The 54,815-nt window shown below is 45.8% G+C and carries 67 protein-coding genes and 1 pseudogene (2 of these 68 cut by a window edge); 27 read left to right on the top strand and 41 right to left on the bottom strand.

Translation table 11 applies throughout. The annotated features are described in order from the left end of the window. Positions 1 to 396 carry the start of an HAD-IIB family hydrolase gene (locus NLZ44_RS18075; RefSeq protein ID WP_493750672.1) on the bottom strand. 420 nt of this gene lie to the left of the window's left edge, so only the first 396 of its 816 coding nucleotides appear in the window; the start codon lies at positions 394 to 396; the stop codon falls past the left edge of the window. A gap of 79 nt (positions 397 to 475) precedes the next feature. On the opposite strand from NLZ44_RS18075, the gene rseP reads away from it, so the two are divergent. From rseP to rpsN, 3 genes are read left to right on the top strand one after another with little or no spacing between them, the layout of a single operon-like run. Further along, the gene (gene rseP / locus NLZ44_RS18070) at positions 476 to 1,576 is read left to right on the top strand and encodes an RIP metalloprotease RseP (protein WP_493750671.1); all 1,101 of its coding nucleotides are present in this window, start codon (positions 476 to 478) and stop codon (positions 1,574 to 1,576) included. Between the two features lie 13 nt (positions 1,577 to 1,589). Further along, positions 1,590 to 2,243, top strand: a complete 654-nt coding sequence (nth, locus tag NLZ44_RS18065; RefSeq protein WP_190593817.1) for an endonuclease III — start codon at positions 1,590 to 1,592, stop codon at positions 2,241 to 2,243. A 41-nt stretch (positions 2,244 to 2,284) separates the two neighbouring features. After that, positions 2,285 to 2,587, top strand: coding sequence for a 30S ribosomal protein S14 (gene rpsN / locus NLZ44_RS18060; RefSeq protein WP_315646702.1), 303 nt, complete (start codon positions 2,285 to 2,287; stop codon positions 2,585 to 2,587). 54 nt (positions 2,588 to 2,641) lie between these two features. Here the strand turns inward: rpsN and NLZ44_RS18055 are convergent, their stop codons facing one another. Both NLZ44_RS18055 and NLZ44_RS18050 read right to left on the bottom strand, forming a co-directional pair. Beyond that, positions 2,642 to 2,971: a DUF8822 family protein gene (locus NLZ44_RS18055; RefSeq protein WP_006617915.1), complete on the bottom strand. Its 330-nt coding sequence runs from the start codon at positions 2,969 to 2,971 to the stop codon at positions 2,642 to 2,644. Positions 2,972 to 3,002: 31 nt separating this feature from the next. After that, positions 3,003 to 3,482, bottom strand: coding sequence for a hypothetical protein (locus NLZ44_RS18050; protein ID WP_315646701.1), 480 nt, complete (start codon positions 3,480 to 3,482; stop codon positions 3,003 to 3,005). Between the two features lie 62 nt (positions 3,483 to 3,544). Between NLZ44_RS18050 and aat the strand changes: the two genes are divergently transcribed. Further along, the gene (aat, locus tag NLZ44_RS18045) at positions 3,545 to 4,156 is read left to right on the top strand and encodes a leucyl/phenylalanyl-tRNA--protein transferase (RefSeq protein WP_493750670.1); all 612 of its coding nucleotides are present in this window, start codon (positions 3,545 to 3,547) and stop codon (positions 4,154 to 4,156) included. A 105-nt stretch (positions 4,157 to 4,261) separates the two neighbouring features. On the opposite strand, the gene NLZ44_RS18040 is transcribed toward aat, so the two are convergent. From NLZ44_RS18040 to btpA, 4 genes are all read right to left on the bottom strand, one after another. Beyond that, positions 4,262 to 4,471 (bottom strand): hypothetical protein, encoded by a 210-nt coding sequence (locus NLZ44_RS18040; protein ID WP_493750669.1) that lies wholly within the window; start codon positions 4,469 to 4,471, stop codon positions 4,262 to 4,264. Positions 4,472 to 4,711: 240 nt separating this feature from the next. Next, complete coding sequence (locus NLZ44_RS18035; RefSeq protein ID WP_493750668.1) at positions 4,712 to 6,901, bottom strand: CHASE2 domain-containing protein; 2,190 nt, start codon at positions 6,899 to 6,901, stop codon at positions 4,712 to 4,714. A 104-nt stretch (positions 6,902 to 7,005) separates the two neighbouring features. Next, positions 7,006 to 7,926: a vitamin K epoxide reductase family protein gene (locus NLZ44_RS18030; protein ID WP_493750667.1), complete on the bottom strand. Its 921-nt coding sequence runs from the start codon at positions 7,924 to 7,926 to the stop codon at positions 7,006 to 7,008. A 22-nt stretch (positions 7,927 to 7,948) separates the two neighbouring features. Next, positions 7,949 to 8,815 (bottom strand): photosystem I biogenesis protein BtpA, encoded by an 867-nt coding sequence (gene btpA / locus NLZ44_RS18025; protein WP_008049654.1) that lies wholly within the window; start codon positions 8,813 to 8,815, stop codon positions 7,949 to 7,951. Positions 8,816 to 9,540: 725 nt separating this feature from the next. Between btpA and NLZ44_RS18020 the strand changes: the two genes are divergently transcribed. The 7 genes from NLZ44_RS18020 (at position 9,541) to NLZ44_RS17990 (ending at position 12,937) form a co-directional block, all read left to right on the top strand. Beyond that, positions 9,541 to 10,464 (top strand): SGNH/GDSL hydrolase family protein, encoded by a 924-nt coding sequence (locus NLZ44_RS18020; protein ID WP_493750666.1) that lies wholly within the window; start codon positions 9,541 to 9,543, stop codon positions 10,462 to 10,464. Between the two features lie 369 nt (positions 10,465 to 10,833). Further along, on the top strand, positions 10,834 to 11,331 hold the full coding sequence (locus NLZ44_RS18015) for a hypothetical protein (RefSeq protein WP_493750665.1): 498 nt from the start codon (positions 10,834 to 10,836) through the stop codon (positions 11,329 to 11,331). Positions 11,332 to 11,347: 16 nt separating this feature from the next. Beyond that, on the top strand, positions 11,348 to 11,872 hold the full coding sequence (locus tag NLZ44_RS18010) for a hypothetical protein (protein ID WP_493750664.1): 525 nt from the start codon (positions 11,348 to 11,350) through the stop codon (positions 11,870 to 11,872). A gap of 19 nt (positions 11,873 to 11,891) precedes the next feature. Continuing rightward, complete coding sequence (locus tag NLZ44_RS18005) at positions 11,892 to 12,176, top strand: hypothetical protein (protein ID WP_493750663.1); 285 nt, start codon at positions 11,892 to 11,894, stop codon at positions 12,174 to 12,176. 192 nt (positions 12,177 to 12,368) lie between these two features. After that, positions 12,369 to 12,563 (top strand): hypothetical protein, encoded by a 195-nt coding sequence (locus NLZ44_RS18000; protein WP_493750662.1) that lies wholly within the window; start codon positions 12,369 to 12,371, stop codon positions 12,561 to 12,563. Positions 12,564 to 12,620: 57 nt separating this feature from the next. Next, positions 12,621 to 12,824, top strand: a complete 204-nt coding sequence (locus tag NLZ44_RS17995) for a type II toxin-antitoxin system HicB family antitoxin (protein ID WP_493750661.1) — start codon at positions 12,621 to 12,623, stop codon at positions 12,822 to 12,824. Continuing rightward, positions 12,821 to 12,937 (top strand): type II toxin-antitoxin system HicA family toxin, encoded by a 117-nt coding sequence (locus tag NLZ44_RS17990; RefSeq protein WP_493750660.1) that lies wholly within the window; start codon positions 12,821 to 12,823, stop codon positions 12,935 to 12,937. Before NLZ44_RS17995 ends, NLZ44_RS17990 begins: the two co-directional genes overlap by 4 nt. 36 nt (positions 12,938 to 12,973) lie before the next feature. On the opposite strand, the gene NLZ44_RS17985 is transcribed toward NLZ44_RS17990, so the two are convergent. Further along, positions 12,974 to 13,186, bottom strand: a complete 213-nt coding sequence (locus NLZ44_RS17985) for a type II toxin-antitoxin system HicA family toxin (protein WP_493750659.1) — start codon at positions 13,184 to 13,186, stop codon at positions 12,974 to 12,976. Further along, positions 13,183 to 13,428, bottom strand: a complete 246-nt coding sequence (locus tag NLZ44_RS17980) for a type II toxin-antitoxin system HicB family antitoxin (RefSeq protein WP_493750658.1) — start codon at positions 13,426 to 13,428, stop codon at positions 13,183 to 13,185. The genes NLZ44_RS17985 and NLZ44_RS17980 overlap by 4 nt, the downstream gene beginning before the upstream one ends. Positions 13,429 to 13,680: 252 nt before the next feature. Between NLZ44_RS17980 and NLZ44_RS17975 the strand changes: the two genes are divergently transcribed. Next, positions 13,681 to 13,905: a hypothetical protein gene (locus tag NLZ44_RS17975; protein WP_493750657.1), complete on the top strand. Its 225-nt coding sequence runs from the start codon at positions 13,681 to 13,683 to the stop codon at positions 13,903 to 13,905. 30 nt (positions 13,906 to 13,935) lie between these two features. On the opposite strand, the pseudogene NLZ44_RS17970 reads toward NLZ44_RS17975, so the two are convergent. Next, a pseudogene (locus NLZ44_RS17970) lies at positions 13,936 to 15,086 on the bottom strand (IS630 family transposase). A gap of 277 nt (positions 15,087 to 15,363) precedes the next feature. Between NLZ44_RS17970 and NLZ44_RS17965 the strand changes: the two are divergent. Both NLZ44_RS17965 and NLZ44_RS17960 read left to right on the top strand, forming a co-directional pair. Further along, the gene (locus NLZ44_RS17965) at positions 15,364 to 15,612 is read left to right on the top strand and encodes a hypothetical protein (protein WP_493750656.1); all 249 of its coding nucleotides are present in this window, start codon (positions 15,364 to 15,366) and stop codon (positions 15,610 to 15,612) included. A 30-nt stretch (positions 15,613 to 15,642) separates the two neighbouring features. Next, a complete protein-coding gene (locus NLZ44_RS17960; RefSeq protein WP_493753077.1) occupies positions 15,643 to 15,783 on the top strand; it encodes a hypothetical protein in 141 nt (46 codons plus the stop codon). 590 nt (positions 15,784 to 16,373) lie between these two features. Here NLZ44_RS17960 and NLZ44_RS17955 read toward each other — a convergent pair. From NLZ44_RS17955 to NLZ44_RS17940, 4 genes are all read right to left on the bottom strand, one after another. Beyond that, positions 16,374 to 16,586, bottom strand: coding sequence for a 2-phospho-L-lactate guanylyltransferase (locus tag NLZ44_RS17955; protein ID WP_008051663.1), 213 nt, complete (start codon positions 16,584 to 16,586; stop codon positions 16,374 to 16,376). A gap of 228 nt (positions 16,587 to 16,814) precedes the next feature. Next, positions 16,815 to 17,315, bottom strand: coding sequence for a PIN domain-containing protein (locus NLZ44_RS17950; protein ID WP_008051661.1), 501 nt, complete (start codon positions 17,313 to 17,315; stop codon positions 16,815 to 16,817). After that, entirely contained in the window at positions 17,312 to 17,557 is a 246-nt protein-coding gene (locus NLZ44_RS17945; RefSeq protein ID WP_008051659.1) for a UPF0175 family protein, read from the bottom strand. Before NLZ44_RS17945 ends, NLZ44_RS17950 begins: the two co-directional genes overlap by 4 nt. Before the next feature lie 89 nt (positions 17,558 to 17,646). Then, positions 17,647 to 17,775 (bottom strand): hypothetical protein, encoded by a 129-nt coding sequence (locus NLZ44_RS17940; protein ID WP_321201126.1) that lies wholly within the window; start codon positions 17,773 to 17,775, stop codon positions 17,647 to 17,649. A 226-nt stretch (positions 17,776 to 18,001) separates the two neighbouring features. On the opposite strand from NLZ44_RS17940, the gene NLZ44_RS17935 reads away from it, so the two are divergent. After that, positions 18,002 to 18,280 (top strand): UPF0175 family protein, encoded by a 279-nt coding sequence (locus NLZ44_RS17935; protein WP_008051655.1) that lies wholly within the window; start codon positions 18,002 to 18,004, stop codon positions 18,278 to 18,280. Continuing rightward, a complete protein-coding gene (locus tag NLZ44_RS17930) occupies positions 18,277 to 18,393 on the top strand; it encodes a PIN domain-containing protein (protein ID WP_473113732.1) in 117 nt (38 codons plus the stop codon). The genes NLZ44_RS17935 and NLZ44_RS17930 overlap by 4 nt, the downstream gene beginning before the upstream one ends. Positions 18,394 to 18,396: 3 nt before the next feature. On the opposite strand, the gene NLZ44_RS17925 is transcribed toward NLZ44_RS17930, so the two are convergent. The 4 genes from NLZ44_RS17925 to NLZ44_RS17910 form a co-directional block, all read right to left on the bottom strand. Then, complete coding sequence (locus NLZ44_RS17925; protein WP_493750655.1) at positions 18,397 to 18,795, bottom strand: type II toxin-antitoxin system VapC family toxin; 399 nt, start codon at positions 18,793 to 18,795, stop codon at positions 18,397 to 18,399. Between the two features lie 3 nt (positions 18,796 to 18,798). Next, positions 18,799 to 19,074, bottom strand: coding sequence for a hypothetical protein (locus NLZ44_RS17920; protein WP_233497750.1), 276 nt, complete (start codon positions 19,072 to 19,074; stop codon positions 18,799 to 18,801). A gap of 599 nt (positions 19,075 to 19,673) precedes the next feature. After that, positions 19,674 to 20,075: a type II toxin-antitoxin system tRNA(fMet)-specific endonuclease VapC gene (vapC, locus tag NLZ44_RS17915; RefSeq protein ID WP_008051618.1), complete on the bottom strand. Its 402-nt coding sequence runs from the start codon at positions 20,073 to 20,075 to the stop codon at positions 19,674 to 19,676. A gap of 6 nt (positions 20,076 to 20,081) precedes the next feature. Next, positions 20,082 to 20,357: a hypothetical protein gene (locus tag NLZ44_RS17910; protein ID WP_111894457.1), complete on the bottom strand. Its 276-nt coding sequence runs from the start codon at positions 20,355 to 20,357 to the stop codon at positions 20,082 to 20,084. A gap of 120 nt (positions 20,358 to 20,477) precedes the next feature. On the opposite strand from NLZ44_RS17910, the gene NLZ44_RS17905 reads away from it, so the two are divergent. Continuing rightward, complete coding sequence (locus NLZ44_RS17905) at positions 20,478 to 20,612, top strand: hypothetical protein (protein ID WP_315646966.1); 135 nt, start codon at positions 20,478 to 20,480, stop codon at positions 20,610 to 20,612. Between the two features lie 46 nt (positions 20,613 to 20,658). Here the strand turns inward: NLZ44_RS17905 and NLZ44_RS17900 are convergent, their stop codons facing one another. From NLZ44_RS17900 to NLZ44_RS17890, 3 genes are all read right to left on the bottom strand, one after another. Continuing rightward, positions 20,659 to 20,820, bottom strand: coding sequence for a hypothetical protein (locus NLZ44_RS17900; RefSeq protein ID WP_493750654.1), 162 nt, complete (start codon positions 20,818 to 20,820; stop codon positions 20,659 to 20,661). Further along, positions 20,789 to 21,448 (bottom strand): hypothetical protein, encoded by a 660-nt coding sequence (locus tag NLZ44_RS17895; protein WP_493750653.1) that lies wholly within the window; start codon positions 21,446 to 21,448, stop codon positions 20,789 to 20,791. Before NLZ44_RS17895 ends, NLZ44_RS17900 begins: the two co-directional genes overlap by 32 nt. Positions 21,449 to 21,606: 158 nt before the next feature. Next, the gene (locus tag NLZ44_RS17890; RefSeq protein ID WP_493750652.1) at positions 21,607 to 22,245 is read right to left on the bottom strand and encodes a hypothetical protein; all 639 of its coding nucleotides are present in this window, start codon (positions 22,243 to 22,245) and stop codon (positions 21,607 to 21,609) included. Here NLZ44_RS17890 and NLZ44_RS17885 point away from each other — a divergent pair. The 3 genes from NLZ44_RS17885 (at position 22,244) to NLZ44_RS17875 (ending at position 23,761) form a co-directional block, all read left to right on the top strand. After that, entirely contained in the window at positions 22,244 to 22,651 is a 408-nt protein-coding gene (locus NLZ44_RS17885) for a hypothetical protein (RefSeq protein WP_493750651.1), read from the top strand. The genes NLZ44_RS17890 and NLZ44_RS17885 overlap by 2 nt on opposite strands. A 90-nt stretch (positions 22,652 to 22,741) precedes the next feature. Further along, on the top strand, positions 22,742 to 22,990 hold the full coding sequence (locus NLZ44_RS17880) for a hypothetical protein (protein WP_493750650.1): 249 nt from the start codon (positions 22,742 to 22,744) through the stop codon (positions 22,988 to 22,990). A 201-nt stretch (positions 22,991 to 23,191) separates the two neighbouring features. Next, positions 23,192 to 23,761, top strand: a complete 570-nt coding sequence (locus NLZ44_RS17875; RefSeq protein ID WP_187758547.1) for a Uma2 family endonuclease — start codon at positions 23,192 to 23,194, stop codon at positions 23,759 to 23,761. A gap of 222 nt (positions 23,762 to 23,983) precedes the next feature. Here the strand turns inward: NLZ44_RS17875 and NLZ44_RS17870 are convergent, their stop codons facing one another. The 12 genes from NLZ44_RS17870 to NLZ44_RS17815 form a co-directional block, all read right to left on the bottom strand. After that, positions 23,984 to 24,172, bottom strand: coding sequence for a hypothetical protein (locus tag NLZ44_RS17870; protein WP_493750649.1), 189 nt, complete (start codon positions 24,170 to 24,172; stop codon positions 23,984 to 23,986). Between the two features lie 61 nt (positions 24,173 to 24,233). Beyond that, positions 24,234 to 24,434, bottom strand: a complete 201-nt coding sequence (locus tag NLZ44_RS17865) for a hypothetical protein (RefSeq protein WP_493750648.1) — start codon at positions 24,432 to 24,434, stop codon at positions 24,234 to 24,236. Between the two features lie 15 nt (positions 24,435 to 24,449). Beyond that, positions 24,450 to 25,499 (bottom strand): pseudaminic acid synthase, encoded by a 1,050-nt coding sequence (gene pseI, locus NLZ44_RS17860; protein WP_046321588.1) that lies wholly within the window; start codon positions 25,497 to 25,499, stop codon positions 24,450 to 24,452. 11 nt (positions 25,500 to 25,510) lie between these two features. After that, the gene (locus tag NLZ44_RS17855) at positions 25,511 to 25,933 is read right to left on the bottom strand and encodes a GNAT family N-acetyltransferase (protein ID WP_493750647.1); all 423 of its coding nucleotides are present in this window, start codon (positions 25,931 to 25,933) and stop codon (positions 25,511 to 25,513) included. A 22-nt stretch (positions 25,934 to 25,955) separates the two neighbouring features. Continuing rightward, on the bottom strand, positions 25,956 to 28,133 hold the full coding sequence (gene pseG, locus NLZ44_RS17850; protein WP_493750646.1) for a UDP-2,4-diacetamido-2,4,6-trideoxy-beta-L-altropyranose hydrolase: 2,178 nt from the start codon (positions 28,131 to 28,133) through the stop codon (positions 25,956 to 25,958). A gap of 28 nt (positions 28,134 to 28,161) precedes the next feature. Then, positions 28,162 to 29,097 (bottom strand): methyltransferase domain-containing protein, encoded by a 936-nt coding sequence (locus NLZ44_RS17845; RefSeq protein WP_493750645.1) that lies wholly within the window; start codon positions 29,095 to 29,097, stop codon positions 28,162 to 28,164. Further along, positions 29,094 to 29,768, bottom strand: coding sequence for a PIG-L deacetylase family protein (locus tag NLZ44_RS17840; RefSeq protein WP_493750644.1), 675 nt, complete (start codon positions 29,766 to 29,768; stop codon positions 29,094 to 29,096). Before NLZ44_RS17840 ends, NLZ44_RS17845 begins: the two co-directional genes overlap by 4 nt. Next, on the bottom strand, positions 29,761 to 30,462 hold the full coding sequence (gene pseF / locus NLZ44_RS17835; RefSeq protein WP_493750643.1) for a pseudaminic acid cytidylyltransferase: 702 nt from the start codon (positions 30,460 to 30,462) through the stop codon (positions 29,761 to 29,763). Before pseF ends, NLZ44_RS17840 begins: the two co-directional genes overlap by 8 nt. Positions 30,463 to 30,469: 7 nt before the next feature. Next, complete coding sequence (locus tag NLZ44_RS17830) at positions 30,470 to 31,108, bottom strand: pseudaminic acid biosynthesis-associated methylase (protein WP_493750642.1); 639 nt, start codon at positions 31,106 to 31,108, stop codon at positions 30,470 to 30,472. A gap of 106 nt (positions 31,109 to 31,214) precedes the next feature. Then, complete coding sequence (gene pseC, locus NLZ44_RS17825) at positions 31,215 to 32,420, bottom strand: UDP-4-amino-4,6-dideoxy-N-acetyl-beta-L-altrosamine transaminase (protein WP_493750641.1); 1,206 nt, start codon at positions 32,418 to 32,420, stop codon at positions 31,215 to 31,217. After that, on the bottom strand, positions 32,378 to 33,367 hold the full coding sequence (gene pseB / locus NLZ44_RS17820; protein ID WP_493750640.1) for a UDP-N-acetylglucosamine 4,6-dehydratase (inverting): 990 nt from the start codon (positions 33,365 to 33,367) through the stop codon (positions 32,378 to 32,380). Before pseB ends, pseC begins: the two co-directional genes overlap by 43 nt. 118 nt (positions 33,368 to 33,485) lie before the next feature. Continuing rightward, positions 33,486 to 36,398 carry a tetratricopeptide repeat protein gene (locus NLZ44_RS17815; RefSeq protein WP_493750639.1) on the bottom strand — a complete coding sequence of 971 codons (2,913 nt, stop codon included), beginning with the start codon at positions 36,396 to 36,398 and terminating at the stop codon, positions 33,486 to 33,488. A gap of 155 nt (positions 36,399 to 36,553) precedes the next feature. Here NLZ44_RS17815 and NLZ44_RS17810 point away from each other — a divergent pair, with 155 nt between their 5' ends. After that, positions 36,554 to 38,119, top strand: coding sequence for a methyltransferase domain-containing protein (locus NLZ44_RS17810; protein ID WP_493750638.1), 1,566 nt, complete (start codon positions 36,554 to 36,556; stop codon positions 38,117 to 38,119). Positions 38,120 to 38,343: 224 nt separating this feature from the next. Here the strand turns inward: NLZ44_RS17810 and NLZ44_RS17805 are convergent, their stop codons facing one another. The 3 genes from NLZ44_RS17805 to NLZ44_RS17795 form a co-directional block, all read right to left on the bottom strand. Next, positions 38,344 to 39,585, bottom strand: coding sequence for a methyltransferase domain-containing protein (locus NLZ44_RS17805; RefSeq protein WP_493750637.1), 1,242 nt, complete (start codon positions 39,583 to 39,585; stop codon positions 38,344 to 38,346). Positions 39,586 to 39,768: 183 nt separating this feature from the next. Next, positions 39,769 to 40,611 carry a class I SAM-dependent methyltransferase gene (locus tag NLZ44_RS17800; protein ID WP_493750636.1) on the bottom strand — a complete coding sequence of 281 codons (843 nt, stop codon included), beginning with the start codon at positions 40,609 to 40,611 and terminating at the stop codon, positions 39,769 to 39,771. A gap of 70 nt (positions 40,612 to 40,681) precedes the next feature. Then, complete coding sequence (locus NLZ44_RS17795; protein ID WP_493750635.1) at positions 40,682 to 46,540, bottom strand: glycoside hydrolase family 99-like domain-containing protein; 5,859 nt, start codon at positions 46,538 to 46,540, stop codon at positions 40,682 to 40,684. A gap of 317 nt (positions 46,541 to 46,857) precedes the next feature. On the opposite strand from NLZ44_RS17795, the gene NLZ44_RS17790 reads away from it, so the two are divergent. From NLZ44_RS17790 to NLZ44_RS17775, 4 genes are all read left to right on the top strand, one after another. Beyond that, the gene (locus tag NLZ44_RS17790) at positions 46,858 to 47,115 is read left to right on the top strand and encodes a hypothetical protein (RefSeq protein WP_493750634.1); all 258 of its coding nucleotides are present in this window, start codon (positions 46,858 to 46,860) and stop codon (positions 47,113 to 47,115) included. 149 nt (positions 47,116 to 47,264) lie between these two features. After that, on the top strand, positions 47,265 to 47,492 hold the full coding sequence (locus NLZ44_RS17785; RefSeq protein WP_493750633.1) for a hypothetical protein: 228 nt from the start codon (positions 47,265 to 47,267) through the stop codon (positions 47,490 to 47,492). Positions 47,493 to 47,569: 77 nt separating this feature from the next. After that, the gene (locus tag NLZ44_RS17780; RefSeq protein WP_493750632.1) at positions 47,570 to 47,731 is read left to right on the top strand and encodes a hypothetical protein; all 162 of its coding nucleotides are present in this window, start codon (positions 47,570 to 47,572) and stop codon (positions 47,729 to 47,731) included. Next, the gene (locus tag NLZ44_RS17775; protein WP_493750631.1) at positions 47,677 to 47,880 is read left to right on the top strand and encodes a hypothetical protein; all 204 of its coding nucleotides are present in this window, start codon (positions 47,677 to 47,679) and stop codon (positions 47,878 to 47,880) included. The genes NLZ44_RS17780 and NLZ44_RS17775 overlap by 55 nt, the downstream gene beginning before the upstream one ends. A gap of 55 nt (positions 47,881 to 47,935) precedes the next feature. On the opposite strand, the gene NLZ44_RS17770 is transcribed toward NLZ44_RS17775, so the two are convergent. Continuing rightward, entirely contained in the window at positions 47,936 to 48,829 is an 894-nt protein-coding gene (locus tag NLZ44_RS17770) for a DUF2887 domain-containing protein (protein WP_493750630.1), read from the bottom strand. 31 nt (positions 48,830 to 48,860) lie between these two features. Here NLZ44_RS17770 and NLZ44_RS17765 point away from each other — a divergent pair, with 31 nt between their 5' ends. Then, complete coding sequence (locus tag NLZ44_RS17765) at positions 48,861 to 49,010, top strand: hypothetical protein (RefSeq protein WP_493750629.1); 150 nt, start codon at positions 48,861 to 48,863, stop codon at positions 49,008 to 49,010. Between the two features lie 154 nt (positions 49,011 to 49,164). Here the strand turns inward: NLZ44_RS17765 and NLZ44_RS17760 are convergent, their stop codons facing one another. The 3 genes from NLZ44_RS17760 to NLZ44_RS17750 all read right to left on the bottom strand — a co-directional run bounded on the left by NLZ44_RS17760 (position 49,165) and on the right by NLZ44_RS17750 (position 52,173). Next, the gene (locus NLZ44_RS17760; RefSeq protein ID WP_493753029.1) at positions 49,165 to 49,998 is read right to left on the bottom strand and encodes a DUF2887 domain-containing protein; all 834 of its coding nucleotides are present in this window, start codon (positions 49,996 to 49,998) and stop codon (positions 49,165 to 49,167) included. Positions 49,999 to 50,290: 292 nt separating this feature from the next. Next, entirely contained in the window at positions 50,291 to 51,172 is an 882-nt protein-coding gene (locus NLZ44_RS17755; protein ID WP_493753028.1) for a DUF2887 domain-containing protein, read from the bottom strand. A 131-nt stretch (positions 51,173 to 51,303) separates the two neighbouring features. Then, complete coding sequence (locus tag NLZ44_RS17750) at positions 51,304 to 52,173, bottom strand: DUF2887 domain-containing protein (protein ID WP_493750628.1); 870 nt, start codon at positions 52,171 to 52,173, stop codon at positions 51,304 to 51,306. 106 nt (positions 52,174 to 52,279) lie between these two features. Here NLZ44_RS17750 and NLZ44_RS17745 point away from each other — a divergent pair, with 106 nt between their 5' ends. After that, complete coding sequence (locus tag NLZ44_RS17745) at positions 52,280 to 54,133, top strand: putative capsular polysaccharide synthesis family protein (protein WP_493750627.1); 1,854 nt, start codon at positions 52,280 to 52,282, stop codon at positions 54,131 to 54,133. Here the strand turns inward: NLZ44_RS17745 and NLZ44_RS17740 are convergent. Further along, on the bottom strand, positions 54,121 to 54,815 hold the 3' portion of the coding sequence (locus NLZ44_RS17740) for a DUF268 domain-containing protein (protein WP_493750626.1). It continues 325 nt past the right edge of the window; 695 of the gene's 1,020 nt are visible here — the last part of the coding sequence; its start codon lies off the right edge, out of view; it ends in the stop codon at positions 54,121 to 54,123. The genes NLZ44_RS17745 and NLZ44_RS17740 overlap by 13 nt on opposite strands.

Raw genomic sequence — 54,815 nt, 5'->3', positions numbered from 1 at the left:
ACCAGTTAACTGCATAATATCGGCAATATTCAAATCACCGAACCCCGTCAAATCTTCACCAATCGCCGCGCTCAAATCTCGCAAACCGTCGCGCACTTGTGCATAAACACATCCCCGTTGCCTGAAATAGTATTTTCCGGCAATTTTCATCTCCTCAGAAAACAGATAATCTTGATGTGGGGGAATAAAAATAGCACTGCCGTTTTCCACAATAAACGAATCCGTCAACCCGATTTCTGTTGATAATACCTCCACCTCCGCGCGAGTTTTGCTGCTGACCGGGATAATCGGGATCTGTTGTTGTTGGAGGTCTGCGATCGCCCTTATAGCCCCATCGTAGCCATAATCATCAGAATTTAGTAGAGTACCGTCTAAATCAGTAAAAATTAGCAACATAGCACAAGCCCAACACAGCCAAAGCAGTGATATAATGACAAAATTATCACCCTAGTAGTTAGTATATTTGGAATTGTTCATGTCAGTTTTGGCTGCGATCGCGGTTCTTGGAATCTTAATCGTCGTTCATGAGCTTGGCCACTTCATGGCGGCGCGACTTCAACATATCCACGTTAATCGATTCTCCATAGGCTTCGGTCCCGTTTTGTGGAAATATCAAGGCCCAGAAACTGAGTATGCACTGCGAGGCTTTCCCTTGGGGGGTTTTGTCGGCTTTCCCGATGAAGATCCCGATAGTGAAATCCCCAAAGATGACCCAAACCTGTTGAGCAATCGACCAATTTTAGATAGGGCGATCGTAATCAGTGCGGGTGTAATTGCTAACTTGATTTTTGCCTACTTGTTATTAGTGGTTCAGGTAGGAATGATTGGCGTTCCCGACTTTGACTATCAACCGGGTGTCCGAGTCCCCTCTGTAGCCAGTGATGTTAGTTCAGCGGCGGCGAAAGCTGGGATTGAGGATAATGATCTAATCATATCCGTGAATGGAGAGGAACTAGGAGCGGAGTCTAAGTCCATTACCCGCTTGATTGAGGTAATTCAGTCTAACCCTAACCAACCTCTAAAAATGGAAGTTCAACGGGGCGATCGCATTATCCCCGTAGAAGTGACTCCAGAACCAGGCTCCGATGGTAAGGGTCGTATTGGAGTACAACTAAGCCCTAACGGTCAAATTGTCCGTTATCAGGCTGATGGGATAATTGATGCGTTTGTCAAAGGTGCTGAGGAATTTCAGCGGATTTTTAACTTGACTTTGGCGGGGTTTTCCCAACTGATTAATAATTTTCGGGAAACCGCTCCCCAACTTTCCGGTCCCGTCGCTATTGTGGCGATCGGTGCTAATATAGCCCGTTCCGATGCGAGTAATTTATTCCAATTTGCTGCCCTAATTAGCATCAACCTCGCTATAATTAACATCCTCCCTCTCCCGGCTCTTGATGGCGGTCAGTTGGCGTTTCTGCTGATTGAAGCCCTACGGGGTAAACCTTTACCCGAACGGGTACAAGAAAGCGTCATGCAAACCGGATTGATGTTGTTGTTGGGGTTGGGTATTTTCCTGATTATTCGGGATACTGCCAATTTAACCGATCTCAGCTGGGTGCGATCGCTACTCCAATAGGATTGAGCCCAAAATGAGCAGCCACGAACACCATAAACTCCGACATCGCGCCCTAGAAGTTCTTGTGCGTCTCAAGCGTTTATATCCTGATGCCGCTTGTACTCTCAACTATGAGACACCTTTACAGCTATTGGTAGCCACTATCCTCTCAGCACAATGTACTGATGAACGGGTTAATCAGGTGACACCAGCTTTATTTAAGCGCTTTCCTGATGCTTTCTCTTTGGCGACCGCGGATTTGCAAGAACTGGAAACTTTGGTGCGATCGACTGGATTTTATCGCAATAAGGCTCGCCATATCAAAGAATCAAGCCGGATGATTGCTGAGAAATTCGGCGGGGAAGTTCCTAAACGCATGGAACAATTGCTCGAATTACCCGGAGTAGCCCGTAAAACCGCTAATGTGGTCATGGCTAATGCTTACGGGATTAATATGGGCGTGACTGTTGATACCCATGTGCGTCGTCTCAGTCAACGGCTGGGATTGACTCAGCATAAAGACCCCGTTCGCATTGAGCGGGATTTGATGCAGGTTCTACCTCAGCCAGATTGGGAAAATTGGTCAATCCGATTGATTTATCATGGGCGTGGGATCTGTACAGCCCGCAATCCGGCGTGTTACAATTGCAAATTGTCAGATTTATGCCCGTCAGCACAGATCGGCTAGTAGGATTATCTAAACTTGATTAGGAGGCGTTAACTCTAAAAATGGCTAAAAAAAGCATGATCGAGCGTGATAAAAAGCGCAAAGAATTGGTTGATAAATATTCCGACAAGCGCCAAGAACTGAAACAACAGTTTGACAGTGCTACTTCTCAGGTGGAAAAAATGACTATTCACCGCCAGATCCAGCAACTACCCCGCAACAGTTCTCGCACCCGTCTGCGGAATCGATGCTGGGTAACAGGACGGCCTAGGGGATATTACCGCGATTTTGGCTTGTGCCGCAACCAACTGCGAGAAATGGCTCACAAGGGACTTTTACCCGGTGTGGTTAAGTCTAGCTGGTAGGATCGGTGTCGATGGGGAGTTGGGATAATTCCCCGATTCCCGATCAACACTTGACTACTGACCGCAGCAACGCTCGTACCCTAGACTCTGTAATAGTAAATCGCTGACGGCATTGGCGATCGCAAACTCACCAAAAAAGGTTTTGGAAAAGTCGAATGATTCCATCTCCGTCACAATGGCGATCACTAAGCAGCCTAGGTCGTTTTCCCCCTCTATGCGCTGGCGCACGAAAATCTGTGAGGCGCGTTCCGCTATCTCGGCGTTCACCGCTTCCGGTATAAATTCGCGATCGAGCCAGTCATGTAACGTCTTTTTCAGCCACTCCCCTTCCTGTAGGGGATTTTCAACAGGGGGTAGGGTAATCGGTTTGGGCGGTTCAGCCATAATCATATTATCTCTAGTGTGTTTGCTTCAGTTAGTTTTGAATGACAGTCACAACTGGTGACTCTAAGGTTTTTTCTGTCCCAGTGTGATCATCTCGGTCCAGTTGCTCTATTCTAGCTTGGATCAATGCTACTAGGTGAACTCTCACCATTTCCGCAAATATGCGGTTAATCGATGATTCTACCTGGTTAGCCTCGATTTTGCAGCAAACTTGATAGGTTTTATACTTCTTGACTTTATAGGTCTTCGTTTTGGGGTCTAAAACTTTATTGGTGGTGGTGCGACTCTGAATTGATACTGATGGCTTGGGGCGACGATACCAAAATAGACGATAGGACCGAGTATTTTCATTACTCTGAAACCGTAAAATTGTGTCCGTTGAACCCCACATTCTCACAGTGTAAGTATTATCAACTTTGTGGATCCGTAAATATCCCCAATCTTTTTCGGTTTGATTTAACAGTTGACTTAAAGTATTCTCCAGCATCGGATAAGAAAGATTGTTAACCATATTATTGAATCAATAAAAGCTGATTTTAGACTAACTTACCATTCTATCACATTTCGGCGAATATGCAATATGATATATCAGCAATTATTGAAGGATATGCTCAAGGCTATTTCTTAATGGCAAATGATGGGGAAGACTCCCTAGGATGGTACAGCAGCCACCAACGAGCCTTGATTCCCCTAGATGAACGTTTCCGCTATCCGCGATCGCTTCAACGATTCCTTAATCAAAATCGCTTTCAAGTCGCTATTAATCGCGATTTTGAAGCGGTGGTTCAAGGCTGCGCTGACCGCGAAAATACTTGGATTTCGGCGGAATTAAAGAGCATTTATCAAGTGTTAAATAGACAGGGATGGGCTCATAGTTTCGAGACCTGGGAAGGCGATCGCCTCGCTGGGGGGATTTTGGGAATTGCGATCGGCGGCGCTTTTATCGGCGAGTCTATGTTCTTTAATATTCCTAATGGCTCAAAAGTCGCAATGGTCAAGCTCGTTGAACACCTGCGACAACGGAATTTTCTCCTATTTGATGCTCAAATGAATAACCCCCATTTAGAACGTTTTGGGGCTTTTATTATCAGTAAAAATCAATATAATCAGTTATTGTCACAAGCCCTGAGAAGAAGGTGTTTTTTTTCCGAAAATTCACCCCGGACTTTTAATGACAGCCAGTAGCTTCAGAATCAGCAAATTAGGGATGATGACCGGAGCATTGAACTGATCCGCATCAATGGCTGAAAACCTCACAGATGGCTCAACCAGCCCTCATCCCATCAATTATTAATAAGCTCCCCCACCTCCTCCTGAATTAGGAGTATCATTAACAGGAGGATCTTGGGCTTGACAGGCGGAAGCATTAAAGGGATTATTGCAGGCTGCTACAACTCCGTCACTTATGGATGAGTCTCTCGCCTCAGCGACAGTGGTTATGCTGAACGTAGACCCGACGACTAAAACTAAGACAGTTGTAAATTTGAGTAAGCATCTCATAATGGAACATAACCTCTGTGAACTCAATCGCCTGATTCTCGGCTCATAGATTCCCTTTACTGTCTACTTTTTATTATATCAGTGATTTTACGGATGTATTTTTCTCGGAAGGGCTACTGAGCCAACACACAATCTCTAAAGTGGTATCCTGCCACGGATCTAGCTTTTGTAAAGAATTGTTAAGTTTTTAGATATAGACCCTCACCATTTAATATACAGCACTAAGTATTTTTAGACAAGTCACGCTTCTGTAATATTTGGAGGTACAGGGGGGGTCAACTCATAGGAGTTCTGATGTCGGCTTTTGGCGCGATACATAGCCGCATCAGCTTTTTGGATTAAAGTTTCATAATCTTTGCTGTCCAGGGGATAGAGGCTAATTCCGATACTGATACTGATGTCGATAATATGGCCATCGAGTTCTGACTCTTGAGTTACCTGGTCTAGTATTTTTTCCGCGACCCTGACCGCATCAGCATGGCTAGGAATTCCTGGTAGGATAACAGTAAATTCGTCACCCCCAAGGCGACTCACAGTGTCACTAGCGCGTAAACAGCCTCGCAAACGTTCGGCGACCAGTTTCAGCACTAAATCCCCCACATGGTGTCCGTATTGGTCGTTAATAGGTTTAAAATTGTTAAGGTCGAGGAAAAATAGCCCGACGAACTTTTGATTAGTATCAGCCCAGGTTAAGGCTTGGGTGAGGCGTTCTTCAAATAGTTGGCGGTTGGGTAAACCTGTGAGGGGGTCATGGTCAGCCCTTTGCTGAAGTTCAGCGTTATATTTTTCCAACTTTTCGGCTAGTTGTCGGAGGGTTTCTTCAGATTTTTTCCGTTCGGTAATATCGCGAATTATCCCAACTAAAAATAGATTACCTGCTGCGTCTTGATGAAGCGATCGCTTAGTCGCAATCCAGTGATTAACGCCACTAGCATCAGTTAATTTTTCCTCATTTTCCTGTTCCCAGTTAGTCTGAAAAGCCAGTTCATCCTGTTCATAAAAAATATCAGCTTCCCTCTTCGGGAATAAATCATGGTCACTTTTATTTAAAATAATCTCCACCGGGAATCCGACCAATCGCGAATAGGCTTGATTAACCACCATTTTTTTATGGTCTTTAGTTTTGACATAAATAGGGTCAGGAATAGTGTTAATAATGCTATTAAGGAAATCGGTTGAGCGTTTAAATTCTTCTTGAATATGTGCTAAGTAAGTGGTGACTACAATACCAGAAGCCCCCAGGGTAATTAAAGGTGGTACAACGGGAATCCAACAGCCCATTAAAAGCACTAGATAAGCGCCTGTAAAGATACCGCCGCCAAGGAAAATAATCATCAATGTGGAACGATAAGGCGATCGCAGTTTCCAGGACAAACTAGCACCGACCCAGGACCAGAAGATAATCCATAGGCATTCTACAGGTTCTGACCAACTAGAAATTAACGGACGTTCTTCTAGGATTGTAGTTAAAATCTGGCTAAGAAAATTAGCATGAAGTTCTACACCATAAATCCAACGAGGTTCTTCAAATAGACTGCTACTGTAGGGGGTTAAGTGAAAATCTTTGACACTAAAAGCCGTAGACCCAATCATGACAATGCGATTTTGAAATAGAGAGGGTGGGATATTTCCATTCAAGACATCTCTGAGGGAAACGGTTTTAAAACCTACGGCGGGATTGCGAAAATTAGCTAATACTTGATAACCAGCATTATCAGCGCGGACATAAGGCCCATCATTGGGTTGAAATCTCGGAAAAACCACCCCATTAAATTGCACTTCATAATTATCAGTTAAGGTAGAAAAAATGCCATGATATTCCAGTTCTATCAAAGCCAACTGAAGCGCAAAACTCCGTCGAGTCTGACCATCATCACTACCAGCATATAATAAATTGCGACGGATGCGACCATCGGAGTCAATGACAAAGTTATTAAATCCGATCATATTTCTTTCCGCCAAAGCCGGGGGAGGTGGAACGGCGGCGACTTTAAGAGTTTCCAGCAGTTCAATACCAATTAAATTGGGAATATTTGTTAAGGCTTGGTTTAACTCAGCGTGACCGGGTTCCATGGGTATACCCCGATATAAATCTAAACCGATCGCCCTAGGTTTTGCGTCATTAATAATGTCTAGTAAATCAGCTAAAATGGCATCAGAAACGGGGAACCCATACTCTCTTAAATCCTGTTCATCAATACCAATAATCACAATCCGGTCTTCTGGAGATTCCGGGAGACGAGCGCGGACTAACACATCAAAAACAGCTAATTCGGAGGTTTGTAGAAGTCCTAAAAACCTGACTATAAGCACAGCCGCCGCCACTCCAGAAGAGGTAATCCAGATGTGCTTACGTTCCAAAAACCATAATTTTAGGGAAGTTAAAGCCTGCTGAGGATACTGAGCAAATCCCTGTAAGATTCTGAACATCCGATCGCTTATCCCTACAAATGTGATGGAACTCAGACCCACCCTGATTATAGACAGTTAAAATTATGGTGAGAGCGATCGCTCAACCTCAGAACCTGTGAAAGTTAATCAAAGGAAGAATTAGCAAAATCCTGTCTGTCGTGATAATCAGACAACTCCGCCAGTTTTTGTAAAGATAACCGTCCCTGGTAGAATTTCTGGTTAATTTCCCAAGTCGGATAAGCATTAATTCCAGCTTGTTGACACAGTTGTGGTCGCGCGTTAGGACCTTGTGGATCGCACTCTACATAATCCAGTATAGCAAAAGCCTGACGGCCAAAAAGCTGCTTTTGTTCGTAGCAATGGGGACACCAATAAGCACCAAAAGTTTTAGCGCCAATCTGTTTAAGATGGGTAGCGAGGGATATTTCGGCTGCGCCTGAATTAGTAGTAATCTGACGGCTGACGAGGGTAGGTGGCTGAGTGGCTGAGGTAGGTTGTCCACCATAAACCCCCAGGACAGTGACCAAAGCCACCATAGTCACAGCCACCCCAACTAAAAGCTGTTGTCCAAAATCATCCCAAAATCGCCCCACCATAGTCAGGAGAAAGAGACTAATGGAGAAAATGGCGGAAGCCACACAGTAGGGACAAAAGGCTTGCAGTTCAAAGGCCAGCAGATACATCAAAAAGCCACTGATAACGGCCATAGCGGTAGCCAAACTAAACATAATCCACCAGGTAGCGGATTCTAATTTAGTCCGTAGTTTTTTTTGAGTGGAGGGATTGACCAGCCAGGGGGTAGCGGCTAGACTTGCCATAGTGAAATAGGCTAAAAACCCAAATAGGCTAATGGGTATCCCCGCCACGGTGGCTAATGGACTATCGAGAACTTCATGACATCCTTGGGTAGGACAGACAGCCACTCCCCCCAAGAGTTTAACCGCAGTTAAATAGGCAGTTTCGATCGCCCCACAAATAGCGATGGTGAGAATAATTAGACGAGAGTGGCGATAAATCCAGGGAGTAGAAGGACTGCTAACCATAGGAAATGTTTTCAGTTTCTGATTAGGGTTTCAGTTTACTAGGTAGTTCCGACTGTGGTTTAAGTGTCCAGGGGTCTGTTGTTCCTGGTTGTAAACCACGTTGCATAGCCTCGACAAACTGACTAACGCGACTGGGATCAATAGGTTGACTAATGCGGCCATGTCGTTTAAGGGAACTGGCAACAATCACGCCATCAGCAGCTTTAATGAGGGTAGAAATATTTTCATAATCAGCCCCACTGCCGATAAATACGGGAGTATCACCCGCTGCAGTCCGCGCTAGTTCCAGGTCTTCCAGACTAGGGGGACTACCAGTAGACCAGCCTGATAGAATAATTCCATCAGCTAAGGCTCGTTCTGTGGTTTCCTTAACTGCTGTTGTCAGATTAGGAGAACCCAGAGGTCGGCCATGTTTGACTAGGACATCTGCCAAGATTTTAACATCGCTTCCTAATTCTCGACGATAGCGCAGGAGTCGGTGAGCATTGCCTTCAATTATTCCCTGGTCGGTAGCCATCACGCCGTTTAAGACGTTTACACGAATGAATTGGGCTCCTACACAGGATGCGATCGCCAAAGCGCTTTCACCGTCATTTCGCAAGACATTGACTCCCACGGGGACTGTAACTAGATTCATCAGCCGTTGGATAATCATGGTCATGGCGCTGACCACCGCTGGATCTACCTTATCTTTAGCAAAGGGAGAATCAAAAAAGTTCTCGACAATTATACCATGTACACCCCCGGAGGCGAGGGCAGTTGCTTCTTGTTCAGCGCGATCGATTACTGCTTTGATATCCCCACCCCATCGAGGGGAGGTGGGAAGCGGCAGCAGATGCACTACTCCAATGATGGGATTTTCAGTGTTAAAAATTTGATTTAAGTCCACAGATTTACCTTAAACCGCCAAAATGTGATCAGCCCCTTACCGGCTGAAACTTTTAGCATACAACTGCTACGGTGTTTTTGACACTCCCGCCGTTCAATCAAAGATGATAAGCGGGGATTCTTGCTTATTTCAGATTGCCTGTTAACTAGATTACAATAATTCTCTGGCCATACCCCTTAGACCGACTCCACAAGCATTTTCAACTGGGTTTCTTCTCCCAGCTACTTTCTGCCCCAACCCTAGTATCTAGGCGGTACTTTTTCCTCAAAAGACTGCTGCGGTGCGTCAGCAATATCGGAGTCATGGTGGCATTACCTAAGCTATTCGGTCGCGTACCCATCTGGGTCAGCAAGATCGGAGTTATGGTCGCGTTACCTAAGCTATTAGGTCTGACGCTAGGATTTTCGAGTCAACAACCCTATCCTATACTTCTGCTATTTAACTTTCGAGGCACTGAGTTGTTTTTTTACAGCCCACATTACTGGTTACTCCTAGAATAAGCGTAGCACTTCAAAAACTACCATGGCAAGAGACAAAATTTCACGAGGAAGCCTATTAAAATAATGAGTGGGAAAGGTGGGCATCATAATCTGATAGTTTGATTTCTATATATGACTGTATCTGACTTCATTCTTGTTGATACTTTACAAGAGTTGCCATATTCTTGTAATACTAAAAGAATTGACTAAGTAAATTATGCACGCGGGGACTAATTTGAGGCTGAGATGGTCAAAATTCTGCTGATAGTTATAGTTGGGGTTCTGGGAGCGATCGCTCTTTTGGAACTAGGGTTACGGGTTTTTTTTGGTTTTGGCAATCCTTTGATTTATGTATCTGATGAGGAGATCGGCTATTTATTGGCTGGTGATCAGAGTACCAGACGATTTGGCAACCGGATTGAGATTAATCAATATTCTATGCGTTCTCATGCGATCGCCCCTACACCAGAAGATAATACCCGCCGGATCATGTTGTTAGGAGATTCTATTGCTAATGGGGGATGGTGGACTGATCAGGATGACACCATTTCTGCCATGATCACACAACAGCTTCAATCCCAACTACCAGTCAAACAGGTGGAGGTTCTCAATGTTTCTGCTAATTCCTGGGGACCCCCGAATCAATTGGCTTATGTTCAGAAGTTCGGTTTATTTGGTTCTCAGATCTTAGTTTTGCTACTCAATACCGATGATTTGTTTGCTAGAATCCCTAATCCTCACATTGTCGGACGCGATCGCAACTATCCAGACCAAAAACCTCCTTTAGCCTTGGTGGAACTGTTTAACCGCTATTTAGGACGCGATCAGCCTATCCCTCCACCTTCTCGCCCACGTCCCCAGGATGTGGTGGCTTATAACCTAGATATGATTAGAGAGCTAAATGCGATCGCTCTTCAACAGGGGGCTCAATTCCTACTGGTGATGACTCCCCTACTACGAGAAATCGGTGAGCCAGGACCAAAGGACTACGAACTTAAAGCACGCTCACGTCTGCAATCGCTTACCCAACAGGAAAATATTAAATTTATCGATTTCCTTACACCCTTCAACCGCCACCCCGACCCCCCGAGTCTCTACCGTGACCACATCCATCTCAGTCCCCAAGGTAATCAACTCGTAAATGAATTATTACTTGAGCAACTTAATTGATAGTTAAGAGTGCGATCGCCGCTGTTCGTCGATGGGGGTTGCTCTCAGGTTTCTCCATCATCCTCATTTGAGCGGACGATACGTCGGACTCCGACGCTCGCGATACGTGGCACTCCGACGCTCGCGAACGCTTGTTTCCAGAAACCCGGTTTGTCAAAAAAAACGGGGTTTGTTAATTTCCTTTGGCTTGCTGTTGATGGTTAATTGCATGGTTGATTATCTTTGGGTAAAGTTTGTCAAGTACGGATAACCGAACGCTTTATTCCGGGAAACCGATATAAGTGTCAGGTGGGAGTGGGGAAGTGGAGGTGGTTGCGATCGGGTTAGATAGTTGATTATAATTATGGGAGCCGGGATTGTTGGGTTAATATGAACTATTCCTCTGCATTAGCTGTAATTCAAGAAAAATACCCCCATGTGGCAGTGATTGAGGTGTGGGCAAATGTCCTGTTTTTACGAATGAGTAAGGGGCGTTGTGTTTTCTACCCGAAAAAGGGGACGATTTGGGCGCACCTGGAAACGGGAACTTGGGTATTAGCCGCAGATAATCAAGTGGCGGCGAGAAAGTTATATAAACAAATGGCAATTAAACTGCATCCTGATAAGCAGTCGGGGAGTCATGAGAAGTTTATTAAGCTGACCAATGGGTACGAAAATTATGAAGCAATTAGAATTAGATTTGGGGCTGAATTTGACGACGACTACCCCGAAGACCCCAAATACTCCAAATACCACTACTACACCGCCAGACAAAACCACGAGTGGTTCAGAGAAACCTACAGCAGTTATCAAGCCTGGGTCAAAAGACGCAAGGAACAAGACGAGTACGCCAGACGACAAGTCGAAGAACTCGGCGTGCCTTTTTGATGAAACCAGTCGCCGGGTGTTGGCTATAAGACCTCGGTTTGAGAAGGATTATCAAAAGGATTTGACGTTTTATCTGGCTAAGGCTTGCGAATATTTGCCCTGGCGTTTTTATGTGGAGTTCGAGGTGAATTGTCGGGGAAAGCAGCGTTTTATTGACCTGGTGTTGAAAACCCCAAGCCCTCAACATATTTTGATGGAGTTGAAAAAAGGGACGATAACTATTGATATTATTAATGAGGTTTTGGAGAGGGACTATTTGGAGGGGTATAAGCAACGCACGAAGAATGGTAAATATCCGATACTTTATATTATTGGGAATGATTTTTCCTCGGCAACTGAAGAATATGGTAAGTTTGTGAACCGACAGTTGAGGTTACAGTTTAAAAGATGTAAGTATCAGCCTCAAGTTATGGTGAGGAATTATGCACAATTAATGGGTTTTTTGGACTCTCGGTTAACTCAAACTGATATCGGTGGTTTTGAGTTAGAGCGGGTGAGGCGGGATGTTCCTTTGTTGTATGAGTTGCCCAGGGCGGACTGATTACCACAAAAGGTGATATTTGTCAAGAACAAATAAGCGATCGCTTTATTCCGGCAAACCGAATCTGCGGCGATACGTGGCACTCCGACGCGGGCGATACGTGGCACTCCGACTGCGCGATCGCTTGTTTCGGGAAACGGGGTTTTTCAAAAAACCGGGGCGGGTTTATATAGCTGCTGGTGAAGAAGAATATAGGCTGTTGAACCCGCCCCTACAGGGGTATGTGACCCTTGGGTGGTTGGGAAAGGCGATCGCTTGTTTCGGGAAACGGGGTTTTTCAAAAAACCGGGGCGGGTTTATATAGCTGCTGGTGAAGAAGAATATAGGCTGTTGAACCCGCCCCTACAGGGGTATGTGACCCTTGGGTGGTTGGGAAAGGCGATCGCTTGTTTCGGGAAACGGGGTTTTTCAAAAAACCGGGGCGGGTTTATATAGCTGCTGGTGAAGAAGAATATAGGCTGTTGAACCCGCCCCTACAGGGGTATGTGACCCTTGGGTGGTTGGGAAAGGCGATCGCTTGTTTCGGGAAACGGGGTTTTTCAAAAAACCGGGGCGGGTTTATATAGCTGCTGGTGAAGAAGAATATAGGCTGTTGAACCCGCCCCTACAGGGGTATGTGACCCTTGGGTGGTTGGGAAAGGCGATCGCTTGTTTCGGGAAACGGGGTTTTTCAAAAAACCGGGTTTCTTAAGGTCGCACTCCGACTGCGGATACGTCGCATTCGGAACCAAAAATTTATAATTACACGGTGATTTTTGAAAAAGAATCAGAGGGGGGTTATCATGCTTTTTGTCCGGTTTTGAAAGGCTGTCAGAGTCAGGGAGATAATTTTGAGGAAGCCTTGGTAAATATCACCGAAGCAATGGAATTATATATTGATAGTTTGCTTGAGGATAAAGAACCGATACCTGAAGAGAATCTGATCATCAAGCCTGTCCAGATCCCCCGATGAGTAATTTTCCGACAGTTAAGGCGAAAGATTTTATCCGAGTCATCAGCAAATTGGGTTATCAATTACACCGACAGAAAGGAAGTCATGGGATTTATAAATTGAGGGGTCGATGAAGGTTGTTGTCAATGCGAGGCGATTAATTGCTTTGATTAAGTGTTGTTGAAAACATCCCAATCAATTCCCAGTTGTCGCAGTGCGGACCGTAGAGTTCCAATTTTGAGATCGCGACTTCCCCAATCCGGTAACACCGAAGCTTGCTCTGTGTTGGGATTCAACCACTTTCGGTGAGAGCCACCCCCGCGCCGAGGCAATTCTTGACAACCCAATGCTTTCAGTTTTCGGGCCACTTCGCGATACTTCATGAACTCACGACTAAAGTTTCTAGCCACACAGAATGATCGGCATCGGCAACACATAAATTTGGGGGTAAAGTTCGACCCAAATCCTCATAAATCTCGACCACGGCAGCCAGGGCATCCTGAACGTTGGCGAGGGCTTCCTCGGCGGTGTCGCCCTCGGTCAGAAGTTCTGGCAAGAGTGGGGACGTAACAGTAAATCCCCCTCCGGGTTGGGGGGAGAGCAGCAAAGGAACTTTATAAAGCATTGTTTGGAGATTCTCCTTTTGGGTTGAGTCGTCTCGAATATTTTCCAGTTTTTATAACGCCTAATTTTAGCACTTGTAGCTTTTTTTGGCCAATGCTTTGAAGTGAGTGGCGATCGGGGCAAACGAGATACGTGCGATCGCTCTTCGTGTAGCACAGGCATCTTGCCTGTAGTGGACCGACACGGCTAAAAATGTGCTTTCGCGTAGTGGACCGTTTCGGCTAATTTGCTGCTTTAGTATGCTCCACAAACAGTGACGCTCAAAAACTATCAGGCGATCGCCGAAAACGGACAGCAAGAAACAGGCGATCGCGTCAAAAGGACGACACCAAACGGGCGATCGCCGAAAACGGACAGCACAAAACAGGCGATCGCGTCAAAAGGACGACACCAAACGGGCGATCGCCGAAAACGGACAGCAAGAAACAGGCGATCGCGTCAAAGGGACAACACCAAACGGGCGATCGCTCCCAACTAACTCTCAGAAAGTGTGGGGGAATTCTGGAGGTCAAGCCATTTCAAAAACCGGATAAAGATGTTTTAATTTGAGGCGGGCATCGCCGGTGGCAAATTTCCAGATTACCCGAGATGCGGTCTGATTTCGCTCTTTTTGCCAGGCTTCTATCTCCCGGTGCAGCGCTTCTTTGGTGGCGATCCTTCGGGCCAAACATTGCTTGGATCAAATACTCAGTTCAATTTCGGCGACATTTAACCAACTGCCATTCCGGGGTGTATGATAAATTTCCAGCCGCCGGGCCAAACGATGGGCTTCGGGAGCCGGAAAAGCCTCATAAAGTGAGGCGATGTTATGGGTATTCAGATTGTCACACACCAGCTTGACTTTTCGAGCATGAGGATAGTCTTCATCTAAAAGTTGACGCACTTCCTCAGCCCAATCTACCCTCGTCCGAGAGTCTCGGTTGCTGACCCGTCGCCAGCCCCGATTGGGATCGAAAAACATGAACAAAGCTTGCACCCCTTCACGGGTATAGTGATAGTCCTCTTTTTTGTCATGTCCGGGTTTCATGGCGACCGCCTCATAGAGATGTCCTCGGAGTTGGATTGAGGCTTCATCCATATTGATTAAAGGCTCCTCTTCACTGTGGACGCTACTGTAGAGGTCGAGAACGACTTCCATTTGAGCCACAAATCTGGCTAAATCTCGTTCGGGAATACAGAATCGTTGGGTTTTCCAAGGTCGCAATTGGTTTTTTTTAGAGTCCGCCACACGGTCGTACAGGAAATTTCGGTGACAATTTGCCGTTTTTTGAGTTCGGATGTTAACAGTCTGAGCGTCCACCGAGCTCTCCCAGATGGGGGGTCCGAACAACACAGGGCAATAATTTGAGCCTCGGTGGCTCCATCCACTTTGGGTGGAGTCGGTGGAGTTTTTCTCGGTTGCCGATTGAGATCCACTTGTTCCCCTTTTTGAAGGAATCTTTGGCGAATGCGCCCCACTGTATTCTGATGGACTTGTAAAGCTTCTGCTATTTGTTGGTCTGTCCATTTTCTCGGAGCCATTTCTCCTTCATCAGACATCAGCAAAATACGAGCGTGTAGGATTTTTTTGGCGGGTGCATGACCATTTCGACTGATTTGTTCCAGATTTTCTCTCTGTTCGACCGTTAGATAGACTTGATCTCGCCGACCTCTTCCCATAATTGCAGTCCTCCGTCCTCGGTATCTATTACCCTATTTTAGCCGAAACAGTCCAGTAGGGTGGGTTAGGCGGCTGAAACCCATGCTGTGAAAGCCATATATCAATCCGCCGTAACCCACCGTTTAAGGTGTGTCGGTCCAGTCCAGTAGGGTGGGTTAGGCGGCTGAAACCCATGCTGTGAAAGCCATATATCAATCCGCCGTAACCCACCGTTTAAGGTGTGTCGGTCCAGTAGAATCGAGAGCGTCGCTCCCATCCTGTCAACCCCCAGCGCTCATGGCTCCATCGGAATTGCTGACGACACCCGTTGTGGCGATCGCATTCCCGTACCCCGACACGACGCGGAAGGTGTTTGATGTGATGCGGCTGGTGCAGCGGTCCCCACAGAAGCGCGATCGCTCTACCCACAGACTAGGCGATCGCTCGTTTTCCGGGCATCTTGCCTGTATAATTGGCAGGGTCGCAATCCTGGGCGGAAGGGGAGTTATACGGATTGAGGACTGGGGCGATCGCCACTTCTGCTAATATACCCGCTTATGGGGGGAGTAAGGGGGGATGTCGGCTGGGAGTCGGCGGTTGGCGATCGCTTTGAGGGGTGATATAATTCGGGTTGATGCCTCAATAAATTCTTTCACCGCAGGGGCAGGTGGCAAGGTGCGATCGCATTACATCACAGCCGGCCTACCACTACCCTAGCAGGATTACTGAAATCCAGGGAAATGGGGATGGCGATCGCTTTTTGAAAACCATCCACCGCCTCTTCTAGTTACCGCTCGGCAGCAGTTGATTACCCCTCACTAAATCCCTGACTCCCCAGAATCAAGTCTATATAGACGGGTTGGATTCACCCAGGGATTATACCATCATCAGGATATTCTGGCGAAGGATTTTAATCAACCCACAATCAACTACACTTGTCAAGTACGGATAACCGAATGCTTTATTCCGGCAAACCGAATGCCGCTCGCTCTAGGTAATGCGATCGCCCGAGTTGTGGGGATATCTAAATTCAAATGAGGGTGACTTACAATGTATTGATAATGTCAGTTTTAGCAACTCCTTTGTGTCGGGAAATTGCTCGTAAAATACTATTGAGAGTTCCCAGTCGCAAAGGGTTATGATTGGGAATGCTAATCCTTTGATGGTGGGGCAACTCCGTTTCTAAAATAATGTGGCTCCCCTGTTAGTGAACCACCTCATAATCCCATTGGCGACAGAGAATGTCTGCCCTTCGGAGTCCCTTTAATATCTCTGGGGATTTTCATCGATAATTTGGATCGATCTACTTACTGGATGACTAAGATTTCTTCTTTGACTAGATGTAGCTTGACATTGGGACAGCTAGGTTGGTCGAAATAATAGCCTTTGACGGCTTCATTGACATGGACTCGCAACGCTTCCCAATCATCACCCTGAGTGAAGATATCCTCGGTCAAACATTCGGCTACAAATCCGCCATCTTCTTCCTGATACACTTCAAAAATGATGACTGAATTCATTTTTATCATCCTCGTTCATGGGTGACATCAATCCTAAAAAATGGTCGCTATTTTCATTCAAACTTTGACCCATAAGGAGCCTGTTCGGTTCCGATCATACCACAAGCTGATCGTTAAAGTGTGCGACGATCGCATTCCGATCGCTCCCATCCCGTCAACCCCCAGCGCTCATGACCCCATCGGAATTGCTGACGACACCCGTTGTTGCGATCGTATGCCAATTGTTTGCTATTCTTCTGCCAGTTTTAAAAAATGTTGATAGAGTTTGCTCTCTATCCGAAACTTCGCATCTTCGATCAATTGATCGATTAAAGGCTGTACGGCGGGAATCGCCCCTTGATGTTTGGCTTGTAGTAAAACACCCAGCAATCCGGTTACTTTTAATTGATAATCAGTTGCCAGCGCTCTGCCTCTCCGTTCATCCATGAGGAGTAGATCGGATCTCAATTCGAGAGCCAGTACGATCGCTTCCGCTTCTCCGAGATGAATGTGCCGTTGGGCCGCCAAAATTTCGTCAACTTGTCGGGTATTTTGGACGGGTCGAGTTACAATCCAGGGCAATGTTTGGACTTCGAGAGTGCCGGGAACGGGTTCGTCAGTTCCGGCTGGGGTCAATTCATTATAAACGGCCACGGGAATGGTGATTGTTCCATAAAGTAAATGTAGCAGATCTAGTTTTTCTATGGCTGCGAGATTGGTAATTGGGGAAGTGTCGCTGACAACAATCATAGGAGTCCCAGTGTTTTTAGGGTTTGTACATCTTGATTGAGTTCCTCAACGTCATAATTCAGACATAAATCTCTTTTGGCGAGTTCGTGCTGAAATTCTAAAACAGTTAAACCCAACCAAGCCCGCACTTGTCCGCTGCTAATTTTGTTTTTTTTGTACAGGATTAATGCCAAATCGATCTTTAATTCATCTTCGCTGACTTCGGCGGCTTTTAAAATCTCTTCGGGAATGAAAATACTCATAGACTCTCCCTTATTTCTTTGCTTTAGATTATACCACGACAGTTTCTAGAACGCCGGGGATTAGGCAGGGTTGAAAACCCACGCCCCAGTCAATTTCCAAAAGTGTGCGACGATCGCGTTCCGATCGCTCTTCGTGTAGCACGGGCATCTTGCCTGTATAATCGGGGGTGCGATCGCGCGACGCGCACGCTACGCGATCGCTGGTAGTGGACCGACACGGCTAAAAATGTGCTTTCGTGTAGCTTTTGTGTAGGGTGGGTTAGGCGGCTGAAACCCAGGCTGTGATGGCAATCTAGCAATCCGCCGCAACCCACCGTTTAAGGTGTGTCGGTCCAGTAGTAGTGTGAAACGATCGGTCAAAATCTTTCGGCTCAGAGCCCCCAGAATTGGGGGTTTGGGGGCGAGAAGATTTTCGGCTCATAGTATTGAATCGGGTTCGGTGAAATGAGCATTTTTGTTGAATTTCCAGAACAGTTGTTGGTGGCTTGTCGGGAAGAACCCGAAGGGTTTAAGCGACGGGTGATGATTTTGACTTTGGGTCAACTCTATGAAGAGGGTAAAATTTCTTCGGGGGTGGCGGCGGAGGTTTTGGGATGCAGCCGTTTGGAGTTTTATCGTTTGATTGGCGAACGGGGATTTGCCGCGATCGACTACACCGAAGCTGAGTTTGAAGAGGAGGCGAAAACCAGTCGAGAATTGGCCGATAAATTGAGGGATCGATGAAGGTTGTTGTCAATGCGACGCCATTAATTGCTTTGAGTCTCATCGATCGCTGGCAACTGTTACCCCGGTTATTTGATGAGATTTTGATCCCGCCCACGCGATCGAACGGTTGAAAATTAACCAGTAATTAAACGGTCTTTTAGTTCTTCATACTGAGGAAAAACAGAATCTAGACTGACCAATGAAGCCTCATGTATGAGGGCGGTTGCAATGATAATCCGGTCGGCTGGATCGCGATGATGCTCCGGTAGTTGAGACGCTTTGATCGCAATGGGGCGATCGACGGGTAACACCTGAATGTCTCCTTCCAGGGCGATCGCCACCCATTCATCAAGAGAAAGATCGAGCTGGACGCGCTGTCGCTTAACCAGTTGCCCGAGTTCCCAGCAGGAAATTGCACTGATGGCAATGCTGTCCGCCGTTTCTATCTCTTCGATCAGGTTTTCAGCCAGGGCAAAACGACTGGACTGGGGGTTGTGCCAGCGTATCCAAATGTGAGTATCAAGTAATAGCATGGCTCAGGAGGATTCCCAATCAGAGTCCGGGGTGGTGGGTGCGATGAGATCGTCAAATAGGTGAACTGTACCCGCCAGTTTTTCAGAAGGTCGGCGACGCGGTGGAGTTGTCACCGATTCCTGGGAGCTGATGGGGAGAACGATCACTTCATATTGTTGGTCGCCTGTCAGTGACGGAGGGAGATCGATAATCAGTTGCCGATTGACGGGTTGGGTGATGATTCGCAGAGCTTCCATTACGGCTTTCAACTCAGTTTGAATGGGTTTAAATTTTAGCACTTAATTGTCCCGACTGTTTGTTATCAACTCCGAAAAGTTGGCAGAAACCAGATACGATGCGATGGGTGCTTCGCACAGGCTGCGCGATCGCTCCCATCCTGTCAACCCCCAGCGCTCATGGCCCCATCGGAATTGCTGACGACACCTGTTGTTGCGATCGCATTCCGGCGCCTGGATATGACACGGAGGGTGTTTGACGTGATGCGGGGGGTGAAGCTGTCCCAACAGAAGCGCGATCACACCGGATATTGACTCCTGTAACTCAGTCGGCGCTCTATTACATATTTTTAAAAAATTGTCAAGTGCGAATAACCGAACACTTTATTCCGGCAAACCGAACGGCAATTCGTGCCACACTCACGCTCATCGTGTAGCACGGGCATCTTGCCTGTATAATCGAGAGCGTCGCACCCATCCCGTCAACCCCCAGCGCTCATGGCTCCATCGGAATCGCTGACGACACCCGTTGTTGCGATCGCATTCCGGCGCCCGGATATGACGCGGAAGGTGTTTGATGTGATGCGGCGGGTGAAGCCGTCCCAACAGAAGCGCGATCGCACTACGCACACGCTACGCGATCGCCGCCCTCCGTATTCGAGCTAAACTTCCCAATCTTCTATTCTCAACTCCGAGACCCGCTCAAATTCTCTTGTATTATGAGTGACCAATATTAAATGATTGACAATGGCGATCGCCGCAATCAGCAAATCATAAGGGCCGATTGGCGTTCCCAAACTTGCCAAGTTGTTTCTGATTTCTCCCGCCTTTTTTGCGGCTCTATCATCCAAAGGTAAGGAGACAAAAAAATCTAAAAATTCTTGTTGCCTTGCCAAGTTTTGCGGCGGATTTCCACTCCGCATCGCCCCATAAAATAACTCAAATTTCACCACGGAACAAACGGCGATATCTGTCGGATCGATCGCTTCTAATTTGTTCCTGAGAAGTTGCGATCGCCGATTCAAATAGATGGCGACAACGTTGGTATCTAGTAAATACAGCACTTGAATTTATCGAGTTGCGAACAGTTCTTCGGGCGGATCGTCCAATTTCGCAGAGACTCCTTCTTCATCGATAATGATGGGAGCATCCGCACAACTGCCCCAAGTTTTTTCAAAGAAATCTGACGGCCATTTGGGGTGTTTGGTTGCTTTCTCTTGCCGTGGGGGTGTCGTCGCTTGGAATAGGACCAAGACCTCGAGTTCGGTGTTCTTGACTTCGGAGGGCATCTGCACTTTTAAGATGCCATCTTCTCCGATATGGGTCGTCAAACGAATGTTTTGCATGGGGGGCGATCGGCATTTGATGGGCTATGATGCTTTGATTGTATCACCAACGCTTGTAGCACAGGCATCTTGCCTGTATAATCGAGAGCGTCGCTCCCATCCCGTCAACCCCCAGCCCTCATGGCTCCATCGGAATTGCTGACGACAGCCGTTGTCGCGATCGCATTCCCGTACCCCGACACGACGCGGAAGGTGTTTGATGTGATGTGGCGGGTGCAGCGGTCCCCACAGAAGCGCGATCGCACCGGATATTGACTCCTGTAACTCAGTCGGCGCTCTTATACATATTTTGAAAAAATTGTCAAGTGCGGATAACCGAATACTTTGTTCCGGCAAACCGAATGGCGATTTGTGCTATGCGATCGCTCTTCGTGTAGTCCGGGCATCTTGCCTGTATAATCGGGAGTGAGATCGCCAACTCTGGTTCTAATTTACCATTGGCGGGGACGGAATTTATCATCATTTAAAATTACTACACTATCTCCCGACTGTGCCAATACAAATAACCCCCGACGATAGCCATAGCTGGCGACTTCTTCGGGAACCACCATTCCGGCTACGGCTCCCATGGCTTTGACATCACTATAACGGGGCATTAAACGCTTGAATTTTTCCAGTCTTTCCAGGTGTTCGTTGATGTCGGTTTGGGTGAGTTTACTTTTGACTTCCACTAATATGGCTTGGTCACTGTTGACCACCAGCAAATCAATTTCTATGGCTTCTCCAAAGCGTTTAACGGAGATATTAGGGTGGAATTCATTAACGGCAATTCCTCGTCGCTGAAACAGTTGGACGACGGCGGGGCGGACTTGCCATTCGACAAATTCTCCGAGGCGGTTACCCAGTTCTCCTAATTGCCGGTTGAGTTGTTGGTTTTGTTGTTGAATGAGTCGTTCGGTTTCTCGGAAGCGACGATCGCTTTCTTCGGACTGTCGCTGGAGGAGTTGCTTGGTTTCCTCGAAGCGGCGATCGGTTTCCCGGAAGCGGCGTTCGGTTTCTTGGGACTCTTCTTTGATGACTCGTTCAGTTTCCTTTTGGGCTTCTATGAGTTCCGCCAGCAGTCTCCAAACATCATCAGCATTGGTCGTCATGGGGGTTGTCCTTGGTGGTGTTTTAATTCTCCATTTTAGCAGGTCACCACTGCGCGATACGTCGCACTCCGACGCGCGCGATCGCCTGTTTCCTTCAAAAAAACCGGGTTTCTTAACGTGCCACTCCGACACGCGCCCATGCTAACTCTGGCTCTAATTTACCATTGGCGGGGACGGAATTTATCATCATTTAAAATTACTACACTATCTCCCGACTGTGCCAATACAAATAACCCCCGACGATAGCCATAGCTGGCGACTTCTTCGGGAACCACCATTCCGGCTACGGCTCCCATGGCTTTGACATCACTATAACGGGGCATTAACCGCTTGAATTTTTCCAGTCTTTCCAGGTGTTCGTTGATGTCGGTTTCGGTGAGTTTACTTTTGACTTCCACTAATATGGCTTGGTCACTGTTGACCACCAGCAAATCAATTTCTATGGCTTCTCCAAAGCGTTTAACGGAGATATTAGGATGAAATTCATTAACGGAAATTCCTCGTCGCTGAAACAGTTGGACGACGGCGGGGCGGACTTGCCATTCGACAAATTCTCCGAGGCGGTTACCCAGTTCTCCTAATTGCCGGTTGAGTTGTTGGTTTTGTTGTTGAATGAGTCGTTCGGTTTCTCGGAAGCGGCGATCGCTTTCTTCGGATTGTTCCCGGAAGCGGCGATCGGTTTCCCGGAAGCGGCGTTCGGTTTCTTGGGACTCTTCTTTGATGACTCGTTCAGTTTCCTTTTGGGCTTCTATGAGTTCCGCCAGCAGTCTCCAAACATCATCAGCATTGGTGGTCATGGGGGTTGTCCTTGGTGGTGTTTTAATTCTCCATTTTAGCAGGTCACCACTGCGCGATACGTGGCACTCCGACTGCGCGATCGCTTGTTTCGAGAAACCCGGTTTTTTGAAAAAACCGGGTTTCTTAAATTCTGGCGCAGCCGACAATGGTTGTTTGGGGAAAGTAGGGCGGGTTTATATAGCTGCTGGTGAAGAAGAATATAGGCTGTTGAACCCGCCCCTACAGGAATATGTGACCCCTGGGTGGTTGGGAAAGGCGATCGCCTTTGAGAGTTTTGGGGAATGCGATCGCCGCCCTCGGTATGGGAGCTACACTTCCCCATCTTCTCTTCTCAACTCCGATACCGGCTCAAATTCTCTGGTATTGTTTGGCATGGTGGGCGATCGCCATTTGATGGGTTATTGAGGCTTTTATTTTATCACCAACGCTTGTAGTCCGAACGTCTTACCTGTATAATCGAGAGCGTCGCTCCCATCCCGTCAACCCCTAGCCCTCATGGCTCCATCGGAATTGCTGACCACAGCCGTTGTCGCGATCGCATTCCCGTACCCGGACACGACGCGGAAGGTGTTTGATGTGATGCGGCGGGTGAAGCCGTCCCAACAGAAGCGCGATCGCTCTACCCACAGACTAGGCGATCGCTCGTTTTCCGGGCATCTTGCCTGTATAATTGGCAGGGTCGCAATCCTGGGCGGAACCGGAGTTATACGGATTGAGGACTGGGGCGATCGCCACTTCTGCTAATATAGCGGCTTATGGGGGGAGTAAGGGGGGATGTCGGCTGGGAGTCGGCGGTTGGCGATGGAGTTGGCGGGTGATATAATTCCGGTTGATGCCTCGATAAATTCTTTCACCGCAGGGGGAGGTGGCAAGGTGCGATCGCGAGATTGAGTACCCAGTAAAAAGGAATCTCCACATTAATCCCACATTGTTAGGAGGTCAAACGTGGTTGCAGTGAATCCAGCGGTCACAAAAGTTTCCTTAGAGGATTTTTTAAAACTTCCTGAGACCAAACCTTATTCTGAATATCTCGATGGAGAGATAGCACAAAAACCCATGCCGCAGGGAGAACATAGTATTATCCAAACCTATCTATCTGCCAGAATCAATGACATTGGCAAAGCGAACAAGGGGGCTTTAGCATTCACAGAGTTAAGGTGTACTTTTGGCGGACGTTCTCTGGTGCCTGACATTTCTGTTTTCGCTTGGGAACGCATCCCTAAGACGGAACAAGGAAGAATTCAAAATCGCTTTGAAGTTTATCCAGATTGGGTGATTGAAATTTTATCTCCTGAGCCATCGGCAAACCAGGTAATTAAAAAGATTATTTTTAGTCTGAAGCAGGGAACAGAGTTGGGATGGTTAATCGACCCCAAAGATGAATCAGTGATGATATTTCAACTCAATCAATTGCCAGATATCCCCTCAAAACAGGAATTTTTGCCGGTTTTAGAGAGTGTTAAAGAGATGCAGTTATCCACTACGGAAATTTTTAATTGGCTGAAAATTGAGTGACGGAATTCAATGTGATGGCCGCGTGGGGGTGCGGTGGTGAATGTCAGTCCTGTTCATGCGATCGCCACTTCTGCTAATATAGCGGCTTATGGGGGGAGTAAGGGGGGATGTGGGCTGGGAGTCGGCGGTTGGCGATCGCTTTGAGGGGTGATATAATTCGGGTTGAGGCCTCAATAAATTCTTTCACCGCAGGGGGAGGTGGCAAGGTGCGATCGTATTACATCACAGCCCGCCTACCACTACCCTAGCAGGATTACTGAAATCCTGGGAAATGGGGATGGCGATCGCTTTTTGAAAACCATCCACCGCCTCTTCTAGCTGACGGCTCGGCAGCAGTTGATTACCCCTCACTAAATCGCTGACCAATTGGCTGACTCCCCAGACTAAAGCAATGGCGGAACTGTCCCCCATTATACCATAATGAGGATATTCTTGCCAACGATTTCAATCAATTCACAATAAACTACACTTGTCAAGTACGGATAACCGATCGCTTTATTCCGTCCAACCGAATGGCGATCGCTCTAGGTACACGGTATGCGATCGCTTGTTTGCATAAACGGGGTTTTTTGAAAAAATGGGGTTTCTTAATTTCCTTTTCTGGTAGGATGGGATGGGGCGATCGCACAGCGTCTCGGAACCAGAATCGCTTTCTGGTAAGATGCGATCGCATGGCGATGGGATAAAGTCACTTGAACAGATTCAAATCAAGTGGAGTACCCGCCTTAACATCCCGCCTAACTACCATCCCCAAAACCATATCCAAATACTTCGGCGGCAACCCCAAACCCGGACGAATCGCCCGAACATTGTCCCGCGTCAACATTTCCCCAGCCTTAACATCCCGCACCACATACAAACTGCGCCGAAACATCCGCGATGCTTCCTCAGCCTTAGTGGAACCGTACTGGACTCGACCCAGTGCTTGCCAAGCCCGTTCAGATTCTATCACAAGTTGGCGCATTTCCTGCGGTTCCATCGAAAATGTTGAATCCACTCCCCCATCAGCACGGGCCAGGGTGAAGTGCTTCTCAATCACCGTTGCCCCCAACGCCACACTGGCGACGGCTGCTCCCACTCCCATGGTATGGTCCGACAGACCCACCTGAACATCGAACAGTTCCCGCAGATGGGGAATCGTCAGCAGATTACTGTTTTCTGGCGTAGCCGGATAGGTACTCGTACATTTCAGCAAAACCAAATCCTGACATCCGGCCTCACGAGCGGCGCGGACGGTTTCATCCAGTTCGGCGACCGTAGCCATCCCCGTCGAGATTATCATAGGTTTCCCTGTACTGGCAACTTTGCGGATTAGAGGCAGGTCGGTATTCTCGAAGGAGGCGATTTTGTAGCAGGGTACGTTCAAAGATTCGAGAAAATCAACGGCTGTTTCGTCGAAAGGAGTGCTGAACCCAACGATACCGAGTTCTTGACAGCGTTTGAAAATCGGTTCGTGCCACTCCCAGGGTGTATAGGCTTGTTGATAGAGTTGATAGAGAGACTGACCGTGCCAGAGGGAGTTAGGGTCATCAATAAAAAACTCTCCCTCGTCTAAATCCAGCGTCATCGTATCCGCTGTATAGGTCTGGAGTTTCAGGGCGTGAACGCCAGCTTTGGCGGCGGCTTCAACAATGGCTAAAGCTCTATCTATGGATTGGTTGTGGTTCCCAGACATTTCGGCGATGATGAAGGGTGCAAAGCTATGGCTAATGGAATGATTATAAATCTGTATTGTCATGGTAGCGATGTTTAGAAATTTAGGTTGATCATAAAGTAAGATTTATCAGGGAGTTGAGTGACTCTCTGGAAGGATAGTTTTTCAAAGAATTCAGGAACGCGCGTCGTGATTTGAATAACCCCAGTATTTTCACTCAAAAGCTTTTTGACTAGGCTTTGACCTAGTTTCAAACCTCGAAATTCAGGATGAACAGCCAAACTCTCTAGGGTTCCTCCTTTGCTGTTGGGAGCCAAATATACAAATCCCACTACCTGACTACCCTGATTGACGGCAAGGTAGACGGGAAAGCCAATCCGATACTGTTCAATGAATCGATAGAAAACATCTTTTGGATGCTTGGGATAACAAATATCTAACAAGTTATGCAATTTAGGATAAATTCCCAACAAATTATCATATTTCTGGATTTTAACAAAGCTTTCAGGATGATTCATGTTTTGGTTTATTGGATTTAATTTAAGTATTTGTGAATATTTTCAATAAAAACCTTTTGCCATGATACTCAATAAAAGCCGGATATCGCTTATTGTCAACCACTCGTAGTAAGTCAAATTGATCGGCTAAAGAGTGGTGAACATCAACCTGACTATCTTTGGGTCTGCGACGGGGATAAAATGACTCTTCGCCCACCTGGGGTTTCGCCTGCTGCAAAACCTCTGGATAATCAGCGACAAAGCGGCGACAGAGCCTCAATGTTGCCTCCGCTTGAGCTTGCCTTAATTCGTCTATCAATTCGTGTCCCTCGAACTCTATCCATTCTTGCAGATATATGTCTCCGCTGTCTACTTTTTCAACCGCTTCCAACAGGGTGACAGGAATGCGGTTGTGTCCTTCTAGGATTTGCCAGGTCAATGGCGACCACCCTTTCCCCTGGGGAAGATGGCTTTCATGGACAACTAAATTGTTCCGAAAGTTCCCGAGGACAGTGATTGGGACAATTTGACTACAACTTAGATAAAAGCATAGATCGCCCGAACCCAATTTTTCAACCTCGTGAGTCCAGCGAACCCGATGTCCTTGATGAAGCCAATCCAACACAAGCTCCGGGAGATAATCATTTAACCAACTCTGGTCGTCGGAGAGAATGGCAAGCGAAAGACGCTGATCGTCTCTAACCCCTGTGGCTGTAGGGGGGGGGGAGGATTCTTCCTGGAAGCCCAAACGTAAAAATACGGCTCGTGAGGCTGTGTTTTCGGCTTTAACTTCGGCTCGCAGATAGGTGGGTTGAATGTTGTTCAGGAGTTCCATCCCCAAACGAAGCAAATGATTAGCCCATCCTCGACCCCTAACTAGAATATCCAGGGAGTAGTCAATGACTGCCTCTTCACCCTGGATATCAAAACGAATCTGCCCGACAGGGAGATGGTTGGCTTCTAATATACCCAAATAACAATCGGGGTTTTTAAGTTTATGCTGGAACCAAGATTGATGATTTTCCCAGGAAATTGGCTGACTTTGAAAGGAATAGCGACGAACTTCTGGATCATTAACCCAATTATAGTAAAGTTCAGCATCTTCCATGCGTGCTAGTCTGAGTCTGAGGGCATCTACAGAAGTGGGGCTGAGTAACTCGGCGACTCGCTTTGTTCCCAATCCATCGACTGTGAGTTGAGCTTGAGCAGACATTTCCTGAAGACGGGAGGAGTTGGCAAGCCGTTGACCGATCGCCCCCCGTATTTTTTCAACATCCACTTGAGCGGAAGTTCCCAGATATGCGATCGCCCCTTTTTCCTGCAACGCCTCACAGGCCGCCACCTGATTCTCGGCGATACTGACCACCAGAGTCGGGAGTGCCAAACAGAGACGTTCCCAAGTGGTCGTTCCCCCTGCCCCAAGTGCCAAATCTGCCCTAGCCATCAAGTCAGCTAAGTGAGGACGAGAACAGTGTAACACGGTATGCGATCGCTGGGCTGCCTGCCGTTCAATTTCCCGCCGATGAGGATTGGTCATGCCAATCACCACATCCACCGCCAATCCCTCCAACTCCGGTGCTGAGAGAGCCTCCAGTGCCTTTCCGGTCATGTTTTGGGGGTCGGTTCCGCCAAAAAACACCAACACTCGCTCAACCTTGCCAGTTCGAGGAGATTGGGTTTGACGATAGGTTTCATACTCGCGGCGTAACAACCCATAACGAGGTCCCAAGAGCAAGCGACAGGAATCGGGAATCAATCCCTGATAGCGACATTGGCCGTCCCGGCTATAGTTTTGGTCGAGCAGGATATCGCAATCATGGTGACGGTTCGCGAGGTCATCAATCACTAAAATTTGGCACACGTGAGGACGGACTACCGCTTCCCAGGTATTATCAATCCCGTAATGGTCTACAATCAGCCAGTCGGGTTTTTGATCGGCCAGTGCTTCAATTGTTTCCACTGCGTCAGTCTTTTGGGAAACCCCTAGCCATGCGGCATAGTTTTCTGATCTGTGATTTAAGTCTTGATGTTCTGGAGAGGGGAGAACCGTAACTGAAAAAGCAGCTTGGTTGAGAAGGTGAATGAGATTCCCTTCTAGATTTCGACAAATAAATTTGACCTCGGCTCCTCGGCTGCGAAGTTCCTCAGCAAGAGTTCGACATCGGATTAGATGTCCCGTTCCAATTTGCTGAGATGAATCGACACGAAAAATCACTCGCATAGACTGACTCGTAAAACTAGATCAACAATTAAATGATTGTACCGTCAGTAATTCCTGATGCAACAATTGCGTGTGAAGGACTCAACATGGGAATACCTCTCAATACTGGATAAACTAAACCGGTTTCCTTGGACTCAAAAACATCGCCGACATCTTCTAGTTTGGTATGAGTTAAAGGACAAGACCAGGGGATTTGGACAGTAGAATTAAAATTCTTACATTTCTCAAGAATTAACAATCCACTGGGATTAAGAGGATTGAGTGTAAAATCCAGTAACTTGTAGTCCGCCACTACAGCACCCAATTGGGTAGCCACATCTTTGAGTCCTCGAATATAACCGTGGTAACGCATACGCTCCTGAGCTTCTGGAGAAGCCAACTCATAAATTGGCTCAATTAACACAACTGCATGGCGAGCGACTCTGAGTAACTCTTGAATTGCTGCCTTCTCTCTACCACCATTAGGTTCTAAGGAATGAGAAGTGTAAACGATATCAATACTCTCATCCTCCAGAGGTATTTTAAACAAATCAGCAACAAATAAAGATGCCTTTATTTGTCGCTCCGACAGATAAGCCAAACCGTGGACTATTCTTGACCAACTTAAATCAAAACCCAGAGCAAATTGTGGGGCATGAGAAAGACTTTCAATGACACCTCTTAAGGTTGTCGCTTCCCCACAACCAACTTCCAACAAGGTATATTTTTTTTTGCCTTCAATTAATGGGTCAACAATACGGGAAATTTGCCGACACCAGATATTATTAGTGTCTGGATTTTGTTTGGCAACCGAAACATATGAACCTGCTTGCAAATCATAGGATATCAGGGTTGCCATCAAAGAATTATCGGATGTTTTAAGAATTTGTCTGGCACACTCCATAGCATTCTCACCCGATTGATAAGCCCGTCTCATTTGTCGAATAATTTTTCTTAATAACTCGTGATTTTCTGCATTACTCATTGTACATATCTCCCTAGGATAAATGCCTCGGCTACCTCGACCCCTACCGTTGCCCCTCGCCAGCGAGCCAAGGCTTCAATCGCCCGCCGGGAACGGGGATGAGGAAAATTTCGGAGTTCTTCAGCATAGGCATTTAATGCCTGCATTTTACAATCTAAAGTATCAGAAATATCCACAAACCAGTTGGGAACAAAGGCGGGAGCCGAACCGGGGGGTTGCCACTCGGTACTGGAGGGGACTTCAAAGAATAGCAAGGTTCGCACAGGATGTCCGGGCTGAGGACGGCAGGCTGTGACAACGGCTTGATGGACACGCTGATGGTCAATGTTGACATCTCCCGCGTGGTGGGTCAAAACCGTATCGGGCTGATACTTTAAAATCGCAGCCTCTACCGTTTTGACAATTGCGAGTAGTTCGACGGTATCCAGACGATTGTCAGGAAACTCGCCAAAACTAACCGAGTGGATGCCCAAGCAGTTGGCAGCTTCCCTGGCTGCTTTTTGGCGTCGTTGGAGAGCTTCGGAATCCATGCCATCTCGGGCGGCAACGCCGTCGGCAAGAAAGATGACGTGAGCCTTTGAACCTTGTTGGGCAAATCGAGCGATGGTTCCGCCACACCCGAGGACTTCATCATCGGGATGGGCGGCGATGATTAGAACTTTCTCAGGCATTCTTCTGTCGGGCAACGATCGCCTCCCACAATAACTCAGCTTGCTGCCAATCTTCCTCAGTGTCAATATCCTGAACTCGCCAGCGCGGAATCATCACGGGAGTTGACCAACGGTCAAAAATGCGTTTGTGTTCTAACCAGGCTTGTGGACGACCCCAGCAAAACTGACCTGCATCGTGGAGGGCAACCGGGAGATCTTGCGATCGCTTGTTGAAGTGTTCAGGGAAGAACATCTCAACCCCCCCCTCCGAGTTTTGATGAAAAGACCGAAAAATGGGAGATGGAAAATCGGTCACTGAAAAAGCATATAACCAATTTCCCGAGTTTAAACTCTCCCATCCTCGTTGCAAGTCATCGGCTTGCAAAAATAGTGCGGTTGCATAAATACAGCAAACGGCTTCCAGTTTCCAACCTTCATGCATTGCCCATTGTGTTGCATGGGCGATCACTTCTGTAATCCCGATAAAATCATTAGTAAGTTCCGACGGCCGCACAAAAGGAACTTTTGCCCCCCACTGGCGAGATACTTCCGCGATTTCACTGTCCTCGGTGGAAACGATGATAGAATCGAATAGTCCACAGCTTTGGGCAGTTTGGATGGCGTGGGCGATCGCGGGTTTTCCGTAAAAATTTCTCAAGTTTTTCCGAGGAATCCGCTTGCTGCCACCGCGTGCAGGAATAATTGCTATTTTCAAATTCAGATCACCCCTTACGCAATAAAAACCAAGTCATATCATCTTGTGGAAATACCGGATCTCGATGATAAACAAAACCATAATCGAGAAGGGTCAAATCTGTAAAATTATTGAGCATTTCACCCGCAAAATCTCGCTTAAATAATTTTTCGTCGTGTCCGCGATAGTTGACTTCAACAGGAGTGGGGTTATAATACTCACATATTAAAATATATTTTTTCGTGTAATCATAAAGTTTTTGATACACGGCTCCCAGCATTTTTGGATTGATATGGATCAAAACTCCTTTAATCAATATAAGTTCAAATGTCTCGGCTGATGAGAATTCAAGTATAGACCCTCGAAAAACATTATGATTGCCAATGACTTCTGCCAATTTGTCTGCGGCACGAGGATTGATTTCAACCCCATATTGATTCATGTCCGGAAACAAAAGTTTAAGAGCTTGTAGGTTCATGCCGACATTGGCTCCCAACTCAAGGCAGGATTCTATTTTTTTTGCCGATTTTAATGCATGAGAAAAAAAGCCGAGGTTGGCTCCAAGTAGCTTCTCTCCTATATTGCGGTCAATGTAGTTAGAACCAAACTCACCAGCCCAGAAATTTTCTTGTTCAGTTTCAAATGTTTTTGATTGAATTTCATTCATAATGTCACCTCAACTTTTGAATATTTTACCAAAAATTTACATCCTAAAATTAGGAAACTATTGTAGCTGCGTACACCTCTCCAGTTGTTTTTCTTGATTTTTATTTTCATTGAATAAGTTCCTGCAATGCTTCTACCACCCTATCTTGATCTGCCTCCGTTAACCCGTAGTACAATGGCAAACTGATTGCCTCACCATAATACTGCTCTGCCTCCGGAAAATCACCCCAAGCAAAACCCAACTGTTGATAATAGGGCTGAGTATGAACCGGGATATAATGTAAGTTTACCCCAATCCGCGCATCCCGTAGCGCTTCAAATACGGCTCGGTGGCTTTTCCGAATTTTCCCAGTTTCCAAGCGAATTACATATAGATGCCAACTGGACTCCGTATCCGGATGTTGCTGGGGCAATCTTAGGGGCAATCCTTGGAGTAACTCATCATAACGACGAGCCAACTCTCGCCGACGAGTCACAAACTTATCTAAACGCTGCATCTGGCTGGCTCCCAACGCCGCCTGAATATCCGTCATCCGATAATTGAACCCCAACTCTAACTGTTGATAATACCAGAGTCCGTGAGAAGCCTCGGTCATCAAATCCTCGCGGCGAGTAATCCCATGAGTCCGCAGTCGGATGAGCTTTTCATACAAATCCTCACGGTTTGTCACCACCATTCCCCCTTCTCCCGTGGTGATAATTTTCACGGGATGAAAGCTAAAAACCGCCATATCGGAATAAGTACAGCAACCCACTGGCTTCCCTTGATATCGCGCTCCAATGGCATGGGAAGCATCCTCAATCACCGTAAAACCGTAGCGACGTGCCAAAGCACCAATGGATTCCATATCGCAAGACTGTCCCGCCAGATGCACTGGAACCACCACCTTGGGCAATTCTCCCACTGGCTCCGCCACAGCCAGTTTGCGCTCCAACTCTTCTGTACTGAGGTTGTAAGTCTGGGAGTCAATATCTACAAAATCCACTTTTGCCCCACAGTACAACCCACAGTTCGCCGATGCCACAAAAGTATTCGGAGAAGTCCAGAGGCTATCTCCGCTCCCCAACTCCGCTGCCAAACAGGCGATATGTAAAGCGGCTGTCGCACTGGAAACCGCCACCCCATACTTGGCTCCACAATAGTTGGCGACTAATTGCTCAAACCTGTCGATAGCCGGACCTTGAGTAATCCAGTCAGACCGCAAGACTTCGACGACAGCATCGATATCTGCTTGAGATATATCTTGACGACCATAGGGGATAAACTGATTCATGGCTTGAGCATCTCCAACAACTGGGTAGCCGTCAACCATTCCTCATTCACATCGGAACTATAAACAAACCCTTCAGCGACAGGAACTCCCTGCTCACCCAAAGCATTAGTGCTGTAGTCTACCTTGTAGGAATATTCAATGGTGGGCTTAATCACATAATGGTCATCAAATTCCAGAGTTAAGTGGGAAGACTCAATGGGACACATGACCTCGTGTAGTTTTTCACCCGGTCTAATTCCGACAACTTTCTGGGGGACACCCGGTGCCAGAGCTTCCGCCATGTCGGTCATTTTCATGGAGGGAATTTTGGGGACAAAAATCTCTCCTCCCTGCATTCGGGCAAAATTCTTGAGGACAAAATCGATGCCTTGGTTCAGGGTAATCCAAAAGCGAGTCATCCGTGGGTCTGTAATTGGAATCTCCGTGGCTCCCTCTAGAATTAATTTCTGGAAAAAGGGAACAACGGAACCCCTTGACCCTAAAACATTACCATAGCGCACAACGGAAAAACGAGTTGGGCGATCGCCAACTATATTATTAGCGGCTACAAACAATTTATCGGCCGCTAATTTAGTTGCGCCATAGAGGTTAATGGGGTTAACGGCTTTGTCGGTGGATAGGGCAATGACTTTTTTAACCCCCGACTCTAGGGCGGCATTAATCACATGATCAGCCCCATTAATGTTAGTCTTAATGCACTCCATCGGGTTATACTCAGCGGCTGGAATGTGCTTGAGGGCAGCGGCATGAATGACATAATCCACTTCTCGCATAGCCAGGGACAAACGCTTTTCATCCCGGACATCCCCAATGAAATAGCGCATAATGGGAGAGTTAAATTTTTGCGCCATCTCATATTGCTTGAGTTCATCTCTGGAATAGACAATGAGTTTGCGGGGTTGGTGGTGTTTGAGTAGGGTTTCTACGCACTGTTTACCGAAGGAACCTGTGCCACCTGTAATCAGGATTGATTGGTTTTGGAACATAATTGTCTGGGTTTTCAACAATGGTTGATGAGTTAACAATAGCCTTTATCTAAGTCGAGAAACTCATTAAATTTATCGATGTAGTAGATGTTGGCACGGAGGATGCAGTCGAGTAGTTTCATAGATTAGATTGGGTGAGTATTTCCTTAACTAGATTGAGTATAACATCAGGGTTGATGCTGTAGTTATTGTCGCCAGTCGGACCAGTATTAGGTATATCCACAACCTGATTGCTGGGAACAGTGACTTCGTTATAGCGAAGACAGTTTCGAGCTGCCCCTAAGCGACTATAATTGTTATCATGTAAGACACCAGGCTTTTTCGCAAAGCGGCTTACATGATTTGAACCTGTCTGCCCTTGGGCTATAAAAACATCTATCACTGTCGCAAAAGCCAGCTTCCTAACGGTAGTGGAACCAACCACGGTGAAAGTTTTTACCGAGGGGGGCAATAACTGCACAATTTCATCAACCACAGCCTGGTCTTTTGCCGCTTCACTAACATCGTATGGAGTTGGGTTTAAAGGAGCAGTCCAACCGTCAAAGACAACCCCGATATTCGGATATATCTTAGCTAACTCAGTAATAATTTTAGCCCCTCCTTCAACTTGTTCAACCCATGCACGCTTTTGACTTTGACTTGTCACCCCAAACCACAGTAATGGGTAGCACTCCCTAGCCTGCCGAACTTCCTTATCTGTGGCATCATCAACCAGTTCGGCAGCAGTCGATACAATCATTTCGCTCAATTTTTCTTTATCCGGTCGATTTTTACTTGTCATTCCATAAGTGCCTATATGTACATAAAATTCATGATTCCCACGGCACTTATCACTAAGAACATTAAGATTTTCTATAAAAAATTCTCGATTTTTATCAAAATTAAATAGGCTGGATATCAAGAAAAAATTTCCTAATCTATATTTAAATACAGACGGAACTTGAGTCAGTAAACCTTTTTTATGGAGCTGGTATAGTCCTAAACATATATCATGGTAAAAATGTGAAGGTCTACTAAAGCTAGATGTTATACCTCCAAATTTATTCCTATCCGAGTTAACTGCATAACTAAGGTTGTTTATAAAATTTCTAATTAAGTTGTTGAGTACACCATTATTCAGTACTAGGTTGAAATAACAGTCAAAATAACACAAGTTTCTTTGTGGAAAATATATAGCATCGGCAGACTTGACCCATTGCATAATAAAACAAGATTCTCCGCTAGGACTGATGAACCTTAACAATGTTAGATCGCCGCGTTTCCTATCATAATAACTTTCTCTACATACTGCATAACCTTCTCCAAACGGATTAGGTATTTGACAAAAACCTTTAGTTAAAGCTGATTCCACTAAGTCAGCACAAAACTTTGGAGAACGCGTAAAATCTAAGAACTTTTCTAAATAACTTCTCTCGTCATCACTCAAGTCTAAATAATTAATCGCTAATTCAATACTACAGCGGTTAGCTACTTCTGGTTTTCCAGAGATGCATCTCTCAATTGCTCCGGTAGGAAGACTTTGTAATACTTCAGCATCAGAATCAGAGATATCCTGAAGATTATTAGTGATATAGTTGCGCCATGTTTGTTTAATTCTAGCTATCACCTCATAAGAAAAAGGTACTAGACAGGTTCTAATTGTCTTCCAATGATACCTATCGCCTTCTATGCTAATGTATAGTTCTATTTTGTCTGCGGTTTCCACTCTAAAATTAAACCCACAAAATAGTTGAGGATGTTCTTCGGGTTCAGCATTAAGTTTTTTGCGGATGACATCAACCCTTTTAACTGATAGCAATTCCTCTCGTTCATATGATGCTGACTTGGCTATAATCTTGACGCTACGCACATCATGATCTTTCGGTAAAACCCATCCCCAAATTCCGATAACTTGATTATCATAGCTTTGATCCAGATTATTGGGGGACTCTAAATTAGAACCAATTAGCAATTGATTCAGTTTTTTGATATCCGGCTGACTCGCCTGGGTCCTCCAAATATCTGTGCTTTCGGTTGCCAGACTTCTCCCTAACTGGTTGAGGGCATATTCTAACTCTTGTTCCCACTCTAGGAACAGAGGATTAAATTCCAAGCCTTGCTTCAACTTAACAACCGCTTCCCTATAGCACCCTAACTGGATCAATCCTTTACCTAAATGGTAATATACGGGTCCTTGGTTAAAACCTAAATCTAGGGCTTGTCTATACTTGTCAACGGCTTCTGACCATAGGTTTTGCTCTGCTAAGGACTTACCTAAATAATACAAGGCTCTACCCAAATTCTGCTGGGACTCAGAAGATTTAGGGTTTAACTGTACTGCTTTTTCATGGGCGGCTACGGCTCCTGTCCACTGTCTTTGTCTCAGCAGCAGGTTTCCTAAATACTGATATGATTGATATTGATTGGCATTGAGTTCTATGGTTTTCTGATAGGTGGCTATGGCTTCATCCCAACGTTTGAGGGCTTCCAGGGCTCTCCCTAATCCCCAGAAGACTTGGGGATCGGTGAGGTCGAGTGCGATCGCTTTCTGGTAAGATGCGATCGCTTCCGACCACTCATCCTGCTGGGCTAAAACCTCTGCCAGGTGAAAATATGACCATTTAGCAGTTGGGTTGACAGCTATGGCTTGGCGGAAGGCTGTGACGGCTTCCTCAAAACGCCATAAATGGTGCAGTGTCTCCCCTAGTTTTTGGTAAGCCCAATATAAGTCTGGGTTGGGTTCAACTGCTTTGGGATTGAAATCTATAGCCTTACGGAAGCATCTGACGGCCTCTTCCCAACAACCTAATTTGTTAAGTGTTTCTCCTAGTTTGTGGTAAGCCCAATAGAGGTCAGGATTGTATTTAACTGCCTTCTTGTAAGCATCTACAGCTTCTTCCCACCGACCCAAAGCTCCCAGCGATTCCCCCAGCTTGTAGTGAGACCAATGGAAATGGGGATGAAGTGCGATCGCTTTCCGGAAAGCATCCACCGCCTCTTCTAGCTTACCGCTCCGCAGCAGTTGATTACCCCTAACTAAATCGTTGACCAATTGGCTGACTCCCCAGACTAAAGCAATGCCGAAACAGCCCCCATTCTACCACAGCCATAGAAATTTGTCAATTTGGGTAAGTATCGTGATATGATACTGGTGTGTGTCAGGGGTGGGTGTGGATTGGGAAGTTAGTTATGAGGAGTAGTCAAGGAATGAGTGCGGGTGAGTTACTGAAGCAGGCGAATCAGTTGAAACGGTCTGGGAAGTTGGATGAGGCGATCGTGAAGTATCGTCAAGCAATAAAGTTGAGTGGTTCTTGTTCCTATATTCTGTATTATGAATTAGGAGATGGGCTCGCAAAAAAAGGGTTGTTTGATGAAGCAATTTTATCATTTAAAAAATCTATTGAATTAAATCCCAATTCTGCTTTGTCTTATTATCGTCTAAGTGAAGTTTTATTGACATATAATAAATTTTCATCATCCAGTGAATACTATGAATACTATCAAAAAGCAATTCATCTAAATCCCAACCTATCAAATTATAGTAAAAAAATGAATAAGCTGGTTTATTCAGATCTCAAAGATAACCTTGATATGAAATTTACCGGTGAAAGATATGTTCCACATATTCAAGGTCAAATTAGGTATGAACATTTACATAGGTATGGACTTTGTTTGGAAATAGTGCGTGGGAAGTCTGTTTTAGATATAGCTTCTGGAGAAGGTTACGGTTCAGCTATCTTGTCGCAAACAGCAAGTTCGGTAGTCGGTGTTGATATTGATATATCCTCCATTGAATTTGCCCAACAAAAATATCAATATCAATCTAATTTAAAGTTTTTGGTTGGCGGATGTGATTCAATTCCTTTAGTAAGCGAATCTATAGATGTTGTTGTTTCATTTGAGACAATAGAGCATCACGATAAGCATGAAGAAATGATGAAGGAAATAAAAAGGGTTATCAAAAATGATGGAATATTAATTATTTCTTCCCCAAATCGCTTGGTTTATTCAGATTTTCCTAATTATCGTAATCATTTTCATGTAAAAGAACTGTATTACGATGAATTTACTGAGCTACTAAATAAATATTTTAGTTGTACTAAAATTTATGGACAAAGAATGGCTACCGGCTCTTTTATATACTCACTACACGAATCTAATCTTCAAAGTTTTAACTGTTATTCTGGTGATAGTCAGTTGATTTCAAAGCAATTTTTCCCTCTCTACAACCCAGTATACTTTATTGCAGTATGCTCGAATAATTATGCGATTACTAAAGATATTGTTTTAGATTCTCTCTATTTAGATAGAAAGGATGATTTATTCAATCATGGTTCTGCCCCAAAAAACAATCAATGGTCAGAAACTAACAAATACACGATAAATACAACAATAATTTCATGTTCACAAGATGACCCCGAAGCACTTTGGGGATTTAATCTGGAGCAAGCTGCACAAGTCAACACCAGCAATACAGTTGAACTTATGTTGAAAGGTTGGGTGTTAGGAAAAAAATCAAAAGTGGAAGTTATAGAAATCATCCATAACCATGTAGTTGTTAAACAGACTTTCGTAGATTTTCGCCGTATAGATGTGGCTGAGGCTTATTCCCATGTACCTGATGCCGATATGAGCGGATTTGAGACCATCGTTAACATTGGTGAACTTGTGACTCAGGGAGAGTTGCTGATACAAGCAGTTTGTGCAGATAAAAGCTGCGTTCCACTGAGCAAAATTCAGTTTCATGGAGCGCAGATAAGCAGCGATAGTTGATTTTTCCAGCCTTATATCCAAGGGATTAGCTCTACTTGCATCATAACTTCCACAGCACCACTAAATATTTTTGATTAGGATTTTCAAGATGGTATCCAAATAAGTTTTTTGAAAAGCTTTAAAGTAATTGAGAATTTTTGGGGTTACTTTGAACATGGCTCTAGTTGTTTGACTTTAAGTAAGGTTAATGTAGTAAAGATACGAGAAAGCCTTTCTTTTTTTACCTAATTCAAGCTCCGAATAAAAACATAAACTTGGAAAGGATCGTCCAGGGATCTATCAATTCCTACAATTTCTGCATTTGGGAATGTTACTTTGAGCCAATCCAAACTCATTGATGTATCACCATAGGTAATGTCCCGATTAACCTCGGGCCGAGAATGAGGTAAAAAAGAGAATCCATTTTGTTTGTGCAACGACGTTTGTTGGTCAACCACACCAAGCTGTCGAGAATTTTGGTCCATATTCCAGTATTCAACAGGCCTAATTGTTATAACCAAAAGTCCGCTTGATTCTAAATGTTGAAGCAGTGTTTCAATTGATCTAACAGTTGCCCGCTCACAAAGATGTGTAAATACAGAAAATGCGTAAATAAGAGAAAATTTCCTCGAACCCGTTGGAAGATCCACCGGAAGATCATCGGATAACAAGAAATTTCTCTCAAGTCCATCCGAGCGACATATCTCTATCGACCTGTCCCAAGGGTCAACCCCAAACAAGTTATCAGAATTGGTGAAATAATACATTAAACGAGCAATGCGCCCATATCCGCAACCAAAATCTAAAATTGATTTATTATCTAAAGTATTTCCAGAAAATTTACAAAAGTTATGAGCGACTGAGCGAACGAAAGAAGTGGTTTGTTTGAGTAAATCTGTTCCTGAACTTCCTGTCCATTGTAACTGTACTTCATTGGTTGCCATTTTGGGAAGAATCTTGGACATTTTGGGGTAGGCTGCATTTGGCATTGACCAAAGAAGCATTCCGAAATCATCTAAGCCAAGACAGCAGCGGAGTTCTTCAAATAATTGATCTCGTGAAGTATAATCCCTAATGGAATTTTCTATTCTATATAACTCCTGACTGACGATTTCTATTTCTCTACATGAGGTAATTTCAATCTCCGCTACTAACATCTTTTCGTCTTCAACAACAAAAGATATATTAAATATTCCTATGTGATTCCACTCAATATGAAAACCACATTTAATATTGGGAAGGATTTGACCCAAAATTTTCTTTGTAACGTCGTCTCTTTGAACGTTGCATGGGAAAGTCTGGCTGATACTATTACCTTCGATTACAATCTCTGCTTTTTTATCATGCTTTGGTAATACCCAGCCTATCAAGAAAACTTTTGAGACACCAGTTAAATATTCTTGATAAGGATTTTCAATATTGTATCCGAATATTACATCATTAAAAACTGGAGCAGGATTGATAATTTTTCTTATGATTGTGAACATAGCCTTATTAGATTGTATATGTATGGATCATAATCCCAAGTTTCTTATTCAGAAAATAGAAACAGTCCCAAATACCTAATAAAGTATTCTATCAAGTTGGTTCCTGGCTTGGGTATGATATGATTTTGTTAGTTTCAATGTGAAAATCAATCGACTCAAATTAGTGTCATTTACTTTGTCAACTCAAGTTCGTTTGAGAATAACCGCTGCTTGCCAGAATTGTTTGGGGTCATCTATATAGCTACGAACAGAAAATTCTGGCATCCAATTTTTTTCCAAAAAACTAACCGGGCAAACCGCATCACCATAAACATTTGGTTCTCTAAATGCACCTCCGCCTGTTGGAAGATAGACAAGATCTCCAGAATCATATAAAGGAATTGCCTGTTCTGCGTAATCAGAAAACTTCTGTAATCCCGAGTGCCAGGCATTTTCAGGTGTCTGATTTTTTAACCCAGCTACAAACTCAAGGAAGCGTCTAGGCTCTATAGTAATAGCAACAATACCTCCAGAACGCACAACTCGCTTAAATTCCTGCATCCAGTGTAGATGTACGTTTTCAGGTAGATGAGTAAATACGGAATAAGCAAGAATGAAATCAAGACTGGAATCAGAATATGGAAGTGAACCAAGAGGGTCGATGGTTTGTAGATTTCCCGGTACTCCAAGAGATCTACACAGTTCAATAATGGAAGGATCAATATCTACACCATGAAGACCATTTTCACTAACGTCTTTCCAGAAAAAACGCAAGAACCTACCCCAACCGGTGCCAAAATCTAGTATGGTAGAATTTTTGTTAATTATTGCGCCAGCCTTGGTTGCCTCGTTCTTAAAGAAATCATAGAATCTATAGGCTTCACGTAGCGAATTCTCACCAGAAGATCCAACAAACTGAGCTTGAATTGAATCAGGAGGAAATTTCGGAAAATGTAAGCCTTGAACTGTCTCCTGTTTCACGCTTTCAATCAAAAGATTGAGCCACTCACTATCTGAAAATTGTCTAAAATCTTCAATCGTTGACATTGAACATTCCTCCTTTGTGTACGCTGAGTTATAAAGTGCTGCAAGTTAAATCAAAACCAACTTGCTGAGTCTATATTGCATCAGTATTGTATCCTATACAATGAGAAGCTGTACAAAACAATCTCTCTACTGCATGGGCAGTTGTGCCATCACAAAGCCCTGACTCAACGTCAAAATCCGAAGCTCCAAGAATCAAAAGTCTAGACAGGGCTCTCGGACGAAACCAAAACATTGAGCCGGCGGGAAAATAACTCCGATTAAATTGGATTTCCATCTTTTTGCACAAACTTTCGACGATTGCCTGATTATATAGCATATTGTGATCTTTATGAGGAATCAAATATTTTTTGGGTACAACCAGACCGAGTTTATCATTTTTATGAAAGCGACTGCAAAAATCACTTACTATATTCGTATTTGGTGGCAATAATGAACTAAATAGTTCGTGACGAATTTTATGACCATCTGCTCTATATACACTCCTTTTAGAGTGAATTTTACAACATACTTCATAACCCAAAGCGTGTGTCAAGCGTAGAACTTCGATAAAAGGAAGAATATCACGACCTCTATTTTCAACAAAAATCACAAATGATGAATCAACATCACATTTTATTTGAGCGGCTAAAGCTGATGAAGTGGCAGTGACATATATATCGAAACCATTTATATTTTTCAATATTTCCCTGATTTCTTCCCATAAATCAAAGTAATGAATATGTACTATTAAGGCATAATCGTGATTTTTCTGTAGTTTCTGATTAGACAACTTCCTGATGATTGAAGCATCAAAGTCATTGACTACTCTCCGAGTCGCCTCAAGATATCCATAGCCGTATAAGTTGTCAGGTTCCAGGTGAGTGCCTTCTGCCCACTCATTCCAGGCATTGATGAATACAAAACTTTCTTCGCTAGACAGATTTTTGTTATTGATTGTACTAAAACATAATGATCGAAGCCACTGTATGTATCGCGTTAACGTAAATCCATCGAAAATATGAGATGATTTCCCCTTTCTGGCGGTATTATCCCATGAAAGCATTGCAGATCTGAATAGCTTGTAATCAGGATTAGTTTTTCTGACCTCATTGTTAACAACTTCATCATAGGAGTAAATTCGTCCACTAAAGTCATGCAGTAGATCGGGAAGTAAATTATTAATCTCGGGACTAGATACAGTATGTGGTGGAAACTCCACTGATGCGTCAAAGCCAAACTCTCTAGGATCACGTATGCCGAAAGTTTGTGCTGACACCAAGTATAATCCAGGAAATTCATGCAGTTCAACCTCTTGTCGCCACAGTTTGGCAACTTCCTTAATATTAGGTATAATCCTAGCTCTATAGATAATAAGCAAAGGTTTTCCATCTATTTTAATATACCTATCATCCTTAAAATATTGTATAAGATGTCTGATGAAATCGAGGGAATCATTGTCTGAGTGTTCTTGTGCCATAAGTATATCATCTTCCTGACCATCCCATCTTCTTGTCCAATTCTCATTAGCCCAAGTCAAGCAAAACTTTAGATCAATTTTTTTATTTTCTATAAATGATTTCAAAGGCATTTCCATTAATATTTTTCCAGCAAACCAATAGAAGTAAAAATTAAAACCATAAATGCCGTATTCTTTCGCCAAGTTCGCCTGCTCTTCCAAGACTGTAGGTACACGAAGATCATAATAACCAAAATGGATTGGACAATGTGGCTGATGATGCCCTCTATAACATGGTTTTGATTTGCCAACATTTGTCCATTCCGTAAATCCTTTGCCCCACCATTCATCATTCTCAGGAAAAGGATGAAATTGTGGTAAATAGTGTGCAATTAGTTTGATAACACTATCTATGGGGCTTCCATGAGTGTAAGCAATAAATTCCTCTTGAATCTCCTGAAAATTGATTTTGGGAATTATTTCCTTAAATTTATCGCTTATTCCTGGGATACGAAAATTTTTCCTTTGAACTTCAGAAGTCATATCATGCTGAAGTAGATTAAATACCTGATTACGATCAATTGCTCCAGAATATTGGGGGCTGGTCTTTTGACTTACTTGCAAATCAGCTAATTTCCTGATAACATCGGTGTACTCGTACCACCTTTCCTTAAATAAACGATGGTTATTCTCCCTAACCTCACGACGCTGTGGCTGATTTCCCTTCTGGCGAGTCGCCCCCTCTGGGTGCTGCAAACTGACCTGATTAATGCAGTAACACTTCTTCTGTAAATCCCGCCCCAAACGCAAACAAAAATCAATATCCTCCAAACCATAATCATAATCCAGAGAAAAGCCGCCGACCCTTTCAAAATCACCCTTCCGACACAACAAAAACGCCCCAGTCACCGCCGGAAAGAAATCACCCTCAGCCGTAGCAGTCGCCAAATAATCCTTCAGACTCCCATGGCGAATTTGTTCCGGCTGGAAATAACCTCGCTTTTCGTTCCAAACAAACTCAATACCCGTATGGTGTACCCCCGGTTTTTTTCCTTTCGGTAACGACGAAGGCTCATCATCCAAACGCACCCCCACCGCCCCAATGGTGGCATCATCCAACCGACTCACCGCCAAAGGCAACACATCTGAACTAAAAACAATATCATTATTCAGAAACAGCAAATAAGGATACTTCGCCAAACCCGCCCCATAATTACAAGAATCGGAAAAGGAAAAATTAGCACCTCGGTTAATATAACGAACATCCCCCTTAACAGCCTGCTGACGAACCACCTCAGCCGTGTTATCTTCCGAACCGTGGTCAATAATAATCAGCTCAACCGGAAAATAAGTATTGGTGGCAAAAAAACTAGACAGAAGCCGCCGTAGCAAACCCGCCCCATTCCAACTGAGGACAATAATAGAAACTCCCTGACCCACCGGGCGCAATCTCCGAGTTTCTAATACACCCTCTCCCCAGTGTTCCCAAACCGACCCAACAGCAGGGAACCCCGCCAATAACAAATTCAACTCATCCGAGAGCACCCCAACCCCGCCGCGAACCCCATCCATAACCTCCGCCAACCGAGGCTCATTCACCCCAAACCCAAACTCCGCGGCCAATAACTCCCGACCGCGAACCCGGAGTTTATCGCATTCCGCCTCATCTGATAATACCCGACCCAAAACCGCAGGCAAATCCCCCTCAGCCACCGGAACCACAGCCCCCGACTCAATCACATCAGCCACCGCCGCCGTTTCCGACAACAGCACCACCAACCCCATTCCCAAAGCATCCGACAACTTCGCCGGAATTTGGAACTGCGACACCCGAAAGTCCGCATCCTGCAACAGGACACAAATATCACCCACCGCCACCACATCCGGGATAGACTCAAACGGCTGATTCCCCACAAACACATAGTCCACCCCAGGGATACCCTGTAACTCCTCTTTTAACTTCCCATCCTCGAAATCCCCAATAATCGCAAATACGACATCCTTGCGCCCCAAACTCGCCAAAGCACGAGCCGTGGTCACCAAACCCTTATGCTTCCTTGGCGTACCAAAAAACAGCACCACCTTTTTATCCTGAGCAATACCAAAGCGTTCCCGACTGCGGCGCTTCAGGTCAGCCGAAGGCACAAACCTCGCCTCATCCCGTGCATGACGAATCACCACCCCGCCATAACGCTCCTGCAAAGCCCGATTCGAGACCGTCACCCCATCAAACTCCCGCACCAAACCCACTGCGATGCGAGTCCACTCCTTACCCTGCAAATGCTTCCATTTTGGCAAACCTTCCCCAGACTCCAACAACTCCCGCAAATCCACAGGTTCTGATGCCCTAACAAAAATCAACTCCTCATCATCAATATCCACAATCACCCGCGCACCCCAGACCAGCTTATACAAAAGCCCCAAAATAATATTCGGCATCCGAGGCTTCGACAAATGCACCACTTCATAGGGATGCGCCCAAACCAGACCCAAAGCCTGCTCAATAAACCGTCCCTCATCCTCAACCCGTATCGTATGACAACGAATCTCGCCCCCCCGAATCGGCTCCCACACCTGCCCCCCGTACTTAGGAAACAGACAGCCAATCAACTCCACCTCAGCAAAACCCCCATACAACTGCGCCAAAGTATAGGCACGTCCCGCAGCATTATGGGACAACTCCCAACCGCACACCCCCACCCGAGGACGCTCCTTCCCAGCATCCGCTGCCATTACCAATCTGCCGTGATGATGACCCACGGCATCCACCAAAACCCCCTCGTCCGACTCATCCCCATGCCAAAGCCCCACCAGCCCCGGTTCTTCCCCCGTCAGACCTTCACACATTCCCTCGCGAATCTCATCCCCACTCAGAGCCCGATTCCGCAGGCGCACCTCGGACAACTTGCCATCGTGAAACCGCTTCCCATTAGAATGAACCATCAACCGCACCGGAGCCTCAGTCCCCGCCGCCTCCGACTCCCCGCTCCAATCCGCCTCTCGCCGGAGAACCCCATTAAAATAAATGCGCCCATACTCCCCCACCTTCCGCACGCAAGCCACATGAACCCACTCATGCAGCCTCATATCCTCTTGGGGAACCAAACTCACGGGGTTCTCAAGCTCTTCCCCACCGCCATAATACCATTTCCCCGCCCGACCATTCTTGAGCAGAAAACAGAACTCATTGCGCTCAACACTTTCCTTCTTAGCAATAATATCCGTCCAACTCTTCGGCCAATCTCTCAAATACAGCCAAAACTCGACGGTCAAATCCCCCGTAATACTCAACTCCTGACTGTGGTCAATTTCCCCATGAGTCTTCTTCTGGGGTCGAAAATCCACCACCCGACACCGACCCGACCCCGGAGCCACCCGCCAATATTCTCCCCATTGGGCGGCAGCTTCTGTCCAGCGACCCAATCCCATCAAAGCCAAAGCCAACCGCCGCCGCCAATGAGCCGCCCCCGGATAGCGCTCCAGCAGCCACTTCCAATGCTCGACCACCTCTGACCAGCGACCCAACTCCACCAAAGTCTCAGCCAAAAGCCGATGCACCTCCGGCGCTTCCACCCCCAATTTCACCGCCCGTCGCCACTCCACCACCGCTTCAACGGGACGTTCCAACTCGGCCAAAGCCCGTCCCAAACCCAAGGAAGCCGGACCGCACTCCCCAAACTCCAGGACCACTTGGCGATACTGGTCTACCGCCTCCGTCGGGCGCCCCAACTTCTCCAAAACCGCAGCCACAGCCAAGCCAGAGTCAACCCCCGGACTCAACTCCCCACAGCGACGATAGAACCCCAAAGCGTCCTGAAGCTGGTCTCGTCCCTGGCACAATTTCCCCAGATAAAAATAGGCTTCCCCCTGGTCTGGTTGCAACTCCAGACTCCGCCGCAAACAACCCTCCGCCCGGTCGAGGTCTGTTCCCCCCTCCACCAAAGCCACGCCCAAAGCCAACTGCAATTGGGGGTCATCACCCTGAAAATCCACCGCACGCTGCAAATAACCCGCAGCCTCCTGAAATCGTCCGTGACGGCGCAACAGGTAGCCCAACTGTAAGTTAAATTCTGCCACCCCCGGCTTCAAAGCTACCGCTTTCCGATAGGCTTCCATAGCGGGTTCCCAATGCTGTTGGTGAACCAAAGCTTGACCCAAGGGCAAATAAAACTTATAATAATCAGGCTTTAATTCCAGGCCCTGATTTAATACTTCTATAGCGTCATCCCAACGTTCCAACTTGACCAAAGCGACACCGAGGCGATAGTAGCAGAGATAATTGGAACCGAGAGAAATAGCTTGTCGATATGCGGACACAGCCCCTTCCCAGTCCTCCAACTGAGTGAGAGCCTCTCCCAAATAGTAGTGATGCCAGGAGAGGTCTGGCGTTAACTCAATACCCCGGCGATACTCAGCTACGGCCTCTTGAATTTTCCCTTGTTGGAGGAGTTGATTGGCTGTTTCGAGGCTAGAGTTATCGGCAGTGCTGGTCATAGGGGGACACGAAATTAATTACCAAACCATCTGCCATTATATCATAGGGTTTGGCGATTGGCAAGAAATTTACAGATGATTTTAGGCGAGGTTTGGAAAGGCGATCGCTTGTTTCTGGAAACGGGGTTTTTTCAAAAAACGGGGGCGGGTTTATATAGCTGCTGGTGAAGAAGAATATAGGCTGTTGAACCCGCCCCTACAGGAATATGTGACCCCTGGGTGGTTGGGGAAAGCGATCGCTTGTTTCTGGAAACGGGGTTTTTTCAAAAAAACCGGGGCGGGTTTATATAGCTGCTGGTGAAGAAGAATATAGGCTGTTGAACCCGCCCCTACAGGAATATGTGACCCCTGGGTGGTTGGGAAAGGCGATCGCTTGTTTCTGGAAACGGGGTTTTTTCAAAAAACCGGGGCGGGTTTATATAGCTGCTGGTGAAGAAGAATATAGGCTGTTGAACCCGCCCCTACAGGAATATGTGACCCCTGGGTGGTTGGGAAAGGCGATCGCTTGTTTCTGGAAACTTCGAGAAACCCGGTTTTTTCAAAAAACGGGGGCGGGTTTATATAGCTGCTGGTGAAGAATAATATAGGCTGTTGAACCCGCCCCTACAGGAATATGTGACCCCTGGGTGGTTGGGGAAAGCGATCGCTTGTTTCTGGAAACGGGGTTTTTTCAAAAAAACCGGGGCGGGTTTATATAGCTGCTGGTGAAGAAGAATATAGGCTGTTGAACCCGCCCCTACAGGAATATGTGACCCCTGGGTGGTTGGGAAAGGCGATCGCTTGTTTCTGGAAACGGGGTTTTTTCAAAAAACCGGGGCGGGTTTATATAGCTGCTGGTGAAGAAGAATATAGGCTGTTGAACCCGCCCCTACAGGAATATGTGACCCTTGGGTGGTTGGGAAAGGCGATCGCCTTTGAGAGTTTTGGGGAATGCGATCGCCATTATGGTTAATTTCCGGCTGTATTATAATTAGGGCAATTTTGTCAAGTACGGATAACCGAATGCTTTATTCCGGGAAACCGATATAAGTGTCAGGTGGGAGTGGGGAAGTGGAGGTGGTTGCGATCGCCTTTGAGAGTTTGGGGGAAAGCGTGGGAGAGTGTTGGGGAAGCCGTGGGAGAGTGTTGGGGAAAGCGTGGGAGAGTTTTGGGGGAAAGCGATCGCCTGTTTCCAGAAACCCGGTTTTTTGAAAAAACCGGGTTTCTTAAATTCTGACGACCCGACAATGTTTTTGGGGGAAAGCGATCGCCTGGGAGAGTTTTGGGGAAAGCGATCGCGTGGGAGGGTTTGGGGGAAAGCGATCGCTATTGTGGTGCGTCAACCGAGAATATTCGGTTAGTATGAAAATTCCCCGGTTCTGACGCACCCTACAATGTGGGTTTGGGATAAGTTTGTCAGTTTTCATCTGTCTGCAACCAGCGCACTAAATCCTCCATCCCCCCAAAATCTAACAAAGCCTCCGCCAACTCATCCCTTTGACCCGAGTTGAGAGATATCACCTGTTGCCGTTGCATATCCGACAACTCACCACAGCGACGGGTTAACAGTCGTAACAGCATCTGCGTCTGTGCTTCTTCGCGACCTTGTTCGCGACCTTGTTCGCGACCTTCCTGGCGACCTTGTTCGCGACCTTGTTCGCGACCCCTCTGCAACACATCCCGATAAAACCGGGTATCCTCAAGCTTAACCTGGGTAATATCCAACATTTCCCGTATCTCCTCCAAACTCAACTCTGGAAACTTACTCGCCATTATACTTTCTACCAAGTCCAACCGTCGCTGAAATACCTCCTCACTCGCCTCCACATTCAACAAATTACGAGCGCTTTCTGGGGTTTCCGACTCCGGCAATACCAACAACCGCAACAACGCCAAATTCGGACTCAAATCCGACCTAGGAATCAGATCTTCGAGATAAAGCCTTTCCACCAAATTATCCAATAGCAGGCGATAGGGAGTCTCCACCCCCAACCCCTGGCTGCGACTGGAGAAAATCAATAGCCCCCGCCAAGGTCGGCTCACCTCATATTGTCTCAGATACATGAACACTTCCTGAAAAAAGCGACCATAGAATCCCCTATCAGTCTGCATTTGCGCTTCCACGAACACCAAGGGCAAATCTGGGTCATCCCCCACGGGGGTAAATAAGCCATCAATGCGCTGTTCCTGTTCTTTGACCACCGGAGCGCTATAATCAAATTGGCAGTCCGTGGGAATGCCGGGAACCAATTCAGCAATCAGTTCCGGTTGCCATAGAAAAATGCGATAAAATAGTTTGTCAGTTTTCATCTTTTGGGACGGGGCTGGTACTGAGTCCAATTTGATTACGGCTTTGATTAAGGCGATCGCCTGTTTCCAGAAACCCGGTTTTTTGAAAAAACCGGGTTTCTTAAATTCTGACGACCCGACAATGTTTGTTTGGGGGAAAGCGATCGCCTGGGAGAGTTTTGGGGAAAGCGATCGCCTTTGAGAGTTTGGGGGAAAGCGTGGGAGAGTTTTGGGGAAGCCTTTGAGAGTTTGGGGGAAAGCGATCGCTATTGTGGTGCGTCAACCGAGAATATTCGGTTAGCATGAAAATTCCCCGGTTCTGACGCACCCTACAATGTGGGTTTGGGATAAGTTTGTCAGTTTTCATCTGTTTGCAACCAGCGCACTAAATCCTCCATCCCCCCAAAATCTAACAAAGCCTCCGCCAACTCATCCCTTTGACCCGAGTTGAGAGATATCACCTGTTGCCGTTGCATATCCGACAACTCACCACAGCGACGGGTTAACTGTCGTAACAGCATCTCCGTCTGTGCTTCTTCGCGACCCTTCTGCAAGACATCCCGATAAAACCGGGTATCCTCAAGCCTAACCTGGGTAATATCCAACATTTCCCGTATCTCCTCCAAGCTCAACTCTGGAAACTTACTCGCCATTATACTTTCTACCAAGTCCAACCGTCGCTGAAATACCTCCTCACTCGCCTCCACATTCAACAAATTACGAGCGCTTTCTGGGGTTTCCGACTCCGGCAATACCAACAACCGCAACAACGCCAAATTCGGACTCAAATCCGACCGAGGAATGAGATCTTCGAGATAAAGCCTTTCCACCAAATTATCCAATAGCAGGCGATAGGGAGTCTCCACCCCCAACCCCTGGCTGCGACTGGAGAAAATCAATAGCCCCCGCCAAGGTCGGCTCACCTCATATTGTCTCAGATACATGAACACTTCCTGAAAAAAGCGACCATAGAATCCCCTATCAGTCTGCATTTGCGCTTCCACGAACACCAAGGGCAAATCTGGGTCATCCCCCACGGGGGTAAATAAGCCATCAATGCGCTGTTCCTGTTCTTTGACCACCGGAGCGCTATAATCAAATTGGCAGTCCGTGGGAATGCCGGGAACCAATTCAGCAATCAGTTCCGGTTGCCATAGAAAAATGCGATAAAATAGTTTGTCAGTTTTCATCTGTTGGGACGGGGCTGGTACTGAGTCCAATTTGATTACGGCTTTGATTAAGGCGATCGCCTGTTTCCAGAAACCCGGTTTTTTCAAAAAACCGGGTTTCTTAAATTCTGACGACCCGACAATGTTTGTTTGGGGGAAAGCGATCGCCTGGGAGAGTTTTGGGGAAAGCGATCGCCTTTGAGAGTTTGGGGGAAAGCGATCGCTATTGTGGTGCGTCAACCGAGAATATTCGGTTAGTATGAAAATTCCCCGGTTCTGACGCACCCTACAATGTGGGTTTGGGATAAGTTTGTCAGTTTTCATCTGTTTGCAACCAGCGCACTAAATCCTCCATCCCCCGAAAATCTAACAAAGCCTCCGCCAACTCATCCCTTTGACCCGAGTTGAGAGATATCACCTGTTGCCGTTGCATATCCGACAACTCACCACAGCGACGGGTTAACTGTCGTAACAGCATCTGCGTCTGTGCTTCTTCGCGACCTTCCTGGCGACCTTCCTGGCGACCTTCCTGGCGACCTTCCTGGCGACCCTTCTGCAACACATCCCGATAAAACCGGGTATCCTCAAGCTTAACCTGGGTAATATCCAACATTTCCCGTATCTCCTCCAAGCTCAACTCTGGAAACTTACTCGCCATTATACTTTCTACCAAGTCCAACCGTCGCTGAAATACCTCCTCACTCGCCTCCACATTCAACAAATTACGAGCGCTTTCTGGGGTTTCCGACTCCGGCAATACCAACAACCGCAACAACGCCAAATTCGGACTCAAATCCGACCGAGGAATGAGATCTTCGAGATAAAGCCTTTCCACCAAATTATCCAATAGCAGGCGATAGGGAGTCTCCACCCCCAACCCCTGACCGCGACTGGAGAAAATCAATAGCCCCCGCCAAGGTCGGCTCACCTCATATTGTCTCAGATACATGAACACTTCCTGAAAAAAGCGACCATAGAATCCCCTATCCGCCTGCATTTGCGCTTCCACGAACACCAAGGGCAAATCTGGGTCATCCCCCACGGGGGTAAATAAGCCATCAATGCGCTGTTCCTGTTCTTTGACTACCGGAGCGCTATAATCAAATTGGCAGTCCATGGGAATGCCGGGAACCAACTCAGCAATCAGTTCCGGTTGCCATAGAAAAATGCGATAAAATAGTTTGTCAGTTTTCATCTTTTGAGACGGGGCTGGTACTGAGTTAAATTTGATTAAGGCTTTGATTAAGGCGATCGCTTGTTTCCAGAAACCCGGTTTTTTGAAAAAACCGGGTTTCTTCAATTCTGAGTTGGTTTGGGATAAGTTTGTCAGTTTTCATCTGTTTGCAACCAGCGCACTAAATCCTCCATCCCCCGAAAATCTAACAAAGCCTCCGCCAACTCATCCCTTTGACCCGAATTGAGAGATATCACCTGTTGCCGTTGCATATCCGACAACTCACCACAGCGACGGGTTAACTGTCGTAACAGCATCTGCGTCTGTGCTTCTTCGCGACCTTCCTGGCGACCTTCCTGGCGACCTTCCTGGCGACCCTTCTGCAACACATCCCGATAAAACCGGGTATCCTCAAGCTTAACCTGGGTAATATCCAACATTTCCCGTATCTCCTCCAAGCTCAACTCTGGAAACTTACTCGCCATTATACTTTCTACCAAGTCCAACCGTCGCTGAAATACCTCCTCACTCGCCTCCACATTCAACAAATTACGAGCGCTTTCTGGGGTTTCCGACTCCGGTAATACCAACAACCGCAACAACGCCAAATTCGGACTCAAATCCGACCGAGGAATGAGATCTTCGAGATAAAGCCTTTCCACCAAATTATCCAATAGCAGGCGATAGGGAGTCTCCACCCCCAACCCCTGGCCGCGACTGGAGAAAATCAATAGCCCCCGCCAAGGTCGGCTCACCTCATATTGTCTCAGATACATGAACACTTCCTGAAAAAAGCGACCATAGAATCCCCTATCAGTCTGCATTTGCGCTTCCACGAACACCAAGGGCAAATCTGGGTCATCCCCCACGGGGGTAAATAAGCCATCAATGCGCTGTTCCTGTTCTTTGACCACCGGAGCGCTATAATCAAATTGGCAGTCCGTGGGAATGCCGGGAACTAACTCAGCAATCAGTTCCGGTTGCCATAGAAAAATGCGATAAAATAGTTTGTCAGTTTTCATCTGTTGGGACGGGGCTGGTACTGAGTCCAATTTGATTACGGCTGAAAAGATTGTATCATATCGGAGCAGCCCATGCCACATAAAGAAACCTTGTCATCATTTATAAATGCCTGAAATTCAATCTTTCACCACCCCCGTCGTTTTACTCATTTTTAGGCGACCAGATACCACTCAAAAAGTGTTTGATGTGATTCGCCAAGTCAAACCTCAGCAGTTACTGGTGATTGCTGATGGTCCCGAACCCGGCAATGATTTAGAAGCCCAAAAATGCGCCCAAACTCGCGCCATTATTGATACGGTTGATTGGGATTGTCAAGTTTTAACCAACTACTCGGATTTTAACTTAGGTTGTAAACAGCGAGTCGCCAGTGGGCTCAATTGGGTGTTTAGTTTAGTGGAAGAAGCGATTATCTTAGAAGATGACTGTATCCCGGATATCAGCTTTTTTAAATTTTGCCAAGAGTTATTAATCCGCTATCGTCATGATCACCAAATTTTCCAAATTACCGGAGAAAATACCCACGGCTATCAATCGGCAAATTCCAGCTATTATTTTTCCCAGTATAGCTTTTATTGGGGATGGGCGACATGGCGGCGAGCTTGGCGGTTATTTGACCCGGATTTAAAGTCTTGGCTAACCAAGTGCGATCGCCATTGGTTAAGAGATTTATTGGGAAGTCAAGACCGCGCCGAATATTGGGCAGAAATCTTTGATTTAACCTACAATGGTTTTAATTCCTGGGGATGGGCTTGGACATTTACTTGTTTGGTAAATCAAGGTTTATGTATCATTCCCAATCAGAACTTAATTTCTAATGTTGGTTTTGGTGCAGATGCCGCCCATACCACCTGGGAAGTTGATGAAATCGCCAATTTACCTACCCAATCAATTAGCTTTCCGCTGAAACACCCCACCGCCATCACCATCAACATGGAAGCTGAAACCGTTATTGATAAAATGCGGTTTACGGGTCGCAAATATATCAGAACCATGCGCGAAACAGCGATGGATTTAAGCCAGCAAGGACAGCACCAAAAGGCTTTAGAGATTTGGGAACAATGTATTAAGTTGCGATCGGATTTAAGCGAGTTTTACTATCAAAAAGCCTGCTGCTTACAGAAAATAGGTAATTCTCAACAGGCGATACAATGCCTGCATCAGTTATTAAAATCTCATCCAGACCACCAACCCGCTAAATCATTATTAAATACCATCATCAAAAAATATCATAATTCGTCGCCATTACCCACTCAAAATCAACAGCAGCGTTTTTTGGTTTACACCATGGGGAAAGTGGGTTCAACTTCTATTTCTACATCTTTAAAGAACTACACTTCACAGGTCTATGATATTCATTTCTTAGATGAAACTTATCTCCAAAAAAATATACACAAAGGGCATTGTGTAGATGGCTATTTTGTGTTCAAAAACTGGTTAGGAGAACCCTTAAAAATTATTTCCATGGTCAGAAATCCCATTGCTGTAAATGTTAGTGGCTTTTTTCAAAACCTCGATACATATTACCCCCATTTAAGCCAAGAAGAAATTCTACAGTTGAGTATTGAAGAACTGATTAATAAATTTTGGACATTAGACCTCAGCTATCCCCTGATTTGGTTTGATAGAGAGTTCAATAAATGCTTAAATTTTGATATTTACAGCCAGCTTTTTTCGATGTTAGGATGGCAAACCTACTTACATGAATCTTACCATATTTTGATTATGCAAGCGGAACTAATGGATAGCCAAAAACAGGAGGTTATCCGAATGTTTACAGGTATCAGCAACTTGCAACTAGAAAACCAAAATATTAGTTCCCAGAAGTGGTATAGTCACCGATTTCAAGAGTTTCAGGAAAAACTGTTACTTCCCAAAGACTATTTAGACAAGATGTTAAGTTCCAAGTTTACCCGGCATTTTTATAGCCCGTCACAAATTCAGGAATTTTATAAATTCTGAAGCACAAAAACAGGTTGTTCATAAGAAAAAGCTCCCAGGGGCTTATTGACTATCAAAGACTCGGAAAACCCGAAACTGTCCACCGTTTTCCAGCCTTCCAACATCATTGGCAAGCGGATCTTACCATAAATGCGATGAGCATTCCAAACCAGACAATCTTGACCCACAGGAACAGAGAAAAACAAGAGACCGTCTTTTTTAATTAATTTTTTGGCGAGTTTCATAGCTTCAAAGTCTCCGGTCGGGTTGATTGGATCCCCATAACGACCTAAGCCGTCATGTTCAAAAGATGAAATAGAAATAGCTGCATCAGCTTTGATATTTTGGCCGATATAATCATCAGTAGAAAAAACTTGTACTTGTGGATGTTCTGAGACGGGCAAGTTATAATCTATCACATAAACATTGGCGGCACCTTTCCAAATCGATATGGCATCACAGTTAACACGATTCAATCCAAAAATCAGAACATTTTTATTGACAATGCTATATTTATCAAAAGCATTTAATAAATGATGCAAAGTTTTTCCATAGTATTTAAAAGAACCAGTTTCGAGACGATTAAATACATTCTGGTAAGCGGTCATACTGAGGACTATGGGAGAAGTGCGAGTATTGTTGTAATAATGATGTAAAACTGGTATTTTATTATTTAGGGTAAAATCACATATCAATGAAGGTA

The sequence above is a fragment of the Arthrospira sp. PCC 9901 genome, from assembly GCF_059013425.1.
This window is presented reverse-complemented; position numbering and strand designations above follow the sequence as displayed.

Excerpts from the sequence above, each read along its gene's own strand:
- NLZ44_RS17905 (WP_315646966.1), top strand. The coding sequence starts at position 20,478 with ATGGCTCCATCGGAATTGCTGACGACAGCCGTTGTCGCGATCGCATTC.
- NLZ44_RS17870 (WP_493750649.1), bottom strand. The coding sequence starts at position 24,172 with ATGGGGGACAGTTCCGCCATTGCTTTAGTCTGGGGAGTCAGCCAATTG.
- NLZ44_RS18035 (WP_493750668.1), bottom strand. The coding sequence starts at position 6,901 with ATGTTCAGAATCTTACAGGGATTTGCTCAGTATCCTCAGCAGGCTTTA.
- NLZ44_RS17750 (WP_493750628.1), bottom strand. The coding sequence starts at position 52,173 with ATGAAAACTGACAAACTATTTTATCGCATTTTTCTATGGCAACCGGAA.
- pseG (WP_493750646.1), bottom strand. The coding sequence starts at position 28,133 with ATGCGAGTGATTTTTCGTGTCGATTCATCTCAGCAAATTGGAACGGGA.
- nth (WP_190593817.1), top strand. The coding sequence starts at position 1,590 with ATGAGCAGCCACGAACACCATAAACTCCGACATCGCGCCCTAGAAGTT.
- NLZ44_RS17910 (WP_111894457.1), bottom strand. The coding sequence starts at position 20,357 with ATGCAAAACATTCGTTTGACGACCCATATCGGAGAAGATGGCATCTTA.
- NLZ44_RS17810 (WP_493750638.1), top strand. The coding sequence starts at position 36,554 with ATGAGTGCGGGTGAGTTACTGAAGCAGGCGAATCAGTTGAAACGGTCT.
- NLZ44_RS17840 (WP_493750644.1), bottom strand. The coding sequence starts at position 29,768 with ATGCCTGAGAAAGTTCTAATCATCGCCGCCCATCCCGATGATGAAGTC.
- NLZ44_RS18030 (WP_493750667.1), bottom strand. The coding sequence starts at position 7,926 with ATGGTTAGCAGTCCTTCTACTCCCTGGATTTATCGCCACTCTCGTCTA.
- NLZ44_RS17845 (WP_493750645.1), bottom strand. The coding sequence starts at position 29,097 with ATGAGTAATGCAGAAAATCACGAGTTATTAAGAAAAATTATTCGACAA.
- NLZ44_RS17950 (WP_008051661.1), bottom strand. The coding sequence starts at position 17,315 with ATGATTGTTGTCAGCGACACTTCCCCAATTACCAATCTCGCAGCCATA.
- NLZ44_RS17800 (WP_493750636.1), bottom strand. The coding sequence starts at position 40,611 with ATGTCAACGATTGAAGATTTTAGACAATTTTCAGATAGTGAGTGGCTC.
- NLZ44_RS17760 (WP_493753029.1), bottom strand. The coding sequence starts at position 49,998 with ATGAAAACTGACAAACTATTTTATCGCATTTTTCTATGGCAACCGGAA.
- aat (WP_493750670.1), top strand. The coding sequence starts at position 3,545 with ATGCAATATGATATATCAGCAATTATTGAAGGATATGCTCAAGGCTAT.
- NLZ44_RS17880 (WP_493750650.1), top strand. The coding sequence starts at position 22,742 with ATGGCTCCATCGGAATTGCTGACCACAGCCGTTGTCGCGATCGCATTC.
- NLZ44_RS17795 (WP_493750635.1), bottom strand. The coding sequence starts at position 46,540 with ATGACCAGCACTGCCGATAACTCTAGCCTCGAAACAGCCAATCAACTC.
- NLZ44_RS17955 (WP_008051663.1), bottom strand. The coding sequence starts at position 16,586 with ATGAATTCAGTCATCATTTTTGAAGTGTATCAGGAAGAAGATGGCGGA.
- NLZ44_RS17885 (WP_493750651.1), top strand. The coding sequence starts at position 22,244 with ATGGGGGTTGTCCTTGGTGGTGTTTTAATTCTCCATTTTAGCAGGTCA.
- NLZ44_RS17900 (WP_493750654.1), bottom strand. The coding sequence starts at position 20,820 with ATGATGATAAATTCCGTCCCCGCCAATGGTAAATTAGAACCAGAGTTG.
- NLZ44_RS17855 (WP_493750647.1), bottom strand. The coding sequence starts at position 25,933 with ATGAATCATCCTGAAAGCTTTGTTAAAATCCAGAAATATGATAATTTG.
- pseI (WP_046321588.1), bottom strand. The coding sequence starts at position 25,499 with ATGACAATACAGATTTATAATCATTCCATTAGCCATAGCTTTGCACCC.
- NLZ44_RS17945 (WP_008051659.1), bottom strand. The coding sequence starts at position 17,557 with ATGAGTATTTTCATTCCCGAAGAGATTTTAAAAGCCGCCGAAGTCAGC.
- pseB (WP_493750640.1), bottom strand. The coding sequence starts at position 33,367 with ATGTTCCAAAACCAATCAATCCTGATTACAGGTGGCACAGGTTCCTTC.
- NLZ44_RS17770 (WP_493750630.1), bottom strand. The coding sequence starts at position 48,829 with ATGAAAACTGACAAACTATTTTATCGCATTTTTCTATGGCAACCGGAA.
- NLZ44_RS17890 (WP_493750652.1), bottom strand. The coding sequence starts at position 22,245 with ATGACCACCAATGCTGATGATGTTTGGAGACTGCTGGCGGAACTCATA.
- NLZ44_RS18050 (WP_315646701.1), bottom strand. The coding sequence starts at position 3,482 with ATGGTTAACAATCTTTCTTATCCGATGCTGGAGAATACTTTAAGTCAA.
- NLZ44_RS17895 (WP_493750653.1), bottom strand. The coding sequence starts at position 21,448 with ATGACGACCAATGCTGATGATGTTTGGAGACTGCTGGCGGAACTCATA.
- rseP (WP_493750671.1), top strand. The coding sequence starts at position 476 with ATGTCAGTTTTGGCTGCGATCGCGGTTCTTGGAATCTTAATCGTCGTT.
- NLZ44_RS17865 (WP_493750648.1), bottom strand. The coding sequence starts at position 24,434 with ATGCGATCGCATCTTACCAGAAAGCGATTCTGGTTCCGAGACGCTGTG.
- NLZ44_RS18055 (WP_006617915.1), bottom strand. The coding sequence starts at position 2,971 with ATGGCTGAACCGCCCAAACCGATTACCCTACCCCCTGTTGAAAATCCC.
- NLZ44_RS17965 (WP_493750656.1), top strand. The coding sequence starts at position 15,364 with ATGGCTCCATCGGAATTGCTGACGACACCCGTTGTGGCGATCGCATTC.
- NLZ44_RS17745 (WP_493750627.1), top strand. The coding sequence starts at position 52,280 with ATGCCTGAAATTCAATCTTTCACCACCCCCGTCGTTTTACTCATTTTT.
- pseC (WP_493750641.1), bottom strand. The coding sequence starts at position 32,420 with ATGGTTGACGGCTACCCAGTTGTTGGAGATGCTCAAGCCATGAATCAG.
- NLZ44_RS18015 (WP_493750665.1), top strand. The coding sequence starts at position 10,834 with ATGAACTATTCCTCTGCATTAGCTGTAATTCAAGAAAAATACCCCCAT.
- NLZ44_RS17935 (WP_008051655.1), top strand. The coding sequence starts at position 18,002 with ATGAGCATTTTTGTTGAATTTCCAGAACAGTTGTTGGTGGCTTGTCGG.
- NLZ44_RS17960 (WP_493753077.1), top strand. The coding sequence starts at position 15,643 with ATGTCGGCTGGGAGTCGGCGGTTGGCGATCGCTTTGAGGGGTGATATA.
- rpsN (WP_315646702.1), top strand. The coding sequence starts at position 2,285 with ATGGCTAAAAAAAGCATGATCGAGCGTGATAAAAAGCGCAAAGAATTG.
- NLZ44_RS17830 (WP_493750642.1), bottom strand. The coding sequence starts at position 31,108 with ATGAATGAAATTCAATCAAAAACATTTGAAACTGAACAAGAAAATTTC.
- NLZ44_RS17755 (WP_493753028.1), bottom strand. The coding sequence starts at position 51,172 with ATGAAAACTGACAAACTATTTTATCGCATTTTTCTATGGCAACCGGAA.
- NLZ44_RS17980 (WP_493750658.1), bottom strand. The coding sequence starts at position 13,428 with ATGCTTTATAAAGTTCCTTTGCTGCTCTCCCCCCAACCCGGAGGGGGA.
- NLZ44_RS17990 (WP_493750660.1), top strand. The coding sequence starts at position 12,821 with ATGAGTAATTTTCCGACAGTTAAGGCGAAAGATTTTATCCGAGTCATC.
- NLZ44_RS17925 (WP_493750655.1), bottom strand. The coding sequence starts at position 18,795 with ATGCTATTACTTGATACTCACATTTGGATACGCTGGCACAACCCCCAG.
- NLZ44_RS17985 (WP_493750659.1), bottom strand. The coding sequence starts at position 13,186 with ATGAAGTATCGCGAAGTGGCCCGAAAACTGAAAGCATTGGGTTGTCAA.
- NLZ44_RS17805 (WP_493750637.1), bottom strand. The coding sequence starts at position 39,585 with ATGTTCACAATCATAAGAAAAATTATCAATCCTGCTCCAGTTTTTAAT.
- NLZ44_RS18020 (WP_493750666.1), top strand. The coding sequence starts at position 9,541 with ATGGTCAAAATTCTGCTGATAGTTATAGTTGGGGTTCTGGGAGCGATC.
- NLZ44_RS18040 (WP_493750669.1), bottom strand. The coding sequence starts at position 4,471 with ATGAGATGCTTACTCAAATTTACAACTGTCTTAGTTTTAGTCGTCGGG.
- NLZ44_RS17930 (WP_473113732.1), top strand. The coding sequence starts at position 18,277 with ATGAAGGTTGTTGTCAATGCGACGCCATTAATTGCTTTGAGTCTCATC.